We start from the raw sequence: 56,148 nt of genomic DNA on the forward strand, positions 1-56,148 counted from the left end.
GTTCTACCAGCGCGTTGCCTGCATCAATATCCACACCAGCGTCTGCATAGGTGATCGAGTTCTTGGAGTTGGTCATGACGCATCCCGCTGCCTGTTCCCTTTGCGAAAGTGGGTTATAGCAGGTTGCGCAGGCGTGCAATGCACCTAAGCCACATCTGCGCGTTTCTATCCCTTGACGCGCCGCGCCCGCCCGCTTACCAAACCGCGCAGGCGGGCCTGTAGCTCAATTGGTTAGAGCAGAGCGCTCATAACGCTTTGGTTGCGGGTTCAAGTCCTGCCGGGCCTACCAAACTTTCAGTATTCAAACTGAAACCGCCGCGTTCCATTTGAAAATACCAGGTTACTCCGGGGTTGCACGCTACGATCCGCGGGGCGATCGCGCTGTTTCGCGTGGCCTTAGGCGGCAGCGTTTACCTCGAGGCTTTGCGCGGCGCGGATGGGGAGTGTCAGGATAAAGCAGCTGCCCTGCCCGACGACGCTGGACACGCTAAGGCTGCCGCCCTGCATTTCTGCCAGACTGCGCGAAATCGCGAGCCCCATGCCCGTGCCGCCTGCCCGACGCGTGGCGGTGGAATCGACCTGATAGAAGACCTCGAAAATGCTTTGGAGTTCGGCTTCGGGGATGCCGGCACCGCTGTCATGCACTTCGAAGCTGACGACATCGCCCACGGGTTTCACCACCAGACGGACGAAACCGGTGTCGGTGAATTTGATCGCGTTGCCGATGAGGTTGAACAGGATCTGCCGCGCGCGCACCTTATCGGCAAAGACCATATCCGCCTCTTGCACCACATCAAAGGCCAGCCCCTTCTTGCTTGAAAGTGTGCGAAGCTGTTCGATCACCGGATCGACAATATCCTGCACCGCACAATGGCTGGGTTCGATCACCAGGCTGCCGGATTCGATCTTGGCCACGTCGAGGATCTCGTTGATGAGGTGCAACAGATGCTCGCCGGATTGCACCAACCGGTTCATCAGGCCGGACAGCTGGTCGTACATCTCATCCAGCAGACGTTTTGCCTCTTCGTGGCTGATCTCTCCGTCCTCATAGCCCTTGAGCAGCGCCTTGGACGACGACAGCATGCGCGCGTTGCGGGAAAGCTGCGCCACGCCCATGATCACCGTCAGCGGCGTGCGCAGCTCGTGGCTGAGGACGCCCATGAAATCCGTCTTGGCCTTGCTGGCAGCTTCGGCGGCATCCTTGGCGTGGCTCAGCTCGGTCACATCCACGCGCAGGCCGACATAGCTACCGTCTGCCAAAGGCCGGTCAGAGGCTTTGATCACGCGCCCGCCCGACAGATGTTGTTCTGTCTCGGAGGTTCTGTTTTCGCGGTGGATGGCCAAGCGACGCTCGATCCACTCTTCCTCGTTATAGCGCCCCATGGGAAACTGCTTGCTTTTGACACCGATACGCAGCAGCTCGGCAAAAGGTGTTCCGGGCTTGAGCACTTCAGAGGGAAGATCGTACATCTCTTTGTATTTCGAGTTGCTCAGAAGCAAACGATCCTGCGCGTCGAACATGACAAACCCGTCGTTCAGCGCCTCGATCCCGCTGCTTAGCAGGACTTCGGCACGTTTGCGCCGCTCTGACACCTGCAGCACATAAAGCAGCGTGCCCAAAAGCATCAGCCCGGCCGACGCGATGAGCGCGCGTTTTGACCATTGATCGGGCGCGTGTTTGGGCCATCCGCCCTTGGTGCGTGCTTCCAGCATCCATTCCTCGAAGGAGAAATCGAATTCCAACGTAACAGTATCCGCCTCCAGCAGGCCCCGATCGCCGTAGGTGAACATCTGCGGCCCTACCCCCACCTGCGGAGAGGCCGCATGAATGAGGATATCATAGCGTTCTTCGGCCTCACGTATGCCGGAATTGATCAGGAATTGATCATAGTCCAGCACGAGCGATACGATCCCCCACAGCTGGCGTTTGCTGCCGTCAACATCGCCTTCGGTGGCAAAGTCGGGATCGGGCCAATAGACCGGGGCACGCAGGATCAGCCCCTTGCCGCCTTGCACCAGATCGACGGGGCCGGTCATCAGCTCTTTGCCCAGGTTCAGCATCCGTTCAATGCCGGGAAACTGGTCTTCGTTTGTGCGGTAATCTAACCCAAGCGCGCCCATGTTCGGCGCGAGCGGGTGGATCAGGGTCACGACGAGGTCAGGCGCGGCAGCGATATTGATGACCGTGTCGTCGACTTCACGTATATTTTGAACCCGCTGGGTAAACTCTTCCTGTTTGGCAAAGGGGTTCTCGCCGATGAACGTCGCAAGTTCGCGCAGCGCGAGGGACCGTTCGTGAATGATTTCTTCAAACTGTTCGCGCACCTCAAGCAGGTCCAAGTATGTCTGGGCGCGGGCTTCGTATACGAAAGCTTCGGAGAGCAGACGGTCCAGACGGCCGGCGGCGTAGGTAATGATGACTGCCGCGACGAGGAATGCGACCAGTGACCATATACCGCCGATGTGGGTGCGCTTTGTTCTACTTAAGGGCAAGCACTGTTCCGCCTGAAGCGCAGCCTAGCTGCGGATTACCTGAAGCATCCAAGTCTAAGAGATCAATCTATGCGGCGGCAGGGCGAGAATTTGCCGACCAAATGTTACCCGTGAGCTGTGGCGCGCGCGCCGCATTCGTTAACTTTGCGTAAACCTTAACCTTCGTGCCCAAATAAGTTGCGCGCGCCGGACATATCTCCGACGCGCGCACCACGTTTACCGTTGCCTCGCAGGCTTAGGGCAGGAAAATCGCCTTGGCGTTGGCGAATTCCTTCATGCCGAATCCGCCATGCTCACGCCCATAGCCGGAATCTTTCACCCCGCCAAAGGGCATATTCGGATCGGCAGCCCCGAAGGAGTTGATGCGGATCATGCCTGTGTCGAAATGCTCTCTCGCGAGCTTCAAGGCGCGGTCCTCGTCCTTCGAGAATATCCCGCCGCCCAGACCGTAGCGGCTGTCATTCGCGAGACGCATCGCGTCTTCATCATCCTTTGCACGGATGATCGACGCAACGGGTCCGAAGATTTCATCGTCAAACGCCGGCATACCGGGTTTAAGGTCGGACAGAACGGTTGCGGGATAATAGGCCCCCGTACGGTCAGGCACCTCGCCACCGCACAGCACCTTGGCCCCTTTATCAACGCTTTCTTTCACCTGATCGCGCACGGTCTCGAACTGGTCTTGGCTGGACAATGGGCCCAGCTGAACGTTTTCGTCGGTCGGATCGCCCATATTGATCTTCTTCATCTCGGCGACGAAGGCATCAACAAAGGCGTCATGCACCTTATCGGCGACAATAAAGCGTTTCGCCGATACACAGGTTTCCCCGTTGTTATAGAGCCGACCCATAACCGAGAATTTGACCGCTGTTTCGATATCAGCATCCTCAAGCACCAGATAGGCGTCGTTGGACCCAAGCTCGAGCACGGTCTTTTTCAGCGACTTCGCGGCGACCGACCCGATGTGACGGCCCGCGCCATCGCTGCCCGTCATTGTCACGCCACGCACCTTGGGGTGTTCGATCAGCTTGTCGCTGGTGTCGTGGTCGATGAGGATCACTTGGAACAGGTCTTCGGGTAGCCCTGCCTCGATACAAAGTTCGCGCAGGCGCAGGCCCGATCCGGTGCAGATGCTCGCGTGTTTCAGAACACAACCGTTGCCCGTCATCAGGTTCGCCGCAAGCACACGGGTGGGCTGATACAGTGGGAAGTTCCACGGCTGGATCGAATAGATGACGCCGATAGGCTGATAGCTCACGACCCCACGCTTGCCGTCGGCACCGTGGGTGCGTTCTTCATCCGCGAGCACGTCGGGGCCGTTCTTGGCGGTATATTCAAAGATGGCCGCGCAAATCTCTACCTCGGTCTTGCCATCCTTCAGCAGCTTACCTGTCTCGCGCGTCATGAGGGCGGCTAATTCATCCGCGTTCTCGCGCAGCTTGGCGGCGATCTTGGTCAGATAGGGCGCGCGTTCCTTGTGCGACAGCTTGCGCCACTCAAGATGCGCGTCATGACAGGCTTCGATCCGCTGAATAGCCTCTGCCTCGCTCATCAGATCGTAGGACTGGATCTCTTCTTCGGTGGCGGGATTGATTGTCGTGATCTTGGACATGTCTGCTCCTTCTTCGCTTATTCGCGTCGAAGGGCAAACACATGGCCGTCGTATCAAGTTCCTGCGGTTGCGGCTGCTGCGGTCACGTCTGCGTGTGCGACGCCCGCACCCTTAGCCGCCGAAGCCCGTGCGCCCGCTACCCACCTTCCCGAAACCGCCGCGGGATTTTGCCGTCGCACGGGTCATCGGGGTTTTGCCCACGGTCGTCGCGGGGCGGGTGAATTGCGAGGTGCTGAGCTTGGCGGCCCCCTTGTTGCTGGAATAGGTGCTGGTGCGCGCCGCATTGGTGAACTTGCCATCCGCCGTCTTGTACATCGGCTGGCTTGCGGCCATCCCCGACCGCCCGCCCAGCATGTTCCCGATCAGATAACCCGCGAGCAACGGCATAAAGATACCGCCCGACCCGCCCTGTGTTTGCTGCGCCTCTGACCCGCAGGCCCCTTCGCCGTGTTGTTCTTCGCAGACATCCAGACTGTTGTAGCGCGGTGCGGATTCCACATGCAGTGTCTCTGCCTCGGCAAAAGCGGTTTCACAATCGGCGGCGGTGAATGTGCCCCCAAAAGACGCCTCGTTCTTGCAGCTTTGCACATCGGGAAAGGCAGCGGCATCAATCTTTTCGTCGCGGCAACCGGCCAGTGTAAAGGCGGTGGCCCCGATAATCGCGATGGCGACGCGTTTTGACCGTTTTGTCATGATGATCTGCTTTCTGCTGTGGTTCGGCGATTGGGCGACGATGCTAACCGGAATATGGCGCAATGTAATGGGGTTTGAAACGTGACAGGTCCTGCGTGATCCTTGACTGGTCCTCGCGCAGGCCGATGCCCGCACAGGTCTGCCCGATGATCCACGCGCCGACCACGGGGCGCATCCCGTCGAACTGCGGCAAGGGCGCATAGGCCTGAAGGATACGGGCGTGTTCGGCATACTCCGTGTTGCTGGCGCTTTCGATGATCTGGCCGGATTTGACGATCTCGACCGAGGCCCCTTCGCGCGACAGGATCGGTTTGCGCACATGGGCCCGTGCAAGCCATGCGCGCGCTCGGTCAAAGGCATCCGACGCACGCCCCGTGACAGAGCCGCGCCCCGCCATCGCCTCGCCCACATCCTGTTCAAAGAACGCAGGGAGAAGGTTCGGGTGATCCTCGAACATCTCCCACAGCACGGGCAGCAGGCCCTTGTTGGAAAGCAGCGCTTTCCATGCGGGTTCAAGGAACAGACAGCCAGAGCCTTCGATGTGGTCCGCGTAGTCGTCGCGCAGCAGGTCTTCCCACGGGTAGAGTTTGAACAAGACGGCGATGCGGCGGTCCTCATCATCCAGAAACTGCCCGTCATCGCTCAGCGCGATTTTATCAAGGTCGCAATAATGCGCCCCCAACCCCGCCTCGCGCGCGGCCCAACCCATAGCCTCTACCGTGCCGTAATCTTCCGGATTACCCGTCACGGCGGTGAAATGCAGATCGCTATCGGGTTCAAACACATCGGCGAAACGGGCGACAAGCGCCTCGTGGATGCCGTTGAACTGATCCGCCCCCTCGGGCAGATTGCCTGCCTCTAGCTGATCTTCCAACCACTGCCACTGGAAGGACGCCGATTCATAAAGCGAGGTCGGCGTATCTGCATTATACTCCAGCAGTTTGGCAGGCCCCTGCCCGTCATATGCCAGATCGAAGCGGCCATAGATCTCGGGGTCGCCTTGCTTCCAGCTGTTCGCAATGAGGTCACGGTGCGCTTCGGGAATGGCAAGCTTGTCCAACAGCTCTTCGCTGGCAAGGATGTGGTCCACCGCCTCGCGGCACATACCATGCAGCGCGGTCGCGGGGTCTTCGATGTCATTTTCGATCTGGTCAAGCGAGAACGCGTAGACAGAGGTTTCGTCCCAATAGGGTTCCCCGTGCATGTCCGCGAAGGAAAAACCGACCTCTTTGGCGTGGTCGCGCCAATGGGGCCGTTCGGCTAGTTCTACTCTTTGCATCCGGCCGGACCTTTCGCTCGAAAAACTACCGCGGGTTTAATCGCTTTGCCCCTGTGGTGCCAGAGCATATCCTCCATTGCCCCTTCCGCACCCGCATCATTCACAAAAACGTCAGACATATCGCGGAACAACGGGCGCGCCCATTCGTTGAACGGTCTACGCGGTCGTGATTGCGGCGTCCCCAATGACGCCCTGACCGGTATAAGAAATGAATTGAAAGGCCCAAAAACATGAAAATTCTCATGGTACTCACCTCCCACGACAAGCTGGGCGACACTGGTAACAAAACCGGTTTCTGGCTCGAAGAGTTCGCGGCCCCCTATTATGTGTTCAAGGACGCTGGTGCAGAGATCACTTTGGCATCGCCCAAAGGCGGACAGCCGCCGCTTGATCCGTCCAGCGATGCAGATGATGCGCAGACCGACGCGACCAAACGGTTCAAGGGCGATGACGCCGCACAGAAAGAACTGGCCAATACCGAGGTGCTGTCGAGCGTTTCGGCCGACGGTTTCGACGCGATCTTCTACCCCGGCGGCCACGGCCCGCTGTGGGATCTGGCTGAAGACAAGGCCAGCATCAACCTGATCGAAAGCTTTGCCGCCAGCGACCGCCCCGTCGGGGCAGTCTGCCACGCGCCAGCGGTGTTCAAGCACACCAAAGGCACCGACGACAAACCACTGGTATCGGGCAAAACCGTCACCGGTTTCACCAATACCGAGGAAGAGGCCGTGGGCCTGACCGATGTGGTCCCCTTTCTGGTCGAAGACATGCTCAAAACCAATGGTGGGACCTATAAGAAGGGTGACGACTGGGCATCCTTCGTGGTGACCGATGGCAAGCTTGTCACCGGCCAGAACCCCGCGTCTTCGGAAGAAGCCGCCCATAAGCTATTGTCGCTGCTGTAAAGTGCCGCCCGCTGCGCGAAGGCCGCGCGGCGGGCAGTTTTTCCGCGACACGTATAACAAGGATCGTAATCATGAATATTCTCGTCGCCGGCGCGACCGGCAAAACCGGTATCCGCGTCACTGAACAACTCCGCGAACAGGGTCACACGCCGATCGCCCTTGTCCGCGATTCCTCTGACACCAGTGCGCTTGCCTCTGACGTGGTGCTGCGCAAGGGGGACCTTACCAATCTGTCCGCTGACGCCTGCGAAGGCTGCGATGCGGTGATCTTTGCCGCGGGCTCCGGCGGGTCCACAGGGCCAGAGATGACCGACAAGGTCGACCGCGATGGTGCCAAAGATCTGGTTGATATCGCCGCCAAGGCCGGCATCTCGCGCTTTGTGATGCTCAGCAGTGTCGGCGCAGACAACCCCGACCCAGACAGCGAGCTTGCGCATTATCTGCAAGCCAAACACGACGCCGACGTGCATCTGCAAAACTCCGGCCTCGAATACGCCATCCTGCGCCCCGTCGCGCTGACGGATGATGCGGGCAATCGGAATATGATCTTTGGCGACAGCGTTGACGTCAAAGCCAAGGCCGCCCGTGGCGATGTTGCCGCCGCTTTGGTCGATGCTGTCACAGACCCCGAATGGAAGAACCAGGCTTTGCTGATGCAATCCGCCTGATCACGGGTTTGCGCCTGATCTGACTGCGCGCGGGCACCTCCCACCCGTTCGCGAGAGGAATGCGCCGTACCGCCAGACCCCACCGGTCTGGCGGTTTTTCTATGAGTGACGCTGCGAATGCGACATTTCGCGCCAAATCCGCCGCATTGGCCCCCTTGGCATCCCTGATCGTCTCGTCTATCAGGCGCCTTCCCGGTCGCAGCCTACCCGGGTATCAAAACAAGGGTTAAGAAATGAAAACGATTGTCATCTGCTCCGGCGGATTGGATTCTGTGTCGCTCGCTCATATGGTGGCGGCCAAGCGCAAGCTGACGGGGCTGGTGTCGTTCGACTACGGCCAGCGCCACCGCAAGGAACTGGACTATGCCGCACTCTGCGCCAAACGTCTGGATGTGCCCCATGACATCATCGATATGCGCGGGATCGGTGCGGCGCTGACCGGATCCGCGCTGACTGATGATGTGGATGTACCCGACGGGCATTATGCCGAAGAAACGATGCGGGTCACCGTTGTCCCCAACCGGAATGCGATCATGCTGACGGTCGCCTATGGCATTGCCGCCGCACGGGGGGATCAGGCCGTCGCGACCGCGGTGCATGGGGGCGATCACTTTATCTACCCCGACTGCCGCCCCGATTTCACCCAAGCGTTTGAGTTCATGCAATATATGGCGCTGGACGGCTATGCCGATGTATCGCTTTACACACCTTTCGTGCACCGCTCAAAAGCCGATATCGTGACCGAAGGCCAGCGCCATAACACCCCCTTCGCCGAAACGTGGTCTTGCTACAAAGGCGGCGTCCATCACTGCGGGCGCTGTGGCACCTGCGTGGAACGGCGCGAGGCTTTCGATCTGGCGGGGGTTGCCGACCCGACCCATTATGACGATCCCGATTTCTGGACCGAAGCGGTCAAGCGGAAGATCCTCACCTGATGTATACCATTACGAAAGAGTTCCATTTCTCCGCCTCGCATCAGCTGTCGCATCTGCCCGATGGCCACCAATGCGCCCGCCTGCACGGGCATAACTATGTCGTGGTGGTGGAGCTTCGGGCCAAAGAGCTGAACGCCGACGGTTTCGTTCGCGACTACGGAGAGCTGAAGCCGCTCAAGACCTATATAGACGAGACTTTCGATCATCGTCACCTCAACGACGTGCTGGATTTTGCCTCCACCGGCGAGAATATGGCGCGTCATCTCTATGAATGGTGCGCGCAGCACTGGCCCGAAACCACCGCTGTCAAAGTCAGCGAGACGCCCAAAACCTGGGCAGAGTACCGGCCATGAGCCAGCTGCGCATCGCCGAGGTATTCGGCCCCACGATACAGGGAGAAGGCGCGCTGATCGGTGAACCCACCGTCTTTGTGCGCACGGGCGGCTGTGACTATCGCTGCGCGTGGTGTGACAGCATGCACGCGGTTGACCCCGCATTCCGCCATGACTGGGCCAACATGTCGACCGACGCGGTCTGGCAAGAGGTGCAGCGCCTGTCAGACAACACGCCGCTGACCGTATCCCTGTCAGGCGGCAACCCCGCCATTCAGGACTTCGCGCCCTTGATCCAATTGGGTCATGCCGCCGGCTACCGTTTTGCCTGCGAGACGCAAGGCTCCATCGCGAAACCGTGGTTCGGGCAGCTGGATTGTCTTGTGCTTAGCCCGAAACCACCATCCAGCGGCGAGACAGTGGATTGGGCCGCTTTCGACGGTTGTGTTGCGGCTGGCGAAACGGCGGCCCAGACGGTGATGAAGATCGTGATATTTGACGACGCGGATTACAATTGGGCCCGCGACGCCGCCACCCGCTACCCCCAACTGCCGCTTTATCTGCAACCGGGCAACGACGAGGTCGACCCCAGCGTCGCTGTCGATCCGCAGGTGCTGGCGGATAAGCTATTGTGGCTGGTGGACAAAACCATGGCAGATCGCTGGTTCACGCCGCGCCTGCTTCCGCAACTTCACGTATTGCTATGGGGCAACAAACGCGGGGTCTGACCCGCCACCGGAGGATTTATGGAAACGATTTACAGCGATTTGCAGCAGCTTGGCGGCAAGACAGAGCTTCCCGCCTCGCCCGAAGAAGCGATGCTCGAGAAAGTCGCGAACCCTCAGGCCGATGTTGATTACTGCGTGCGCTTCACCGCGCCCGAGTTCACCTCGCTTTGCCCGATGACCGGCCAGCCCGACTTTGCGCATTTGGTGATTGACTATGTGCCAGATCAGTATCTGGTCGAGTCCAAATCGCTCAAGCTTTACCTGGGCGCATTTCGCAACCACGGCGCCTTTCACGAGGATTGCACCGTCTCGATCGGGCGCCGTCTGGTAGAGCTGTTGTCGCCCCGCTGGCTGCGCATAGGCGGCTATTGGTATCCGCGCGGGGGCATCCCCATCGACGTGTTCTGGCAAACGGGCGAGACCCCCAAAAACGTCTGGATTCCCGATCAAGGCGTGCCGCCCTATCGCGGGCGCGGGTGAAGCGAGAGAATCCCCAACACTACCCAAGGCAGATCACAGCCGCGCAACGAGTGCCTCGCTGCGCGGCTTTTTTGTGCTCGGATTTCTCGGCATATTCTTATGCCAAACCTGCCGATTACCTTTAGATATGAGCGCAAAGCCCGGCGATCAGTCAGCCCCGTCTCGCAGGACCAAGAACAACTAAAACGTGTTACCGCACGTAAGCTGTTAGCCTTAAAGGTTATTTATCGCTAGACATTGCACTTTTTAATTGCGTTAATATTTCGATAGCGAGTGATTTCAGTACGAGTATCGATTTTTACACTTCGCCAAGTTTTTTGGCAGACATTTCAGGTGACACATGTTTTCGAAGCTCGTCCGGGCGCTTTCGCGCGTGCCGTGCAAATTTGGTATTCATCGCTGGCGTGACAGTACAACCATGCCGCAAAAAGTCTGTACGAGGTGCCACTGTCGGCGACAGACCTACGTTTAAGGTCAATGTCTCCGCTTCATAATGCGCCCTTCTGAAGACCACATATAACGCTCCTGCCCCGCATATATTCTATACTGTGGGACAGAAGAAAGCTCAGTCACCGGGGCAGTAGCCTGCCCCGGTGAAGCATTCATCAGCCATTGATCAGCACTTCGCCGAAGCTTTCGCGCAGATCACGTTTCAACACCTTGCCGGTCGCGTTGCGCGGCAATGCGTCGGTAAAGACGACGCGATCAGGGATCTGCCATTTGGCAATCTTATCTTCGAAGATCGACAGAATCTCTGCCTCGCTCGGGTCCTGGCCTTCGGCTTTCACCGCAATCAGGATCGGACGTTCGTCCCATTTCTCGTGACGGGCACCGATGACGGCCGCATCCGCGATTTGCGGGTGACCGATCGCGATGTTTTCAAGCTCGACCGAGCTGATCCATTCGCCGCCCGACTTGATGATATCTTTTGACCGATCGCGGATCGTGACATAGCCGTCGGGGTCCATTGTCGCCACATCGCCCGTGTCGAACCAACCGTCCTTGTTCAGCGTCTCGCTGCGGGTCTTGCGGAAATAGCTGTCGAGAATCCAATAGCCCTTGGTGACCAGATCGCCCTGCGTCACGCCGTCATGCGCCACGGGATTACCGTCGTCATCAAGGATTTCAAGATCCACACCAAAGACGGGACGACCCTGATTTTCGCGCAGCTTGTTTTGCGCGTCGGCAGGAAGCTTGGTGTGTTTGGCCAGCAGTTGGTTGATGCTGCCAACGGGCGACATCTCGGTCATGCCCCAGGCGTGGATCGTCTCTACCCCGTATTTCTCGCGGAAGGCGGTCATCATCGATGGCGGGCAGGCAGAGCCGCCAACAACCGTACGCTGCAGACTTTCGAGCTTGCTGCCGATCTTATCCGCCTCGTTCAGCAGACCCAGCCAGATGGTTGGAACGCCAAGCGCCAGCGACACATGGTTGGTGTCGATCAGTTTCACCAGCGACGGGCCATCTAGACCGGGACCGGGCATTACCATCGCCGCGCCAACCATAGCGCAGGCATAGGGCGCGCCCCAGGCGTTGACGTGGAACATCGGCACGACGGGCAGCACCACATCCTTGGCCGTGATCGCAATGCTGTCGGCCAGGTTGATCCCAAAGCTGTGCAACACGGTCGAACGGTGCGAATAAAGAACGCCCTTGGGGTTACCCGTGGTGCCCGAGGTGTAGCACAGGCTGGAGGCGGTGTTCTCGTCCAGATCCGGCCAGATGAACTCGGGGTCGCCGCTGGCGATCAGGTCGTCATAGAACTTGATCCCGGGCAGTTGCGCGGCGGCTTCTTCATCGGTGCCTTCCATCAGAACGACATGCTCTAGATGTTCAAGCTTGTCCTGAATACCCGCAATCAGCGGCACAAACGTCTTGTCGATGAACAGCACCTTATCTTCGGCGTGGTTCAGGATATAGACAAGCTGTTCGGGGAAAAGACGCGGGTTGATGGTGTGGCAGACGAAGCCGCCGCCCGATGCACCAAAGTAGATTTCGAGGTGACGGCGGTTGTTCCAGGCGATGGTGCCGCAGCGCGCCTGCGGGTCCAGCCCCAGATTTGTCAGCGCAGAAGCCAGCGCACGGGCGTTGCGCGCGACTTGACCCCAAGAGGTCTGCTCCAACCCGCCGGTGCTCTTGACAGAGACAATCTCTGTCTCGCCGTGAAAGCGTTGTGCGTGTTCGATCAAGCTCGAAATCAGCAGCGGTTTATTCATCATTTGGCCAAGCATGGCGCATCCTCCCAATTAGTCGTTGGGTGCAAAATGGACAAATCACCCCAGTCTTGCAAGCGCCCTCATTGCTGCTTACGCAGGGTTCATGACAGTTATTTATCACACGCCCCTTTCCCCCGATCAGCAACGCGCCGCCGGTATGCCGACACCGCAACCGCTGGCCATGGCAGATCAGGTCCGCTTCTCTGATCTGGACACCAATAACCACGTCAATAACACCGTCTATTTTGAATGGTTCGAACGGCTGCGCATCCGCTATACGCAGTCATTGGTGGAAGGCGGGCTGATCGACAGCCCCGGCCCGCGCGTGGTGATCCGGTCAGGGTCGATCCGCTATCTGCAAGAGATGCTGGAGCGCGAGAATTACATCGTGACCTGCCGCTGCACCAGCTTTCGCAACACCTCTTACGCGTTGGCGCAAGAGGTTTGGGTAGGCCGCGAACTGCGGGCGACGTTCGAGTGTATTTTAGTACTTCTGGAACGGGACGGCTCCGGTCGGTATCCCCTGCCCGACCGCTTGAAACAATATTTTGAGCAGACTGAAAACGCCCGCCCCGAGGGGTAACCGCCGCGTGCGCATGCATCGAAAGGAACATAAGTTATGACAATCACCACCCGCCCGATGGACGCCGCGGATCGCAGCGATTGGGAAGCGCTTTTTGCCGGCTACGCCGCCTTCTACAAGGTCGATCAGACGCCGCAGATGCGTGAAACCGTCTTTGGCTGGCTGATGGACCCCGATCACGGCAGCAATTGCATCGTGGCACAGGATGCCAGCGGCGCGCTTGTCGGGTTCACCCATTACCGCCCCTTTGTCAGCCAGCTGCGCGCAGCGACGAACTGTTTTCTGGATGATCTGTTTGTCAGCCCGCAGGCCCGCGGGTCCGGGGCCGCACAGGTGCTGATCAAAGCGGTTGAGACGGTGGCGAAAAACAACGGCTGGGGCACGCTGCGCTGGATCACGGCAGAGGATAACTATCGCGGGCGTGGGGCCTACGACAAGCTGGCGACCCGCACAGGCTGGGTGACCTATGACATCGCGCTGAAGGGGTAGGCTGCAGCGTTGTGCGCGAGGTTGGGGATGAGGGGCGCTGCCCCTCACACTCCCCGGAGTTTATTTGGCAAAATGAAGCCGTGATCCTAATCGGCGTGTTTTGCAATAAAGGCGACAAGAGCGGCGGTCGAGCCGTCTTTATCGGTGGCAGGTGCCGCGCCCTCGACGATGGGCTGCAAAGAGGTGGCGAGCTCTTTGCCCAGTTCCACGCCCCATTGGTCGTAGGAATTGATGCCCAGAATGACGCCTTCCACAAAGACGCGATGTTCATACAGCGCGATGATCTGCCCCAGGGTGAACGGGTCGAGCAGAGGGTAGCTGAGCGTGGTCGACGGGCGGTTGCCGGGGAAGACGCGATGGCGCGCCTGACGGTCCAGCTCGGCACCGCTCAGACCTTTTGCCGCCATCATCTCTGACGCTTCTTGCAAGGATCGCCCGCGCATCAAAGCTTCGGATTGCGCAAGACAATTGGCGATCAGCAGCTTGTGGTGGTGCGTCAGGTCCGGCTCGTGCCCATTGGCCGCAATCAGGAATTCGCAAGGAATGACGCGGGTGCCTTGGTGGATCAACTGGTAGAACGCGTGCTGGCCATTAGTGCCCGCTGCGCCCCAGACGACGGGACCCGTGTGATAGGGCGCGGCAGTGCCATCCATCAGGGTCGACTTGCCGTTGGATTCCATTTCAAGCTGCTGGAGGTAATCAGGCAGTTGCCCCAACCGCTGGTCATAGGGCAGCACTGCGCGGGTGGCATAGCCGCAGATCTGATTGTGCCAGATGCCGACCAAGGCCAGCAGCATGGGCATGTTCTCGTGCGGGGCGGCAGCGCAGAAGTGACGGTCCATCGCCTGCCCCCCGCGCAAGAACGCATCAAAGGCGCGTGGGCCAATGGCGATCATCAGCGACAGGCCGATGGGCCCCCAGACGGAATAGCGCCCGCCGACCCAGTCTTCGAAGCCAAAGACCTGATCCGCATCGATACCGAAATCGCTGGTCTTGTCCTGCGCTGTGCTCAGGGCGGCAAACTGCTTTGCCGGATCGCCGCCATTCTCTGTCATCCACGCGCGCGCGGTTCGGGCGTTGGTCATCGTCTCGATCGTGGTGAAGGTTTTGGAAGCGACGATCACCAGTGTGGTTTTCGCATCAAGCCCGCGGAGCGTGTCCGAGATATGCGCCCCGTCGACATTCGACACGAAGTGGCAGCGCGGCCCGTCATGATAGGGCGAGAGCGCCTGCACCGCCATCGCGGGCCCAAGATCGGACCCGCCGATACCGATATTCACCACATCCGTAATGTCGCTGCTGCGGATCTGATCCGCGAAACCGCGCATCCTGTCGAGCGTATCATGAACGCCGGGCATCACATCCGCCCCATCCACCATCACCGCGCCCCCATCAAGATTGCGCAGCGCGGTGTGCAATACGGCGCGGTCTTCGGTCTCGTTAATCTTTTCGCCTGCGAACATCGCATCGCGGCGCGCAGGCACATCGGCGGCGTCTACCAGTGCCAGCAGCGCATCCATCGTATCGCGGTCAAGATTGGTTTTGGAGAAATCGAACAACATGTCGCCGGTCTGCGCGCTGAAGGTCCGGGCGCGATCGGCTGTGTCGAACAACGACAGGATAGAGCGGTCTTGAACCGCCGCCTGCATACGGATCAAATCATCGAAATGCGTCATGGTGCCCAATGTACTGTTGCCTCGTTCAATACTGCGCCGATGGGGGCCTGAAGGGCCGGCAGGCTTTGCGCCTGTTCCACCGCTGCACGTTTTTCATCGCCAAAGATCACAAGATGTTTTGACATTGCACCTTCCAGCACCCTGCGCGACAGGGTGATGCGCCCGATGTCCTGCCCGTCGACATCGATCGGACAGAGCGCCGGGGCGTCCGCGGCCATCGCCGCCTCCAGCCCGTTGGATCCCGGAAAGAGCGAGGCCGTGTGCATATCCGCGCCCATGCCCAGCAACAGCACCGACAGCGGCAATCGGGATTCGATCTGGGGGGACAGTGTTTCTGCGGCCTCGGCCGAGGTCAGCCCGTCGATGTAGAACGGGGTGAACGCTGCCTCGGCCGCGCGGCCCACCAGCAGGCGATTGCGCAAGAGCCGCGCGTTCGACATCTCGTGGTCGGGGGCGACCCAGCGTTCGTCACCCAGCATGACCTGCACCCGCGCCCAATCAAGATTGGCCGCGCTCAGGCTGTCAAAGATCGGCCCCGGGGTTGTTCCGCCCGGCACGGCAAAGCTGACCGTGTCATGGGACAGCAGGGCGTTCTTCAGCTCCCCCGCGATCAGATTGGCGAGGTCCATCGCAAGGACTTCGCGGTCGGCATATTCGATCAACCTCATGCAGAATACTCCCGCCATTGGCGCTGGTCACGGCGCATCAGTTCGTTGGCATCTGTCGGGCCGTCGGACCCGCTGTCGTAGGGTTTGGGCACGTCATTGCGCGCTTCCCAGCCCTGGATGATCGGGTCGGTCCAGGCCCAAGCGGCCTCTACCTCGTCGCCGCGCATGAACAGGGTCTGGTTGCCACGGATCACGTCCATGATCAGACGTTCATAGGCGTCTACCTGTTCAGCGCCTTCAGGCCCCAAAGCGTCGGCGAAGGTCATATCCAAGGGCACGTCCACCAAACGCATGCCGCCCGGGCCCGGTTCCTTGATGGTCACGCCAAGGGTGATGCCTTCGTTCGGCTGCAAACGGATCGACAGAACATTGCGGTGGCGGCCTGCGTCTTCGGCAAAAATCGAATGGGGTGTTTCCTTGAAGACGACCGTGATCTCGGAGGACCGCGCCGCCATACGTTTGCCGGTGCGTAGATAAAAAGGCGTACCAGCCCACCGCCAATTACTGATGTGGGTTTTCAGCGCGACGAAGCTTTCGGTGCGCGAGCGTGGATCCCCCACAGCGGTACGGTAACCGGGTTGTTCGGCCTCGTTGCACGGTTCCGCCTGATATTGACCGCGGGCGATGTGATGCGGCAGCACAGGGTCCAGCGCGCGGATCACCTTGAGCTTTTCATCGCGTACCGCGTCGGGGTCAAACCGCGCGGGCGGCTCCATCGCGATCAGGCACAAAAGCTGCATCAGGTGGTTTTGCACCATATCGCGCATGGCACCCGATTTGTCGTAATATTCGCCCCTGCCCCCAACGCCGACGGTTTCGGCCACGGTGATCTGGATGTGATCGACATATTGGCTGTTCCACAGCGGCTCGAACAGCATGTTGCCAAACCGCACAGCCATCAGGTTTTGCACTGTCTCTTTGCCTAAATAGTGGTCGATCCGGTAGATCTGGCTTTCGTCGAAATACTTGGCGAGCGTGGCGTTGAGCGCCTGCGCGGTTTTCAGGTCGCGGCCAAAGGGCTTTTCGACGACGATCCGGCTTTGCGCGTCCGCCATGCCCCATTGTTGCAGACGTTCCGCCAGAGCACCGAACAACGCGGGCGAGACAGAGAAATAATAGGCCTCTACCCGTTCGGTCCCGGCCATGAGCTTTTGCAGCTCGGCCCAGCCGTCTTCACCTTTGGCGTCAATCGCGACATATTCGAGCCGGTCGATGAACCCGTCCAGCTGCGCCTTCTCGTGCTCGAAGTCGCCGTTGAATTCGGCAATCGCCTCGCGGATCATCTGCTGGTAGCCCGCCCGGTCCATTTCTGTGCGCGCGGCACCAATGACACGGGCGTTCTCGGGCATCTGCCCTGCACAAAAGCGCCGGAACAAGCCCGGCAGGATCTTGCGGCGCGCCAGATCGCCTGTGCCGCCGAAAATCACCAGATCAAAAGGATCGACCGGAATGACGCGTGATACCATGTGGATGCTCCTTGTCGCGAGGCTACGACGTTTGGGTGCCGAGATGTGATGTTAGCGCAAACATACTGAGATTTCCGTTTTTCACAAGTCTGTGCACCAAATGACACGGGGTTTTATTGCGCATACCATTCGCATAGACAAAGAAAAGTAATTTATACAGGTGAGGCCCGGTTTCCTATGAAAGACGTTGTCGACGCAAATATCGGTAAATTTCAGGACCCTGTCCTGACGGCCAAGGGTGAACCCCGCGCGACTGTCAGCCTGACAAACCCGCAGACGCTGTGGTTCAACACCGGCACCTTATGCAACATTGAATGCGTGAACTGCTATATCGCGTCCAGTCCCACGAATGATGCGCTGGTCTATATCACCGCCGACGAGGTGCGCGATTATCTGGGGCAAATCACGCAGCGCAACTGGCCGGTGACAGAGATTGCCTTTACGGGCGGCGAGCCGTTCATGAACCCGCAAATGATCGAGATCACCGAAGCCTCGCTGGCCGCCGGATATGACGTGCTGATCTTGACCAACGCCATGCGCCCGATGATGCGTAAATCGGTGCAAGCGGGGCTAGTACGCCTGAACGAAGCCTATCCCGGCAAGCTGACATTGCGCATTTCCGTGGATCACTACCGCACCGATCTGCATGACGCAGAGCGCGGCGCGGGCGCGCTGGAAAAGACAGTGACCGGCATGAAATGGCTGCGCGACAATAACATCCGCATGGCCGTTGCAGGGCGGTCGGTCTTTGGCGCGACGGACGAAGACAGCCGCGCCGGATACGGAGCATTTTACGCGGAACATAACTTTGACATCGACCCGCAAGACCCTGGGATGACAGTGCTATTTCCTGAGATGGATGAAACCGTCGAAGTGCCCGAAATCACCACCGCCTGCTGGGGAATTCTGGATAAATCCCCCGACGCGGTGATGTGTTCAAGCTCGCGTATGGTGGTAAAGCGCAAAGGTGCGGCGACCCCTGCCGTGCTGGCCTGCACCCTGCTGCCCTACACCGAAGAGTTCGAGCTGGGCCATTCGCTGGAAGAAGCGGAGAAAGACGTTGCCCTGAACCACCCTCATTGCGCCAAATTCTGCGTCTTGGGCGGGGCAAGCTGTTCGGCCTGACCCCGCGCCCGCACAGCATTAGGGGCGGATGATCGCGCCGACCTTGGGGTCGGCCTCCCCCCGTGCGAGGGTGGCATAGACCTCTTCCGCATCGGCCACGCCGTCATGCACCTGCACCTCCATCCAATCGGATGCGCTGGCCGCGATGCGTTTCCACGCGGCGGTGATCTGCGCCTCGATCTTGCCGGGGCCCCATTCCTCGCGCCGCTTGGCGACCTGTGAGGGCGCAAAGAAGAATTGCGGTTTAGGACCATCCAACGGGGCTGTCGGGGTGAACTGATCCCAATGGCTCAGCCCGACAGCCGAGGAATGTTTCAGCTGATTTTTCAACGTGCTGTGCAGTTTGGCTTTGACCGTACTATTGCCGGACATATCGACATAGACGGATGGGACATGGGCCAGCGCGTCGATCTGGTCGTAGGTCAGCACCGTATCGCAATGCCCCAATCCTTCGACAAACGCGCGATTGCCAGAAGACGTGAGGCCCACGATCTTGTACCCGCGCGCCTCTGCCTCGGCAAGGTAGCCGCACAGACCCAATCCGGTTTTGGACGATGCGCTGCCCACAATAATCTGCTTGGCACCGAAGAATTCGTTATCCAGCAGCCAGTCGTAGATCAGATACGACGTCGCCAGCAGCGGTTGCAGCAAGGCGCGCAGGTGATCCTCTGATGCGGGGGCGGTTTTGACGGGCGTGTACTGATTATAGATCAAGGGCAGTTTCGCGCGATGTGCCGCCGCATCCACCAGACCGGCCGCGCCTTTTTCAGGCGTGATCACCAGCTCGGAGGCCATTGGATAAAATCCATACAACCGCGTGCCGACCTCAAGCACATCTGTGCGGCTTTCGACGACTTTTGCAGTCCCCCACACGGGCACGATGCCCCATCCGTTTTCGGACGTCGGGAAAAACTGCCAATAGCCGATATCGAAACCCGCCGCCGCATAGGTCACATTGTTCGATGTCACCGCGAAGCTTTCGATCGCAAGACGTGCCTGCCCCGGTGCCAGCGGCTCTCCCTCCGCCTCGAGCATGCGGGTTTCGGTGATTGCGTTTTGATTGACCAATATCTGTTGCACGTAGATGCCTCCCCCTCGTTTTGCTTTAGCCTACCCCAAACGCGCGGGCTTGAACCACCAATTGACATTGACGTTACGCCACAAAAATCACGCCGGATTTAGTATCATTACATTTCAACAACTTAGCCTGATGAGCAAGTGAATCCCCGCCTGCCAAGGCCGCAGGCATTGCACCCGATATGCCCCGTCTGCTATACAAAACCGCAAGATATAGAACCAGCAAGAGCTAGGCAGATTACGTGAACGACACGCCAGAAACCCCTGAAAACGATGACGAAATCCCGGCTACGCGCCCCGTGTATGATGGCCCGTCGGTCAATATCGAACACGAGATGCGGACATCCTATTTGGATTACGCCATGTCGGTCATCGTTTCGCGCGCCATTCCCGACCTGCGAGACGGGCTGAAACCGGTTCACCGCCGCATCATCTATTCGATGTATGAAAAAGGCATCACCCACGAAAAAGCCTACCGCAAGTCGGCGAAGTCCGTGGGCGACGTGATGGGTTCCTATCACCCGCATGGGGACAGCGCGATCTATGACGCTCTGGTCCGCATGGCGCAGGACTTCTCTATGTCGCTGCCGCTGATTGACGGGCAGGGTAACTTTGGATCGATGGACGGCGATAGCGCTGCGGCGATGCGTTATACGGAATCCCGCCTTGATAAGGTCGCGTCCTTCATGACCGGCGATCTGGACAAGGAAACCGTTGATTTCATCGACAACTACGATGGCAAAGAACGCGAACCTACTGTTTTGCCTGCACGTTTCCCGAACATGCTGGTCAATGGCGCGGGCGGTATCGCCGTTGGTATGGCGACGAACATCCCGCCGCATAACTTGGGTGAAGTGATCGACGCCTGTCAGGCCCTGATCGAGAACCCCGATCTGACCTCGGAAGAGCTGATCGAATATATCCCCGGCCCCGACTTCCCCACCGGCGGGATCATGCTGGGCCGATCGGGCGCGCGCAAAGCCTATCTTGAGGGGCGCGGCAGTGTGATCATGCGGGCCAAGACCCGTGTCGAAGAGATTCGTAAAGACCGTTTCGCCATCGTCATCGACGAGATTTGCTATCAGGTGAACAAATCCACCATGATCGAAAAGATTGCCGAGCAGGTGCGCGAGAAGAAGATCGACGGCATCGCCCATGTTCAGGATGAATCTGACCGCAACGGCGTGCGGGTTGTGATCGAGCTGAAGCGCGACGCGACGGCCGAAGTGGTGATGAACCAGCTTTACCGTTTCACCCCGATGCAGACCTATTTCGGCTGTAACATGCTGGCGCTCAACGGCGGCCGGCCCGAACAGCTGACGCTGCGCAAGTTCCTGACATCCTTCATCGATTTCCGCGAAGATGTCGTCGCCCGCCGCACCGCCTATCTGCTGCGCAAGGCGCGTGAACGCAGCCACATCCTGTGTGGTCTGGCCGTGGCTGTTACCAATATCGACGAGGTCGTCGCGACGATCCGGTCCTCCGCCGATGCCGCGGAAGCGCGTGAAAAGCTGATGACCCGCCGTTGGCCCGCGGAACAGATCCTGCAATATATCGCATTGATCGACGATCCGACACATACCGCCAATGACGACGGCACCTATAACCTGTCCGAAGCACAGGCCCGCGCCATTCTGGAACTGCGTTTGCAGCGTCTGACGCAGATCGGGGTGAAAGAGGTCACCGACGAGCTGGAAGAACTGGCCAAGAAGATCAAGGAATACCTTGAAATTCTGGGCAGCCGCGAACGGATCATGGGCATCATCTCGGACGAGCTGGCCGAAGTGAAAGACCAGTTTGCCGTGCCGCGCCGCACAGAGATTGTCGACTGGTCCGGCGACATGGACGACGAAGACCTGATCGCGCGCGAGGATATGGTCGTGACCGTAACCTCCGGTGGCTATATCAAACGCACCCCACTGGTCGATTTCCGCAGCCAACGCCGCGGCGGCAAAGGTGTTTCGGGCATGCAAACGAAGGAAGAGGATGTCGTCACCACCCTCTTCGTTGCCAATACCCACACGCAACTTCTGTTCTTTACGACCGATGGCATGGTCTACAAGCTCAAGACCTGGCGCTTGCCTCAAGGCGGGCGCACGTCAAAGGGCAAGGCAATCGTTAATATCCTGCCTATCCCGACCGGCGTTTCCATTGCGGCGATTATGCCCGTGGACCGTGACGAAAAAGAATGGGACGATCTGCAGGTGGTCTTTGCGACATCCGCCGGCACCGTGCGCCGGAACAAGCTGTCGGATTTCACAAACGTCATGCGCAACGGCAAGATCGCCATGAAGTTCGAGGACGACCACGCCGACACCACGCTGATCAACGCACGCATCGCGTCGAATGATGATGACGTCATGCTGGTGACCAATTCGGGCCGCGCGATCCGCTTCCCTGCGACGGATGTGCGCGTCTTCAACAGCCGCGCCTCTGTCGGGGTGCGTGGGATCAAGCTGAACGGCGATGACAAGGTCGTCTCCATGTCGATCATCCGTCACTTCGACGCCAGCTCGGAAGAGCGGACGGCCTACCTCAAGATGCGCCGCGCGATGGCCGGTCTGGCCGATGATGCGGAAGGCGACGAAGACGAAGCCCCCGCCGATCCGAATTTCTCGCAAGAGCGCTACGCCGAAATGTCCGCGGCCGAGAACCTGCTGCTGACAATCACCGAAAAAGGCGCGGGCAAACTGTCCTCCAGCCACGACTATCCCGTGCGCGGGCGTGGTGGCCTAGGCGTGACCGCGATGGACAAAGCGATGCGCGGTGGCGATATCGTCGCCTCCTTCCCTGTCGAGATGGATGATCAGATCATGCTCGCGACCTCTAAAGGGCAATCGATTCGCGTCCCGGTAGAGGGTATTTCCTTCCGGTCGCGCAGTGCCGGTGGCGTCAAAGTCTTTGACACCGGCCGCGGCGAAGTTGTGGTAAGCGTTGCCTGGATTGCAGACCAAGGTGATGAAACCGGCGACGACGAGATCGCAACGCCTGAAGCGTAAGTCGCCCACCAGAATGCTCAAAGCCGCCCCTCTTCCTGAGTGGGCGGCTTTTTTCCTTTGCGCGCTACGGATTGCAAACCCATAAAAAAACGCCCCCGAGGGGGCGTTTTCGAAACTCTCAGATCGTCAGATCTGTATTGCTTACGTACCGTTGGAACCGTTTGTGCCGTTTGCGTCGTCATCGTTGCTTGCGATAACTGCAACTGCAACGATAACCGCTGCGATACCACCGGCTGCGGCAGGGCTCAGGCCCTCAAAGCCAACGCCACCAGCGGCGCTTGGATCGATGCAACGACGTGCAATGATGCCATCGATTTCGGTAGGTGCTTGGCAAGCGTAGGTAACGCCGTTTTCGCCAACAACTGTGGTTGGGTAGCCGGCAACGCCGGAATCACCACCAACAGCGGCTTGGGTTGTAACTTGGGCGGAAGCTGCGCCGGCAGTCATCAAAAGCGCGGCGGCAAATGCTGTGAAGCGTGTCATATAATTTCTCCAGTTTGCGAAGGTCAAAAATCTTGATCCTCATATCGCATATTTCAGGCGCAATAGCAAACTTGATATTGACGCTAGGGTCATCAGATCAAGTAAATGCAATTCAATCGACCGTTTTCGGGCTCGGCCAGACTATAATGCATATAGAGTGCTGAATTTCTCCGTCAAATAGGAAAGCAAGGGGGCCTCGCTCGGCTGCTCCCCGGTGGCGCGCGTGATCAAATCCCGCGGGGCGTAAAGCCCGCCGTGGCGTTGGACATTCTCGCGCAGCCAGCCCGTCGCCTCAGAGGTATCGCCCTGCGCCAATTGCGCATCCAGTTCCGGTACATCGCGGCGCAGCGCCGTATTCAGGCACCCGGCATAGACATTGCCCAAGGAATATGTCGGGAAATAGCCGAACAACCCGACCGACCAATGTACATCTTGCAGCACGCCATTCGAGGGCCGGTCAACCGCATAGCCGAAATCGGCCTCGAACCTGTCGTTCCACGCGGCTTCCAGATCACCGACCTGCAGATCACCGGCCATCAGAGCGCGCTCCAGATCAAACCGCAGGAGCACGTGGAGATTGTATTGCAGCTCGTCGGCCTCGGTCCGGATATAGCCGTCAGAGACACGGTTCACGATGCGGTAGAAGGTTTCTTCATCCACCACGCCAAAATCACCGAAGGCATCGCGCATCTGACCATACAACCAGCCGGTAAAGGCACGGCTGCGCCCAAGCTGGTTTTCATAGATCCGGCTTTGACTTTCGTGGACCCCCATAGACACCCCCGCCCCAAGCGGCGTCAAAAGGTAGTCCTTGTCGATGCCCTGCTCGTAGCAGGCATGCCCGACCTCGTGGATGGTGGAATAGAAACAGTTGAACGGGTCCAGCTCGTTGGTGCGTGTGGTGATCCGCACATCAAGCCCGGACCCGCTTGAGAACGGATGCACGGCCTTGTCGACACGCCCCATGGACATATCATAGCCGAAGGTGGTGGCGAGCTGGCGTGTCAGCTTCATCTGGGTCTCCGCGTCAAAACGGCCCTCTAGCACCGGCGGTGCTTCGGCGGCGCGCACGGCTTCACGCAGGCGCGTCAGCTCGGGGCGCAATGCGCCGAACATCGCCTCCAGCTCGGCAGCACGCGCACCGGGTTCATAATCATCCAGCATCGCGTCATAGACATCGCCGCCAGCAGCCAGCGCCTGCCCTTCTTCGCGCTTCAACGCGATCACCTCGGCCAGGGTCGGGGCAAAGGCCGCGACATCATCGGCGGCGCGCGCCTCGGCCCAGATGCCCTGCGCCTCCGAGGTGACCCGAGCGATGCGCGCGGCAAGGGCGGCGGGCACTTTAGAGCTGCGCGCGTGACTGCGACGGATGTCACGCAGCTGCGCTTGTCCGACGGGGTTCAGCGCCGATTCGTCGATCCTGTCCAGCCATTCGGGAATGCGCGGATCAACACGGCGCGCATGAAGCACGCCTTCCATTGCCGCCATCTCCTCACCACGCTGCGGGGCGGCCCCGCGTGGCATGACGGTCTCCTGATCCCAACCCAACCGGCCTGCGACCTGTGCCAGCGCCTCGGTTTCGCGCTGGAACGCCATCAGCTCATCAAAAGCACTCATCAGGATTTACCTCGTACAGATGTCGGAATGGGATAAGCGCTCAGGAAGCGGGCGCGCAGGATCAGCACCCACAGCACCACGGCAAGCACCTGATGGAAGATCGCGATATGTACCGGTGCGGCGTTGATCACGGTCACAATGCCCAAGGCAATCTGCCCCAGCATCGCGATCATCATCAGGTTGAACGCTTTGCGCGTATTGGGATGCGCCGATTTACGGCCCCGCAGCCAGACCACGATAGCAAAGGCAAACAGCAGATAGCCCGCCATGCGGTGCATGAACTGCACCAGCCCGGGGTTTTCAAAGAAGTTGCGCCAGACCGGCGTGATGCTGAAGGCGTCAGGCGGAAAGAACTGCCCCTGCATCAGCGGCCAATCGACAAAGAACCGGCCCGCATCGATCCCCGCGACCAGCGCGCCCAACAGGATCTGCAGGAAGGCAAAGTGCAACAGGCCCGTGGACATGCCGAAAAGCTTCGCCTCCTTGGCGCGTCGCGCCTGCATCAGGTCACGCTCGCTCCGGCCCAAGAGCAACGCATACCAAGTGATGAACCCGAGGATGACGAAGGCAAGCCCCAGATGCGTGGCCAAACGGTAGCTGGCGACATCCAGAACCGCCTCTCCGGTGGTGACGCCCGACGACACCATCCACCAGCCGATCGCACCCTGCAGACCGCCAAGACCGCCCAACACAAGCAAACGCCCGGACCAACCAACGGGGATCTGGCGACGCAAGAGAAACCACAAGAACCCGACAGCCCAGACCAGGCCGATCACCCGGCCCAATTGCCGATGGCCCCATTCCCACCAGTAGATTGCTTTGAAATCAGACAGTTCCATCCAGGAGTTCTGGACCTGAAACTCGTCAATCTCTTGGTATTTGGCGAATTCCGATTGCCAGTCCGCCTCGTTCATCGGCGGCATGGCTCCGGTAAAGGGCTTCCATTCGGTGATGCTCAGGCCACTGTCGGTCAATCGGGTCAGACCGCCCACGGCGATCATCACAAAGACCAATGCAAATAGGATGAACAGCCAGATACGGATGCCACGGCGTGCCCCACCCCGCCCGCGGTCAATGCCGCCAGCCTGTGCCACGGGGTGCGTGGCCTGTGCCTCGCCTACGTCCTCGAACAGCTTTCGTTTTTCGGCCATGGTGCCTCTCGTCTGCTAGGGTTTGTGCAGAAGTAGGACACAAGCGCACAAAGGTCTAGCCGCGCTCTTTCCAACGTACCATCTGTCGCAGGGTGCCGTGCAAGGTCTGCACATCGGCACGGGTCAGCGGCAGGCGCGACCACATGTTGCGCAGGTTGATCTTCATGCTGGCGGCCTTGTGCTCGGGATAGAAAAAGCCGGCGGTGTCCAGACGGTCCTCGAAATGCCGTGCGAGATGTTCGATCTCGCTGTTGTCGGCCCAGTCGGTGCCCGCCATCTCGACTTGTTCGGCCACGACGTCGCCCTGCGCGCGCATCCACTCATAGCCCATCAGCAACACACATTGCGCAAGGTTAAGCGAGGCAAAGGCAGGGTTCACCGGGACCGAGACAATCGCATTCGCGCGGCTGATATCATCATTCTCAAGCCCTGCCCGTTCCGGCCCGAACAGCACCGAGACACGGCGGCCCTCGCGGATCATCTGCGCGGCTTTGGCCATAGCCGCTTCAGGACTATAAACTGGCTTGGTCAGATCACGATCGCGCGCCGTGGTGGCAAAAACAAAGGCAGCATCGCCCACAGCACCGGCCAGATCATCATAGATCACCGCCTCATCCAGCAACCGCCCCGCACCAGATGCCATGGCAACGGCCGACGGGTTCGGCCAGCCGTCACGCGGCGCGACAATGCGCATGCGATCAAGGCCAAAGTTCCACATGGCCCGAGCGGCGGCACCGATATTTTCGCCCATCTGCGGGCGCACAAGCACAAAGGCCGGGATCTGCGGGTGTTCTACTGTATCATTCATGGGCACCTCATACGCGCGCGGCGCGCACCTCGCAAGAACGACGGGGCGCTCCATCCGCCTTCCAAATGGGAAAAAATCCTCGCCGAAGGCATAAAAGTTTTTCTTTCCCCGCGTGATCCGCTAATTGACGCGCAATAACGCAAAGGACAGCAAGCCATGGATACGCCCGAACAGCCGCAGCTTTACCTGATTACCCCGCCCGAGCTTGAACTCTCCAGCTTTCCCGACCAGCTGGCGCGTGTGCTGGATGCGCATGATGTGGCCTGCGTGCGTCTGGCGCTTAGCACCCGTGACGAAGATCGCGTGATGCGCGCGGCGGATGCGCTGCGGGGCGTCACCGACGCGCGTGACATTGCGCTGGTGATTGCGGATCACACTTTGCTGGCGGAACGTTTGGGGCTTGATGGCGTGCATCTGTCGGATGCGGCACGCTCCGTGCGTCATGCGCGCAAGACCTTGGGCGATGACGCCATTGTCGGCAGCTTTTGCAACGGCTCGCGTCACGACGGCATGGCCGCAGGCGAAGCGGGTGCGGATTACATCAGCTTTGGTCCGGTGAACGCGTCCCTGCTGGACGATGGCACCCACGCCGAACAAGACCTGTTCCAGTGGTGGTCCGAAGTGATCGAAGTGCCGGTCGTCGCCGAAGGCGGGCTCAACACCGATCTGATCCGCGCGCTCACCCCCGTTACCGACTTTTTCGGCATCGGGGATGAAATCTGGACCAGCGAAACACCCCAGCAGGCGCTCGCTGATCTGATTGCCGCGATGAAGTAACCGCGCAGGGCGGGTGTTACAGGAACACCCGCTCTACGAACCAATAGGCCCCGATGACCGCAATCGCGACCGACGCCGGAATGGCGACAAAGCGACGGTAGGGTGCCGCGACCTGACGGAACTGCACCGACAGGAAACACCCGGTAAAGACCAGCGCCAGCGGGATCAGGAACACCGGCACCGGTGCCTCCAGCAGCGCGGCCACGGCGGGCATCGGCACGATGCACAGGGCCAGCGCAATCACCGTCAGCGCCACGTAAAGCCCCTTGGCCGCACGCGGGTCACCCTGCCCGCGCATCACCCGCAGCGCTTGCCAGACACAGAGGAACATGACGGCAATCACGGTGAGCTGCCCGATCTCTACCCCGATGTTGAACCCGATGAGCGCCGGGATGAACTGGTCTTGCGGCAAGCCGAATTCCCCCAGCACCGAGGCAAAACCAAGCCCGTGCAACAGACCAAAGCCAAAGATCACCAGCGGTCTCCACGGGCTGAGCCCTGCAAGAAAGATATTCTCGACCGCGACATAGACGATAGAGGCGGCGATCAACGGCTCGACAATGCTACCGGGGACAGACACCCAGCCAAGCGCGCCAAGCGCCAATGTCACCGTATGCGCTGCCGTAAACGCGGTAACCTGCCAGATCAGCGGGCGCAGATGTGTCGACAGGAAAAATAGGCCCAGCACGAACAGGATATGATCCAGCCCCTTGGGCAGGATGTGGTCAAACCCGACGGGAATATAGCTGGCAAACGCCTCCCACGCGGATTGCTGTCCGCCGCCCGCAAGCAAAATTTCGGGGCTTTCCGCGCCACCGTCCAGATAACCGGTATAGGGGTTTTCGACCCCTTGTTGGCGCAGGACCAGCGCGCCCGACCCATCGGGCCATGACACCACCAGCCCGCGCGTGTCTTGCGGCACCGTGCCTTGCAGCGACCATTCGGCGATGCGGGGCAGCTCTGGGTTCACATCTTCGGGAAGCGTCAGCGCCACTGCCTCCAGCGCCACGGGCTCCCCATCGGCGCGCAGCAGCGGTAGCGCGTTCCACTGGGCCAGCAATTCCGGCGCACGGGCCGCGACCTCATCGGCGGGCAAGGCACGCAAGCTGTCGTAATCGCTGGCATTTTCGGCATCATTCGTATCGGCCACCGCGTCCAGATCAATGCCGGACATCAGCGCCTCTAGGTTCACGCGCAGATCAAGCGTGACCTGACCGTCGCTGCTTTGCACGTCGGCGATGGTCGGCACGACTTCATGCGCCTGCGCGAGCCCTGCCATCCCACTTGACAAAACCAGCGCATAGGCCAGCTTGAGTATCAGTTTATAAAAGGTTGTTATCATGTTTCTGTCCCGTTTCGTACTCGTACTATCATTCTTATTACCAACTTCGGCTGTAACTGCGCATGAATTCTGGTTGGACGCGCCCGCGTATCAAGTACAGACCGGCACCGAAATAACAACCGACATCCGCAACGGTGAGTTGTTTGAAGGCACACGCCTCGCCTATTTCCCGAACAGCACCGAACGGTTTGACCTGACTTTTGACGGGGAAACCACACCGGTCTCAGCGCGCATGGGCGATATCCCGGCGCTGAAGATGACCGCGCCGGATCAGGAAGGGCTGGCAATCGTCGCGCATCAGTCCAAGGCGACAATGCTGACCTATAAAGACTGGCAAACATTCGTCGGATTTACCGTGCATAAGGATTTCATGCAGGCATTGGCCGAGCACCGCTCGAAGGGCTACCCCCAAGACAAGGTCCGCGAACGCTATAGCCGCTATTCCAAGGCGCTGATCGCGGTCGGCGACGGACAAGGTGAAGACAAGGCCTTGGGGCTTGAAACCGAACTTGTCGCGCTCACCAACCCCTACACGCTTGCGGCCGATCAGCAGATGGAGGTCGCGCTGACCTACCAGCAAGAGCCGCGCCGCGATGTGCAGGTTGAAGTCTATGAACGTGACGCTGACAAGAACGTCACCGTGACCAAATACCGGACGGATGACGCGGGGCACGTCCAATTTCCGGTTACCGCGGGGATGACCTATCTGGTGGATGCCGTGGTGCTGCGCCCTGCCCCGGACGTGGAAACCACCCCCACCAGCCCCCAATGGGAGAGCCTTTGGGCATCGCTGACATTTGCCGTGCCGGAATAGGCCTTTTCGCGCCGCCGCGCCTTGCGCCCGCCATATCGGTTGGGCCATACCGGCGGCATGACACATACACCTGACATTCTCTGCATCGGTTCCGTGCTTTGGGACATTATCGGCCGTGGCGATACGGTCATGCGGCAGGGCTCTGATATGCCCGGTCGCATCTCGCGTCTGCCCGGTGGCGTTGCGCTGAATATCGCGATGGCGCTGGCCCGCTTTGGGCTGTCCCCCGCCCTCATCAGCGCCGTCGGCCGCGACCCCGAAGGGGACGAGCTGATCGCCGCGTGCAAGCTGCGCGGGCTGCATACGGATCATGTGTACCGCTCGGATGATCTGCCCACGGACCGCTATATGGCGGTCGAGGGCACCAACGGCCTGATCGCCGCCATTGCCGATGCCCATTCGCTTGAGGCTGCGGGCGATAAAATCTTGCGCCCGTTCGAAGACGGATCGCTGCCCACTCCCTACCGCGGGGCCGTGGCGCTGGATGGCAATCTGACGCTGGACCTGCTGTCGCAAATGGCGCGTAGCCCGCTGCTTGAGCATGCCGATCTGCGCGTCGCCCCTGCGTCGCCGGGCAAGGCGCAACGGCTCACACCGTTTTTGCAGGCGGAACGCGGCACGCTTTACGTCAACCTCGAAGAAGCGGGTCTGCTGTGTCAGGCGACATTCGACAATTCGCGCGATGCGGCCACGGCGCTGCTGTCCCGCGGTGCCGTTCGCGCGGTGGTGACCGATGGCGGCAATCCCGCGACGGTGGGTGCGCCAAGTGGTCTGATCACCCAGAACCCGCCGCCCGTCTCTGTCACCCGCGTCACCGGTGCCGGTGACACGTTCATGGCTGCCCATATCGCGGCTGAAATCAAAGGGGCGGCACCAGACGCGGCCCTGACCCAAGCGCTTAGTGCCGCTGCCCAATATGTTTCTGGAGAGACCAAAATATGATTCCCCTGCACCGCTCTGCCGAAGTCGCCAAAGCCCATGCGAATGGCACCCCCGTTGTTGCGCTGGAAAGCACGATCATCACCCACGGGATGCCCTATCCGCAAAACCTAGAGGTCGCGCGTCAGGTCGAGGCGGATGTGCGTGAGGCCAGTGCGATCCCCGCCACCATCGCTGTGATCGACGGACGGTTGCACATCGGGCTGGAGGATGACGAGCTGACGGCACTGGCGCAGGCCAAGAATGTCGCGAAACTGTCGCGCGCCGATATGGCGGCCTGCATCGCCACGGGGGGCACCGGCGCCACAACGGTTGCCGCGACGATGATCGCCGCTCATCTGGCCGAGATCGCGGTTTTCGCCACCGGCGGTATCGGCGGCGTGCATAAGGGCGCAGAAGACAGCTTTGATATCTCTGCCGACCTGATGGAGCTTGCCCAAACGCCGGTGACCGTTGTCGCCGCAGGGGCCAAGGCCATTCTGGATGTGGCCAAAACGCTGGAGGTGCTGGAAACGCAAGGCGTGCCGGTGATCACCGTCGGTCAAGACAGCTTCCCCGCCTTCTGGAGCAGCACCTCCCCGCTGAAATCGCCCCTGCGCATGGATAACGCGACTGATATCGCCGCCGCCCATAAAATGCGCGGCCTCATGGGTCTGCCCGGGGGGCAGCTGGTCGCCAACCCGATCCCGAAAGAGGATGAAATCGCCGCCGCTGATCTGGCTCCCATCATCAAGGCCGCCCAAGCCGATGCCAATACCCATGGCATCAGCGGTAAGGCCGTGACCCCCTATCTGTTGCAGCGCATCTTCGAACTGACCGAAGGCCGGTCGCTGACCGCGAACATCGCATTGGTGCGCAACAACGCCCGTTTTGCGTCCAAAATTGCGGCTGCACTTATGTCAAAAGACGCATAAAGCTTAATTATTATGCGTCCTCCATTGTAGCAACGCGTGAAACGCCCTAGCTCTAACGCATTGCTGCAGTGGGATAACCTTCATTCATGAACACACCGTTTACGCCACCCCTTCCTCCCGCACCGCGCCGGACTTTGTTCGCGCGGATCAGGGCTTCGTTCCTGACGGGGCTGGTGGTGATTGCGCCGGTCGGCCTCACGATCTGGCTGATCTGGACCGTGATCGGCTGGATCGACGGGATCGTGCTGCCGATGGTGCCGCTGGCCTATCACCCCGACCGGCTGATCCAGACGTATTTCGGGTTGGACCCGTCTGCCCAGATCAACGTGCGCGGCATCGGTGTGATCATCTTCTTGCTGTTCACGGTCATCGTCGGTTGGCTGGCCAAGGGCATTATCGGCCGGTCGTTCATCCGTTTCGCCGAAAGTCTGGTAGAGCGTACACCTGTGGTGCGGACCATCTATTCCGGCATCAAGCAGATCTCGGAGACGATTTTCGCCCAGTCAGAGCGCAGCTTTGAAACCGCCTGCATGATAGAATACCCGCGTAAGGGTATGTGGGCGCTTGGTTTTATCTCTATCCCCGCAAAGGGAGAGGTCGCCGCCGCAGGGGGTGAAGGATCGAACCTTGTGGGGGTGTTTGTGCCGACCACGCCCAACCCCACCTCGGGCTTTTTGTTGTTCGTGCCGCAAAAGGATGTGACCGAGCTCGACATGTCGGTCGAGGACGCAGCCAAGCTGGTGATCTCTGCCGGTCTGGTCTATCCGCCAAAGAAACCGGTGCCTGTGGACCCATCCGCGACCCCGCGGCCCGACCGCATTTCCCCTAGCTGAACATCTTGCGCAGATCGACTGAACTGCGTTTGCCTATACTGTCGATATCCGTTTGCAGAAACCGCTCGGCCGAGGTGCGGCCAGCGGATTTAAGCGCGGTGATCACCGCCCCGTTCGGCACGCTTTTGGTAGCCGTAGACAGCTGCGACATCAGATCATCGTCAGCGATCATATGAATCCGCAACCGCTGCATCTGACCTTCCTCGACACGTCCCTGATCCAGCAGGTTCTGCACAAAGTGGATCGCACGAAGTTCGCGTAACAGGCTGGAATTAAAGCTTATTTCATTCACCCGGTTGTGGATCATCTGCGGCGTGGTGGGCAGTTCGTCCCGTTCAAGCGGGTTGATATTGATGATGACGATATCCCCCGGCAGGTCCGAGGAATATAGCGGGAAAAGCGCCGGATTGCCGGTATAGCCCCCGTCCCAGAACGCCTCGCGCCGGCCCGATTTCGGATCCTCCATCTCGATCGCCTGAAACAGCGTCGGCAGACAGGCAGAGGCGAGGATCGCGTCCGGCGTGATCTCTTCTTTCTCGAAGACGCGGATCTTGCCGTCGCGCACTTTGGTCGCGCCGACAAACAGCCGCGGTCCCGCCGCTTGGCAGATATGTTCGTAATCAAACGTCTCGACAATATCGCGCAGCGGGTTGCGATAGAGCGGGCCGTAGACATAGGGCGACACGATCTGCGTCATCGCCGTGCTGAGCATGACCGGCCAGCTATAGGCCATCGCCTGACTAAGCGCACCGACGCCAAAGGGGGCCATCCAGCCGTTCAGATGCAGATTCCCGACACCGGCGACCTTGTCCCACAGCCAATCCAGATTGTCGCGCGCGGCTTGATGCCCGCCCTTGATCAGCCCCGCCTTCAACGCAGCGCCGTTCAGCGCGCCAGCCGATGTGCCGGAAATACCGCTGATCTCAAGCTCTGGCTCTTCCAGCAGCCGGTCAAGCACGCCCCAGGTATAGGCCCCATGCGCGCCGCCGCCCTGTAGGGCAAGGTTGATCTGTTTTTTCTGCATCTAGACGCTCCGCCAGTCGCCGCGCGCGAGGTATCCCCGCGCGCGTGTTGTATTACAGGGCGGTCCAGCCACCATCGACGCTGATCGTTGTACCGGTGATCTGGTCCCCCGCCTCGGAACACAGGAAGGTCGCGGTGCCGCCCAATTGTTCGACCGTGGCGAATTCTTTCGACGGTTGGCGCTTGAGCATGACGTTCTTGATCACCTCTTCGCGCGACATGTCGTATTCTTTCATCGTGTCGGGGATCTGCTTTTCCACGATATCGGTCAGCACATAGCCCGGGCAGATGGCATTGCAGGTGATCGGGTCTTCGGCCGTTTCCAGGGCTGTGGTTTTGGACAGCCCTACGATCCCGTGCTTGGCCGCAATATAGGCGGATTTATAGGGCGAGGCCGTCAGCCCGTGCGCCGAAGCGACGTTGATCACGCGGCCCCAGCCCGCCTCGCGCATCATTGGCAGAGCCACCGCCGTGGTATGAAACGCAGAGCTGAGGTTGATGGCGATGATCGCGTCCCATTTCTCGGTCGGGAAGCTGGGGATCGGCGCGACATGCTGGATGCCCGCGTTGTTCACCAGAATATCGCAGCGCCCTGCATCGGTGATCAGCTGGCGGCATTCTTCGGCTTTCGACATATCCGCCTTGATATAGCGCGCGGTAACGCCGGTTTCGGCGGCGATGTCTTTCGCAATAGCGTGGTCTTCGTCGCTGTCGGTAAAGGAGTTCAGCACAACATCCGCCCCCGCCCGCGCCAATGCCCAAGCGATGCCAAGCCCGATACCGGAATTGGACCCCGTGATGACTGCTGTTTTTCCTGAAAGATCGATGCTGTAAGCCATGAAAATCTCCTAGCGTTTCTGCAGGTGCATCATGGCGGGCTGCGAAACGAATGGAAACGGCTAATTCCGCCCCCCGGCGGAATGCCCCTGCTGCCCGGACATATGCCAGATCACGGGCAAAAAAAAACGTCCGCACGAAGCGGACGTTAAGTTATTGAGGCAGGTTTCATACAGGCAAGAAACCTATCGAGCAGTGAGTTCGTTATACGCAATTCGCCGCCGTAATCCAAGCTTAAAGTTTGAACTGTAGCTGCCGCATCGCTAAGGAATACGCTAATAAAACAAGGGCAGAGCGGGATTGTTGCTAAAATGGCGTTTAAATTTTTCCAAAGCTGTCGGGCAGTTGCAGCTGTTTCTTCACTGATTCTTCTCAGTGGATTCGCCCGCGCCGAGCCCGCACATGGTATATCTATGTATGGGGACCCTGCTCTCCCACCTGATTTTGTGTCGCTGCCCTATGCCAACCCGGACGCACCCCAAGGCGGCGCGATCGTTCTGGGCAACACCGGCGGGTTTGACAGCCTCAATCCCTTCGTGCGCAAGGGCACCTCTCCGTGGCAGTTGCCGTTCTTTACCCATGAAAGCCTGATGGGCCGTTCGTGGGATGAACCTTTCGCGCTTTACGGGCTTTTGGCCGAATCGATTGAGGTCCCGGAGGACCGGTCCTGGGTCGAATTCACCCTGCGACCCGAGGCGCGCTTCTCTGATGGCAGTCCGGTCACCCCCGAAGATGTGATCTTTAGCTACGACATGCTCGGCACCGAGGGCCACCCGCGCTACCACGGGCTTTATGCCCAGATCGACAGCATCGCCCAGACCGGTCCGCGCAGCGTTAAGATGGAGTTCAACACCGATAACCGAGAGCTGGCCCTGCTGGCAGGGATGCGCCCGATCCTGAGCAAGGCGCAATGGGAGGGCCGCGATTTCGCCAACGCCCCGCTGGCGGAGATACCGCTCGGCTCCGGCCCCTATGTGGTCAGCGATTATAAGGCGGGCAAACAGGTCACCCTGACGCGCAACCCTAACTACTGGGGCAAGGATGTGCCGTTTCGCAAAGGCACCCATAACATCGACGAGATAAAGCTCGACTTTTATGGCGACGCGAATGTGTTGTTCGAGGCGTTCAAGGCCGGAGAGATTTCCGCCCTGCGCGAATTCAACGCCGAAAGCTGGGCGACGCAATATGACTTCCCCGCCGTGCAGCGCGGTGATGTGGTCAAATCCACCTTCGCCCATAGCAAACCCTCGGGCATGACCGGATTGGTCATGAACACCCGCCGCGCGCCCTTTGACGACATCCGTGTGCGCGAGGCGCTGATCGCGGCCTTTAACTTCGAGTATATCAACGAGACGCTGACCGGCGGGGCGCAACCGCGCATTACCTCTTATTTCTCGAACTCTCCGCTGGCGATGCAAGACGGCCCTGCCACCGGCCGCGTGGCCGAGTTGTTGACCCCCTTTGCTGATGACCTGCCCGCCGGCGCGCTTGACGGCTATGCGCTACCCGTGTCCGACGGATCCGCCCGCAACCGCGCGGGCATCCGCCGCGCCATGGGCGCGTTGGCCGATGCGGGATACAGCGCCGATGGCGGCACCATGCGGGGGCCTGACGGGCAACCCTTGTCGTTCAGCATCCTGCTGTCCAAAGGTAGTAGCGAGAATATCGCCATTGCCGAGCTTTATATCCAGGCGCTGGCCCGTCTGGGCATCACTGCCCGCGTGGACGCTGTGGATGACGCGCAATTCGTCGCGCGCAACGCGGCCTTCGACTTTGACATGGCCATCTTCCGCCGCGCCCTCTCGCTGAGCCCGGGCAACGAACAACGCTATTACTGGGGGTCGGAGGCAGCCGATCAGGAAGGCAGCCGCAACCTGATGGGGGTGAAATCCCCTGCCATCGACGCGATGATCGATACGATGGTCGGGGCCAGCAGCGCCGAGGATTTCACCGCCGCCACCCGCGCGCTGGATCGCGTGCTGACCGCCGGGCGCTATGTCATCCCGTTCTGGCAGTTCACCGAAGACCGCATCGCCCATGTCGCAGCGTTGAAATACCCCTCCCACGTGCCGCTGTATGGCGACGGTCCGAATTATATGCCCGAGGTCTGGTGGATTGAACCGGCCCAGTAAGCGACGCATATAGGTATCAGGCGGCGGTGCCTGTGGCTTAGCGGCCCTTCGGGGAGAGTTTATTTGGCAAAATGAAGCGCGGGCACGTCGGTCAGGTGAGCGATGTGACCCAAAGGATCGTGGCGTCCTCATCGCTGGTAGAGACGACGTTATGCCCCATCGTCGCATCATAATAGGCGCTGTCGCCGCGGCGCATTTCGACGGGTTCGTAGAATTCGGTGTATAGGGTGATGACGCCGGTCAGCACGTAAAGGAACTCTTCCCCGTCGTGGCGCACCCAGCCGTCGAATTCATCCATCCGGCGGGCACGGATCCGCGCGCGGTAGGGCAGCATCTGCTTTTTGCGCAGCGTATCGGCCAGCATTGTGTGCTCGTAGGTGGTCGTCGCCTTGGCCGCCCCCTCGCCCGATTTGGTGACCGCCATGCGCCCGTTGATCTGCCCCGCCGAGGGGGGCGTAAAGAGCTGTGGCACCGAGATTTCCAACCCCACGGCAAGCTTTTTCAGCGCCTCATAGGTGGGCGACATCTGGCCGTTCTCGATCTTGCTGAGCGTGGAACGGGCCAGTCCGGCCTGATTGGCGGCTTGCTCCAGCGTCCAGTTGCGCGCTTTGCGCAACTCGCGCACGCGCGCGCCCAGATCAACAGGCGGGGCGGTTTCCGTCTCGCCGCTTTCGCGGGCGATCTGGATAATGGATTTCGGGCCGTCTTGCGTCATGCGCTGGCTATAGCGCCGCGCCGGGGCGCTTGCAACGCTGCTGCGCGCGGGGTAGCGATTGGGCATGCTGTCCGTCTCTGCGTCCACCGGCTTTGCGCCTTGCCCCGCCCCGTTCAATCTTGCCGCCCATGTTTTGGGCCGCGCCGCCGATCTGGGCGACAAGACGGCGCTTGCCATTGTCGGGCCCGATCGCGTTGAGGCGTGGCGTTTCGACCAGCTTGAGGCCGCCGTGCGCGGCACCGCGACGGGGTTACTGGGCATGGGGCTGCGCCCGGGGGACATCGTGCTGATGCGTCTTGGCAATACTGTGGATTTCCCGCTGGCCTATCTGGGCGCGCTGGCCGCAGGCTTGGTGCCTGTCCCCACCGCCGCCGCACTGACAGAGCCGGAGGTTGCCGCGATCATCGCCACCCTCGCGCCCAAGGCGATCTTGCGTGATCCCGCCGTGCCCTGCCCGCCGAATGACACCACCGTCGATCTGGCCCAGCTCAGGTCCATGCGCGATTTGCCCGCGGCCCCCTGGCATATGGGAGACCCCGACCGGCTGGGCTATATCATCTATACCTCTGGCACGTCGGGCCGGCCGAGCGCGGTGATGCACGCACATCGCGCCATCTGGGCGCGGCAGATGATGGTGCGCGGCTGGTATGATCTGAAGCCCGAGGATCGGGTCATGCATGCAGGCGCGTTCAATTGGACCTATACGCTGGGGACCGGCCTGATGGACCCCTGGACCGCCGGTGCCACCGCCTTGATCCCGGTTGCGGGCGTGGCACCTGCGGATCTCCCTGCCTTGATGGCGCGGCATGAGGCGAGCCTTTTTGCTGCCGCACCGGGGGTGTACCGTCAGATCCTGAAACACCACGACCAGATCAACGTGCCAAGCCTGCGCCACGGGTTGAGCGCGGGGGAAAAGCTGCCCTCGGCCGTTGCCCGCGCGTGGCAGGCTGCCAGCGGCACGCCGATCTTCGAGGCCTACGGTATGTCGGAGTGTTCGACCTTTCTCTCCGCCTCTCCCGACCGTCCGGCGCGGGCCGGCACATTGGGCCAGCCTCAGGACGGGCGTCGCATCGCGTTGATCGGGACGGAAGGCCCGGTAGAGATCGGCCAAGAAGGCACCATCGCGATCCACAAGAGCGACCCGGGGCTGATGCTCGGCTATCTTGGCGCGCCGGATCAAACGGCCCAGAAATATCAGGGTGACTGGTTCCTGACCGGCGACCAAGGTGTCATGGGCACGGATGGGCAGATCACCTATCTGGGGCGCAATGACGATATGATGAACGCGGGCGGGTTCCGCGTCTCGCCGATCGAGGTGGAACAAACCCTCGCCAAATTCCCCGGCATCCATGCTGTCGGCGCGGCGGAGGTCGAGGTTAAACCCGACGTGACCGTGATCGCGGCCTTCTATACCGCCGATAGCCCGCTGGACGAGGCCGCGCTGGCACTTTATGCACAAGACAACATGGCGCGCTACAAGCAGCCGCGCCTTTTCATCCACCTGCCAGAGCTGCCGATGGGCGCGAATGGCAAACTGCTGCGCCGGTCCTTGCGTGCAGCCTATGAGGCACAACGATGACCCAGACGATCAAGCTTGATATCATGTCCGACCCGATTTGCCCTTGGTGCTATATCGGCAAGGCCCATCTGGACCGCGCACTGGAAAGCGAGCCGGACCACCCTTTCGCGATCGAATGGCACCCGTTCCAGCTTAACCCCGACATGCCTGCCGACGGGATGGACCGCCGTGCCTATCTGGAAGGCAAGTTCGGCGGCAAGGAAGGTGCGGTGCGGGCCTATGCCCCTGTGGTGGAACACGCCGAGAAAGCCGGTCTCAAGATTAACTTCGAGGCGATGCAGCGCACCCCCAACACGCTGAACGCCCATCGGTTGATCCACTGGGCCGGGATCGAAGGGCGCCAAACCGCTGCGGTATCGGCGTTGTTCAAAGCCTATTTTGTTGATGCGCGCGATATTGGCGATGCCGAGGTGCTCGCCGATATTGCCGACGGGATCGAGATGGATGCATCTGTTGTGACGCGTCTATTGGCGACGGATGAGGATATGGAAGACATCCGCAAACGCGACGCGCACAGCCGCGAGATGGGCATCAACTCCGTCCCGACCTTTATTGTGGGCGGGCGTCATGCGGTGCCGGGCGCGCAGCCGCCCGAGCTTTGGAAGAAAGTACTGGCCGAGCTGCGCAACGAAGGCTGAGGCCACGCGCCCGCACTGGCAATATGCGGCAGAAAGGCTTTGCCTTTGTGCTGAAACCCGCCTAGAATCAATCAGATAAAGGGGCAAAGACCCCTATCCAGATCGAGCGGGCAGCATGAAATACGATATACCCTTTCCCTTTATGGGACGCGGGCGGGCGACGGTGGTGACACCGGCGGCGCGCCCGTCCAGCTTCACACCCTCCACGCCAATGACGCGGACGATCCTGACCTATGGCGGGTTCGACGGATTCCACACCGGTCACGCCGACTGGCTACGGCAGTTGGCCCGGATGGGCAGCGATCTGGTCGTCGGCTGCCAGAGCGAACAGTTCTGTCAACGTGCGGGGCGTCCGGCGCATAGAGGCTTTGCCGCCCGCCGTGCGGTGCTGGAGCGGTGCCGCTATGTCTCGCGGGTCATTCCGCTTGAGACATGGGATCAGGTGCGCAGCGATATCGTGAATTACAACGTCTCGGTATTGGCCCTGCCCGCGCATCTTCCCCTGCCGATGTCGGGACTGGACGAGATCGTTCAAGTATTGCGTTTGCCGGTGACCACCCGCGAGACAGAGCCGCGCCAGCGCGCCCGAGCCAGCTGACAGCGCGACGCCGATTGCACTATCTGTAAGGCAGCCTTATGAACACCATAGGCTGCGCCCTGCGGCCCACCGTGACGATGGAGCCGATGGATGACCGACGACCGCCCCGACATCAACATGAGCCGCCCCGAGTTTGTGGCGCTGATTGCGATGATGTTTGCAATCATTGCTTTCTCGACCGATGCAATGCTGCCTGCCCTGCCCGAGATCGGCGCAGAGCTCTCGCCTTTGGATATGACCAAAGTCCCGCTGATTGTGACCGCCTTTATTCTGGGGATGGGGATGGGCACTTTTGTCACGGGGCCGCTGTCGGATGCTTTCGGGCGCAAGAATATCATCTACCTCGGGTCTGCGATCTATATCTCGGGGGCTGTGGTGGCGTGGCTGAGCCAATCGCTGGAGGTGATGCTGATCGCGCGGGTCGTGCAGGGTGTGGGGGCTGCGGGCCCTCGGGTTGTGGCGCTTGCGGTGATCCGCGATCTGTATTCCGGCCGGCAAATGGCCAAGATCATGTCTTTCGTGATGATGATCTTTGTCGTCGTGCCCGCCTTTGCCCCTGCAATGGGGGCTGTGATCATCGCCCTGTCCGATTGGCGTGGCGTATTCTTGTCGTTCATCGTTTTCTCGGCAACCTGTGTGGTCTGGGCCATGCTCCGCCTGCCCGAAACCCTGCCCAAGCCCAAGCGTCGACCTTTGCAGATCGGCCTGCTGTGGAACGCCGTGAAAGAGATTTTCAGCAACCCGATGGTGTGTCTGTCGATCACGGTGCAGACGCTGGTGATGGGGTTCTTGTTCTCGACGCTGATGCTGGTGCAACCCATTTACGACCAAGTCTATGACCGCGCCGAGAGCTTCCCCTTCTGGTTTGGCGTCGCGGCGCTGATCTCGGGGACGTCGAGCCTGCTGAACGCGCTGCTGGTCGTCCGGCTAGGGATGCAGCGGATCGTGATCCTTGCGCTTGGGCTGCAGATCGTATTGTCGGGCCTGATGCTGGGTCTTGGTCTGGGCGATCTGCCAGAGCCCTATGGCTTTGTCTTTTTCCTGATGTGGCAGGCGTCGCTGTTCTTTCAGGTGGGGCTGGTGATGGGCAACCTCAACGCGCTGGCGATGGAGCCTTTGGGCCACATCGCTGGCATGGCGGCGTCGGTCATCGGGGCCGTGTCGACGGTGATGGCGGCCATGCTCGCCTCGCCCATCGGGTTGATGTTCAACGGCACGATCACGCCGCTGATCGGCGCGGTACTGACGCTGGCGACACTCGCCTTTGCGCTGATGCTGCTTCTGGCGCGGGTCAACCGGCAGGCGGCAGCAGACCCCGCGGAATAGGGCTGAGCGACCACGTGGTGGCGGACGGTGCAGGTTTCGCCCTTCGGGCGAGGATTTAGAGCCATTTGGAAGCGCGGACCATGGCGCTTTAGAGAGAGGTGACAAAAAGGGGCACCGCTAATGGCGGTGCCCCTTTTGATTGTGCGTTGATACCTGCGCGCTTATGCGGCGCGCTGCCCGGCTGGCTTGCGACGACGCCGCGCGGCACCGGCGGGTTTACCCGCACCGCCGCCATTGCCACCGCCCCCGTTGCCGCCACCGCCACCGGGGCGACCACCGCGACCACGACCGCGTCCGCCGCGACCCTTTGGCTTGGCGGGTTCGTCAATCGCTTCCCACGGACGGCCGGAGGCCACGGGGATCGAGATTTTCATTGTCTTCTGGATATCTTTCAGCTCGCCCATTTCATCCGGTGCGCAGAAAGCGATCGCCGCCCCGTCTTTGCCCGCGCGCGCGGTCCGGCCGATACGGTGGACATAATTGTCGGGCACATTGGGCAGCTCGTAGTTGTAGACGTGCTTCACGTCGGGAATATCCAGACCGCGGGCGGCGACATCCGTTGCTACAAGCACGGTGACCTCGCCTTTCTTGAAGGATTCGATGGCGCGGTCTCGCTGACCCTGGCTTTTGTTGCCGTGGATCGAGGCGGCTTTGAAACCGGCCTTGACCAGATCTTTCATCAGCTTTTCACAGCCGTGTTTGGTCCGCCCGAACACCAGGGCGCGTTCCTCGGTGTGTTTGCCAAGCAGTTCGATCAGCAGGGATTTCTTTTCCGCCTTGGCGATGAAATGCACCTCTTGGGTGATCTTGTCCGCCGCCTTGCCCGGAGGCGAGACTTCGATGCGGATCGGGCTGTTGAGGTAGCTGTTGGCGATCTCGTTCATCAGTTTCGGCATGGTTGCCGAAAAGAGCATGGTCTGACGCTCTTTCGGCAGCACCGCCGCGATCTTGCGCAGATCGTGGATGAAGCCCATGTCGAGCATCTGGTCTGCTTCATCCAGCACAAGGAAAGTGGTCTTGTGCAGCAGCACCGCGCGGCGGTCCATCAGGTCCAGCAAGCGCCCGGGTGTGGCCACCAGCAGGTCGACGCCGCGCTCCATCCGTTTGATCTGCGGGTTGATCGACTGGCCGCCGACAATCATCATGGTTTTCAGCTGGGTGCCTTCGCAGAACCCTTTGAGGTTCTCCATGATCTGGTTGGCCAGCTCGCGGGTCGGGGCCAGCACCAGCCCGCGCACGGTGCGCGGCTCAGGGCGGGCTTCGCGTTCCAGCATCTGGGCCACCAGCGGGATACCGAAGGCAGCGGTCTTGCCGGTGCCGGTCTGTGCCAGCCCCATCACGTCGCGGCCATTCATCCCGTGGGGGATCGCCTGTTTCTGGATCGGGGTCGGATCGGTCATGCCCATGTTGGTCAAGGCTTTGACCAGACGGCGCGGCAGGCCCATCATTTCAAAATCGCTCATCGTTTTGTCGTCTTTCCGCGGGATGCGGGGCAAAGCCCCTTCCCGCCATAGCAATCACGCGGGCCCTGTCGATGCAGGGAAACCGCGAGGGACGCAAAGCAGATCGCAGGGGGCAGCCTAGTGCCAACACCCTGTCTGTTGCGCTTGGCCCCACGCGTGATTTTGGGAACATCGGCGGCCTTTTGTTCAGCTGTCATAAGACGCGACGATTTTAGGTCGACAGGTCAAGGGCTGGTCTGCTCACGCGGCAGAAGGCATCGCTTGCGCCCCAGATGGGCTGTTTGGGCGGCAAAGTCAACGGTGCTGTGAAAGATAGCCTAGCGCGGGGTGCTGCGCGCCAGCATCAGCGGCAGCACAGCGCTGAGGATGAACAGGCGCATCATGTGGCAAGCGGCGACGAAACCCGGGCTGATCCCCAGCACGCTGCCCATGGCGATCATGGTCTCGAACCCACCGGGCGCAAAGGCCACGAGGATATGCGCCAGCGGCATGCCAAGCGCCATAGCGACCGGGATCGCCCCCAGCAGGGCCAACCCCACGGCAAGGCAGGTCACAGCCAGCCCTGCGGCAAGCCCCTTGGTCAGATCGTCAAGCCGCACGCCGGAGAACCGCGTGCCGATCAAGGCGCCGAGCACCACATAGGCGGGCATCACCAGCCACAGGGGCAGCACACCGGGGGCGAGCCCTGTCACATGCGCAAGCGATGACACCAGCATCGGCCCGATCAACATCGGCGCGGGCACCCGGATGCGCCCCAGCAGCACCCCTGCCCCGACGGATAGCACCGCCATCACCAGCAATGTCACCCCGCCCATAACGGGGCCGTCGGGCACGATGGACCCGCCCAGATCAACCCCCATCGCCAGTGCGACAAAGGGCACCACCAGCGTGAGCGACAACAGCCGCACCGACTGCGTGGTCGAGATACGCACCGCATTATCCCCGCCATCGGCCGCCATCGCCAGCACAAAGCTGAGGTGTCCGGGGGCCGAAGCCAGCAGTGCTGCACGACGGTCAAAGCCAAAGAACCGCGCCAGCAGCCACCGGCTGAGCACCAGCATCGCCCAGACCAGCACGGCCATCCCTACAAAAGCCAGCGGCCAGCGCAGCATGGCATCGACCGCATTCTGGTCAAACCCTGCCCCCACCGACAGGCCAATGACGACAAAGCAGATGTTGCGCAGCGGCAGCGACACCCCCATGCGCCCGCCCGCCAGACCGGCCAGCGACACCAGCACCGCAGGCCCCAGCAGCATGTAGATCGGCGCGTTCAGCAGCCAGCCGATACCGGCCCCCACCGCGCCGATACAGACGGTGAAAACGGTCGTAAGCGTATCAGACGGGGGGCGCGGCCATTTCATACGCTTGTGCTAGCAGTTGGTCCCTTCCGCCACCAGCCCCGTCACGGGATGCGCCGCGAGGCTTGCACATCCCCCGACAAAGGGACATGCATCCACTGACGGAATTTTAGAACGATTGTATGAAGGAATAGGATATGGACAATCTGCGCGGCGCTTTGATCATGGTGCTGTCGATGTTGGGCTTTGCCATTGAGGACATGTTCATCAAGCTGATCGGGACGGATATCCCGATCGGGCAGATTATCTTTATGCTCGGGACCGGTGGCGCGCTTTGCTATGGTGCGATGGTGGTGATGAAGGGCGAACCCTTGATGGATCGCGCGATGCTGACCCGCCCGATCCTGCTGCGCGCCTTGGGCGAGATCGTCGGCACCTTGGGGTTTGTATCGGCCATTGTGCTGACGCCGATTTCTTCTGCCTCGGCCATCTTGCAGGCGACACCGCTGGTGGTGACCCTAGGCGCGGCGCTGTTTCTGGGCGATCCCGTCGGCTGGCGCCGGTGGAGCGCTATTCTGGTTGGTATGCTGGGCGTCTTGCTGGTGATCCGCCCCGGGATGGACAGCTTTCAGGCGCTGTCCCTGCTGGCGGTGCTTGGGGTGCTGGGGCTGTCCTTGCGTGATCTGGCGACGCGGCGGGTGCCGAAATCGACCTCTACGTTCCAGCTGTCGTTCCTTGCGTTTCTGGCGTTGGTCCCTGCAAGCCTGCTTTTCATGCTGGGCACGGGCACGGATTTTGCGCCGATGTCGGGGGTGCAATGGTTGTTCATGGGGGCGGCGCTGACGACCGGCATGGTCGCCTATTACGGCATCGTCGCGGCCATGCGTATCGGCGAAATCAGCTTTGTCACACCGTTCCGCTATGCGCGCCTGCTGTTCGCGATGGTTGTGGGCATCACGATCTTTGGCGAACGCCCCGATCTGCTGACCTATGTTGGCGCAACCATCATTGTTGCCTCGGGCATCTATACGGTATGGCGTGAGCGAAAGGTCAAAGAACAGGCCTGAACACTTTCCATCCTCCCCCCGGCGCGCTAAACCGCTGCGCAATTGTCATCTGCAAAAGGATAGCCCCTTATGAGCACGATCATCGACATCCACGCCCGCGAAATCATTGACAGCCGGGGCAACCCCACGGTCGAAGTCGATGTGACGCTTGAAGACGGCACCATGGGCCGTGCGGCCGTTCCCTCTGGCGCATCCACCGGTGCCTATGAGGCGGTAGAGCGTCGCGATGGCGACCAAAAGCGCTATATGGGCAAGGGCGTTCTGGAAGCCTGCGCCTCGGTCAATGGCGAGATCGCGGATGCGCTGGTCGGCATCGACGCGACAGAGCAGGTCGAGATTGACGGCACGATGATCGAGCTGGACGGCACCGACAACAAGTCGCGTCTGGGGGCCAACGCCATTCTGGGCGTCTCCCTCGCGACGGCGAAGGCCGCGGCTGATTATTGCTCGCAGCCGCTCTACCGCTATGTGGGCGGCACCTCTGCGCGCATGCTACCCGTGCCGATGATGAACATCATCAACGGGGGCGAGCACGCGGATAACCCGATCGACATTCAGGAATTCATGATCATGCCCGTCGCGGCAGAGAATATCCGCGACGCGGTGCGCATGGGCTCCGAGGTGTTCCACACGCTGAAGAAAGAGCTTTCGGCCGCAGGTCTGTCCACCGGTATCGGCGACGAAGGCGGCTTCGCACCCAACATCAGCTCCACCCGCGATGCACTTGATTTCATTCTGAAATCCATCGAGAAAGCAGGCTACAAACCGGGCGAGGAAATCTACCTCGCGCTGGATTGCGCGGCAACGGAATACTTCAAGGACGGCAGCTATGTCCTTTCTGGAGAAGGGAAAACCCTGACCAGCGCCGAGAATGTGGATTATCTGGCGGCCCTCTGCGCCGACTACCCCATCATCTCTATCGAGGACGGCATGTCCGAAGACGACTGGGATGGCTGGAAACTGCTAACCGACCGTCTGGGCGACAAGATCCAGCTGGTGGGCGACGATCTATTCGTGACCAACCCCGAACGTCTGGCCGAAGGCATCAAACGGGGGTCTGCCAACTCCATGCTGGTGAAGGTCAACCAGATCGGCACCCTGTCCGAGACGCTGCAAGCGGTCGACATGGCGCATCGTGCGGGCTTTACCAACGTGATGTCCCACCGCTCGGGCGAGACCGAGGACGCGACGATTGCGGATCTTGCTGTTGCGACGAACTGCGGTCAGATCAAGACGGGCTCGCTCGCGCGGTCCGACCGGTTGGCGAAATACAACCAGCTGATCCGCATCGAGGAATCGCTTGGCGTGACAGCGGAATACGCCGGTCGTTCGATCCTGAAAGGTTGATCGCGGGGGGGGCAGTTCGCCCCGCCCGAAGATACGAAAGCGCGCCCGATCAAGGCGCGCTTTTTTTGTGCTTGCGGTGTCGCGCCCGGTGTCAGCTTTGGATCTGACGCAACAGGCCCGACTTGGTAAAGCCCACACGGATCATATCTGTGTCACTTTTCAACATCGGCATCTTGATCTGGATCGTCCGCGGCTGCGCGCCAAAGGCGACGTTCATCCGGATGGTGGCCACGAATTTGCCTTGCGTCGACGGGCGCACGTCTTCGATCATACCGACGACTTCGCGGTCGGTGGTCATGACCGTAGCGCCCAATGCCGCCGTGATCGGGACAGAGGCCGCGGCGCGGGACACATCGCCGCTGACACTGCGCGATACCGCGGCAGTCGCGCTGCCGGTCGTCCCGCTGTCGTCGGTCGTCGTGCCGCCGCCGCTGTTGGACCCGCCGGTGCTGCCGACACCCACGCCAACGCCCGCGACGGAACCCCCGCCAACCGAGGCCCCGACACCAGCGCCCACGCCGCCGACAGAGGCACCCGCCCCCGCGCCGACGCTGCCTGCGCCCACACCAACACCGACATCCGCGGCGGACCCGTGGCCGACGCTGGCCCCTACGCCCGCGCCAATACCGCCCACGCTGGCACCGACGCCGACATCCAGCGCAAAGGCCGACGTGGCGATGAATACCGTTGCAACCGAAGTTGCGGCGTTTTTAAGAAACATACTCGTCATGGTCATTCTCCTTTTGAAAAGGAACGGCGCAAGCAAAGCCCCCACTTTCTGCGCCACCGTTCTGAGGTAGTACAATTCAAGGTAGAACCACCCAGATTCCAAGCAAGGAAACAGACTGTTTACGGAACGCCGCTATGCAAGCGGGCAACAGCCCCTTGCCACGTCGGAGACCCGCGCCGCATAGCTAACTTATTCGGGAAAAACGAAGAATACCCACGACCATAGCGCGAAATGCTAACAGGCGACTCACGCCGCAACACGTCCTGTCCAGAGAAAAGCGCAGGTCACAGGGGTGACGATACGCTGGCGCGAAACCCATCAAAGGGCCTTATTCTAAACGCTGATCGCCTCCGTCGGCATGCTCACGGTGCCGCCCCCGACCGCAGCCCGCACCCCCGTGGTGCCGGGGCAAGAGGTCGGCAGCCCGCGCGCCACCCGCACGGCAAGATATCCGAAGGCCTGCGCCTCCAGCATATCACCGTCCAGCCCGATCTCTTCTATCGGCATGACCGGACAATCCAGACTGACGCTGAGCATCTTCATCAACACAGGGTTGTGCCGCCCGCCCCCTGTGACCAACACACGATCGGGCAGACGCGGACAATGCTGCATTGCTTCGGCCACGCCAGCGGCACACATCGCCGTCAGCGTCGCGGCGGCATCTGCGTCCGACAGTTCGGTCACCAGCGCGACCATCTCGTCAAAATCGTTCCGGTCCAGCGACTTGGGGGGCATCCGTGCGAAATAGGGCTCGGCCAGAAACAGCTCAAGCGCGCCGGTCTCGACCTGCCCGCGCGACGCGGTCTTGCCGCCCTCGTCAAAGGGCAACCCCAGACGCGCCTGCATCAGATCGTTGATGGGTGCATTGGCAGGCCCCGTGTCGAAAGCCAGCAGCGCGCCCTCCGCCTCGGGCAAGGGGATCGCCGGATCCACCCAGGTCAGGTTGCCCACCCCGCCAAGGTTCAAAAAGGCCACCGGCCCCGTCAGCCCCGCATAGCGGGCGCAGGCGTGGTGAAAGAACGGCGCGAGCGGTGCGCCCTCTCCGCCCAGATGCACATCGGCGCTGCGGAAATCCCACACGACGGGCAGCCCCAGATGATCCGCCAGCGCGGCACCGTCGCCCACCTGCAACGTCCCCTGTATGCGCGGCGCATGGGCCAGCGTCTGTCCGTGAAAGCCGATCAGATCGACATCGGTATACCCGCCAAGGGCATCGATATGCGCCGCCTCGACCACCTGCGTCGCCGCCGCCACCTCTGGCCCTGACCATTTGCCGAAACCGGCCGCGATGGTGCGGCGTTCCTCGGCTGAATAGCTGCGGTAGCTCGACGTGCCGAAGCCCATGATATCGCGGCCGTCTGTCTCAATCACCGCAACGTCCACCCCGTCGAGCGAGGTGCCGCTCATCGCGCCTGCGGCCCGCAGCGGGCCTGTTTTCGCGATCCGTGTCGGGGTTCTTGCCCCTTGGGCCTTATTCATGGCCTTTTCCTTTGTCTGCTCAGCACCTATAGAGTGCACCACCACCCAAGCTGAGGGCAAGCACCATGACATACCACCCCAAATCCGATTTCATCCGCATCATGATGGAGCGCGGCTTTCTCGCCGATTGTACGGACTATCAGGGCCTTGATGACGCTCTGATCAACGGGGCTGTGCCTGCCTATATCGGCTATGACGCGACAGCGAAATCCCTTCATGTGGGGCATCTGATGAATATCATGGTGCTGCGCTGGTTGCAGAAATGCGGCGGCAAACCGATCACCCTAATGGGCGGCGGCACCACCAAAGTGGGCGACCCGTCGTTCCGGTCGGATGAACGCCCCCTGCTCGACAACGCCGCCATCGACGCCAATATCGCCGGCATGCAGCAGGTGTTCGAGAAATACCTGTCCTACGGTGACGGCGACAGCGACGCGATCATGCTGAACAACGCCGAATGGCTGGACAATCTGAACTACCTCGAATTCCTGCGCGACATCGGGCGGCATTTCAGCGTGAACCGGATGCTGTCGTTCGAAAGCGTCAAATCCCGTCTTGATCGGGAACAGTCGCTGTCCTTCCTCGAATTCAACTACATGATCTTGCAGGCCTATGACTTCCTTGAACTCAACCGCCGCTATGGCTGCCTGCTGCAGATGGGCGGCTCGGATCAATGGGGGAATATCGTCAACGGGATCGACCTGACCCGCCGCGTGCTGGATCAAGAGATTTTCGGGCTCACCACGCCTTTGCTGACCACCAGCGACGGCCGCAAAATGGGCAAATCCCAAGGCGGCGCGATCTGGCTGAACGGGGACATGCTGTCGCCTTACGAGTTCTGGCAGTTCTGGCGCAACACCACCGATGCGGATACGGGCAAGTTTCTCAAGATCTTCACCGAACTACCGGTCGAGGAATGCGACCGTCTGGGCGCGCTGGAAGGCTCCGACATCAACGCGGCCAAGATCATTCTGGCGAACGAGGTCACGACCCTGCTGCACGGTGCCGAAGCCGCAAAGAATGCCGAAGCCACGGCACGCGAAGTGTTCGAAAAAGGCGGCGTCGGCGATGACCTACCCACCCTGACGCTCAGCGCGGCGGATATCGGCGACGGCATCTCTATCGTACAGTTGATCGTGAAATCCGGTCTGGCCGGCTCGGGCAAAGAGGCAAAGCGTCTGATCACCGAAAACGGTGCCCGCTATAATGACGAACCGCTGACAGACGCAGGCCTGATGGTCGATGCCGCCACGCTGGCCACACCGATCAAGCTTAGCGCGGGCAAGAAACGCCACGCGCTGGTACAACTGGGCTAAGCCCCCCACAGTATGCGAGGGGGGCGGGTCGCCCTGCCCCCTTTAGCTTTCGGCTTTTTCTTCCAGCATCAGCCACTCGGCCTCTGCGTCCTGCAGCTTTTCATTCCGCTCGACCAAGGCATCGGTCGCTTTCTGGAATTTCACCGGATTGTCGGAATAGAGCGTCGGATCGCTCATCAACTCTTCCAGTTTCGCGATTTCGGCTTCCAGTCGCGCAATCTCGGCGGGCAGCGCCTCTAGCCGGTGCCTTTCGGTAAAGCTCAGGCCAGATTGCTGCGCCGCTTTGGGCTTTTCGGATTTCGCGCCGGGCTTTGATTTGGCAACAACGCTTTGGTCAAAATCATCCTGCTGGCGCTGCGCCAGATAATCCGTCCAACCGCCCGCATAGACAGTCGCCTTGCCGTCACCCTCCATCGCGATGGTGGTCGCGGCAACACGGTCAAGGAAGTCACGGTCGTGGCTGACCAGCAGCACGGTGCCATCATAGGTCGATAGCAGCTCCTGCATCAGATCAAGGGTTTCGACATCCAGATCGTTGGTCGGTTCGTCAAGCACCAAGAGGTTGCTGGAGCGCGCCATGATCTTGGCCAGCAGCAACCGCGCCTTTTCGCCCCCCGACAAGGACCGCACGGGCGCACGGGCCTGCCCCTCGTCGAACAGGAATTCTTTCAGGTGCCCAACCACGTGTTTCGGCTGCCCGCGCACCAGAATCTGGTCCGCCTTGCCCGATACACGCATTTCCGGATCGCCGGTCAGACTGTCCCACAGCGACATATCGCCATCAAGCTGCGCGCGCGCTTGGTCGAACAGCGCGATCTCAAGGTTGGTACCCTGTTTGATCTCGCCCCCGTCGGGCTGTTCTTTCCCGATCAGCATATTCAGCAACGTCGTCTTGCCCACACCATTCGGCCCGACCAAGGCGATCCGATCCCCCCGCTGGATGGTGATGTCAAAGGGGCGCAGAATCGTCTTGTCGCCAAAGGCCTTGGTGATGCCCATAGCCTCGACCACCTTGCGGCCCGACTTCGGACCCGCTTCCAGCGCCATGGCGGCGGTGCCCTGACGTTTGATCTGGCTGGCGCGTTCGGCTCGCAGGTCTTGCAGGGCGCGCACACGGCCCTGGTTGCGCTTGCGCCGCGCCGAAATGCCTTCGACAGCCCACCGTGCTTCCGCCTTGATTTTGCGGTTCAGCTTGTGGCGCTGCATATCCTCTTCTTCCCACATCTGGTCGCGCCAGGCTTCAAACCCGCCAAAGCCGATGTCCTGCCGGCGCACAACACCGCGGTCGACCCAGAGCGTCGCACGGGTCAACTCACGCAGAAACGCCCTATCGTGAGAGATAATCACAAAAGCGGCCCGCGTCGCTTTCAGCTCGTCTTCAAGCCAGCGGATCGCTTCGATATCCAGGTGGTTCGTCGGCTCGTCCAGCAGCATCAGCTCGGGCTCGGAGGCCATCAGACGCGCCAATGCCGCGCGGCGACGTTCCCCGCCGGATGCGGTGCTGACAGGGCGCGCGGGGTCAAATTTCAACCCTTCTCCGGCGCGTTCGACCTTGTACATCTCGGACGGGTCCAAGCCATGGGCCGCGAAGTCGCCCAAAGTCTCGAATCCGGTCAGATCCGGGTCTTGCTCCATATAGCCTACCGAAACGCCGGGCCCGACGATCACGTCGCCGCTGTCGGCTTCGACCAATCCGGCCATGACCTTCATCAAAGTGGATTTACCTGACCCGTTCCGGCCCACCAGCGCCAGTCGGTCGCCGGATTGAACCACAAGGGACATGTCTTCGAATACGGGATCTCCGCCGAATGTCAGCGAGATCTCGTTAACTTGTAATAGGGGTGCGCGTGCCATGACAGCCAGCTAGCGCCGCGCCGCGTCAGCGTCAATGACCCCTCTTCCAAATGGGCTAAAATCCTCGCCGAAGGCATGAAACTCTTAGGCGGCACCGCGCAGCAGGCGCTTACGCCCCTCGGGGATCGCCGCGATTTCGAGGCCGGTAAACACATGCAGCGTGTTCATCTGGTGGTCGATCACCGCATGATCGCTCACCCAGCCCCCCATCATCAGATAGCTCCGCAGCAGCGGCGGCAGCATTTGTAGCGCGGCTTTCTCGGCCGGTTTGTCCAACCTCCGTTCCACAAAGCCCACCGTATCGGGGGCCTTGACCTGCGGCTGCCAGTGCAGGGGCGCAAGGTGGCGGCTGTGCAAAAGCGCCATGACATCGCTATAGGGTGCCGGATTTGTGCCCTTGAAGGAGGTACACCCAAAGAGCAACGCGACCGTATGGGCGTCCACAAACTGCGCCAGCGCGGCCCAGGCCATGCGCACGACATCCGGGTCTGTGACTCCCGGGGCCAGACAGAACCGCCCCAGCTCCATCATCGCGCCGGGGAAATATGTAAGCTTGGTCAGATCGTAGAATTGCGCGGCATAGCTTTGATCCAGCGACGCGCCCCCCATCAGCCCGATCCGGTAGCAGCACAGCAGGTCACCGCTGCCTTGATGCCGTACGAGGATATGATGCTTTTGCGCATCAAACCCGTCGATATCGCGCGGCTGGACCAGCCCAAAGGCCCGCGCGCGCAAGGCTTGCGCGGCCTCGATATCCTCGGCTGTGGTGGCACAATAGGCGCGGTACGGACCGCGTAAAAGCGGCTTGATCACAGCACCCTCCGGCACCGTCACGGGCCTGCCCTAGCCAGCCAGCGCCGCAGGGTTCAAGCGGCCAATGTTGCCCAGAAGCTGGCGGATAAAGGATTTATCCGAGATCGGCGAGCTGGTGACGCGGCGGTCAAGGGTGACGACATTGCCACGCTCCAGCCCGAAACGTTCGACGTTCTGCACCACCCCGTTGCTGTCAAAGCTGACAGCGACAACTTCGCGCTCTGTCTCGCGCGGGGCCATGAACCACATCGCCTGACGGCGCGACCGGACATAGTAATACCCCGAATTGGTCAGCAACCCTGCCGACGCAGGCACGCCCACGGTTTCGGCCACGGTGTCGCGTGTGTCCTGGCCCACGGTGATCTTCTCAAGATCCTCTTGCGGCGGGATATAGCCGTGGTTGGAGTATTGCGGGGAGCAGGCCCCAAGCGTCAGACCAGCAGCGAGAACTGTGGCGGTCAGCAGTGTCTTTTTGACATGGCGGTCGATACGCATTCTTGGTGCCCTCTTGCCCTTGGGGATCATGGCTTTTATCTCGCATACACTAAGCACGCCCCATGGTTCAAGAAACGAAAGTACCCCTAACATGTCTCGCACGCCCCCAAGCCCCACAGCATTGCGCGTCGCAGAGCTGTCGCAGAATGCGCAAACCCCTTTCTCCCTGCGTCCCGACGCCGACAGCTTGCGGATGATCGCAGAAGAACTTGATCTTTCAGCCTTACGTAAACTTTCATTCGAGGGGCGTCTCAAGGCGCTTGGTCGCAGCGATTGGGAACTCAAGGCGCGTCTGGGGGCCACTGTGGTGCAGCCCTGCGTGGTGACGCTGGAGCCAGTACAGACGCGGATCGACGTCGATGTCACACGGCTTTTCGTGCAGGATTACGAAGAACCCGAGGAAGCCGAGGTCGAGATGCCCGAGGATGATCGCACCGAACCGCTTGGCGCGTGGATTGATCCCGCGGCCATCATGATCGAAGCGCTGGCGCTTGAGATTCCCGAATATCCCCGCGCCGACGGGGCCGAACTGGGGCAAGCGGTCTATACCAAACCCGGCGACACCCCGATGACCGACGAAGACGCCCGCCCCTTTGCGGGGCTGGCCGGCCTCAAGAACCAGCTTAAGGACGATACCACCGAATAACCCTGCTGGTTTGGGTGAAAAAAGGGTTGCTTCGGCGGGTTTTCGCAGTATTTTGCGCCCTTCACCCCAATTAAGGTTGGACATCGGATAGGCTTCGGCCTAAACGCACGTCACGCCCAAACCGGGAGTTGATCTGAAACACGGTCGTCTTTGGCAGGAAGCCGATGAACGACCCCGAAGGCAAAGGCACCAGACATGGCTGTCCAACAGAATAAAGTTTCCAAATCGCGTCGCAACAACCGCCGCGCACACGATTCGCTGACTGCAGCGAACCCGAACGAATGCTCCAACTGTGGTGAGCTGAAGCGCCCGCACCACGTTTGCGCAGCATGCGGTCACTATGACGACAACGAAGTTGTTTCTCTGAACGAAGAGATCGACCTCGACGAAGACGCGGCGTAAGCTCGTCACGTCAACCGCAGTTCATAAGAGGCATCGCACCAGATGACGGCCACGTCCGATCAGCCTAGCGCGAGAACTCAGCGCACCCTTATCTCAGTTGATGCGATGGGGGGCGATCAGGGCCCGGCAATCGTTGTTGCCGGGTGCTCTGCGTCCGCGCTAAAGAATCCCGATATCAGCTTTATCCTGCACGGCCCTGCCGAAACGCTGGAACCGCTGGTGGCAAAGCGGCCCGAACTGAAAGGGCGCTGCACCATTCGGGATGCCCAAGGGGTTGTCACAATGGATGACAAGCCCAGTAATGTCGTGCGCAATGGCAAGGGCACATCGATGTGGTCCGCCATCGAATCCGTGCGCGATAACGAAGCCTCGGTCGCGGTCAGCTGCGGGAACACCGGCGCGCTGATGGCGCTGTCGATGATCCGCCTGAAAAAGCTGCCGGGTGTGAACCGCCCTGCCATCGCCGTGCTCTATCCCTCCACCAACCCTCAGGGCTTCAACGTTCTGCTGGATGTGGGTGCGGATGTGCGTGCGGATGCCGATGACCTGTTGCGCTATGCGCTGATGGGCAAATCCTACGCCCGCAACGGTATGGACATCGAACGCCCGCGCATCGGGTTGCTGAATGTCGGTACCGAAGAACACAAAGGCCGGACCGAACTGAAAGAAGCCCACGAGTTGATTCGCGACGCCGCGGATGACGCGGGCTTTGAATTTGTCGGTTTCGTTGAAGGCGGCGATATCTCGGGTGATGTCGCAGATGTGATCGTCACCGATGGATTTACAGGTAATATTGCGATCAAGACCGGTGAAGGCACCGCGACGCTGATCGGCAATGGCCTGCGCCAAGCGTTCAAGAATTCGATCTGGTCCCGCGCGGCATCGCTGCTGGCCTATACCTCGCTGCGCCGCGTCAGCAAACGGTTTGACCCGCGCCGTGTGAACGGCGGTGTGTTTTTGGGGTTGAACGGCACGGTCGTTAAATCACACGGTGCCGCTGACGCGACGGGGGTTTCCTCGGCGATCAAACTGGCCGCGCGATTAGCGGAAAGTGAATTTACAAATCGGTTGGCTGCGCGTGTTGCTGCAGCAAAGCCGACGAAAGAGACCGAAGAATGACAAAAAGAGCCGTCGTAATTGGTGCCGGACACTACCTTCCGGAACGCATTGTCGAAAACGCAGAGTTTGAAGGCAAGATCGACACCAGTGACGAATGGATCCGGTCACGCTCCGGCATTGAACGGCGTCACTTTGTCGGCGAAGGCGAAACCACGTCGACCATGGCCACCGCTGCCGCCAAGGCCGCATTGGCCAACGCGGGCAAGACAGCCGCCGATGTGGATGCGGTGATTGTCGCCACCTCTACCCCCGATCTGACTTTCCCCTCTGCCGCAACGATGGTGCAGGCGCAGCTTGAGATGGAGCGCGGCTTTGCCTTTGATGTACAGGCTGTGTGCGCGGGCTTTGTCTATGCGCTGGCCAATGCCAACGCGCTGATCGTCTCGGGCCAGGCTGACCGCGTGCTGGTTATCGGCTCCGAGACTTTCTCGAAAATCATGGACTGGACCGACCGCAGCACCAGCGTGTTGTTCGGTGACGGTGCGGGCGCGATCCTGCTTGAAGCGCAAGACGGCGACGGCACGGCAGCCGACCGCGGTATCCTCTCCACCGATCTGAATTCGGACGGGCGCTACAAAGACTTGCTGTATGTCGACGGTGGCATCAGCACGGGCACGACCGGCTATCTGCGCATGCAGGGGAATCAGGTCTTCCGCCACGCGGTTGAAAAGCTCGCCGCGTCGGCAAACACCGCGATGGACCGTGCCGGCGTCAGCGCCGAGGACGTCGACTGGATCGTCCCGCATCAGGCGAATATCCGTATTATTCAAGGCACTGCCAAAAAGCTGAACCTGTCGATGGATAACGTCGTCGTGACGGTTCAAGACCACGGCAACACCTCTGCCGCGTCGATTCCGCTGGCACTTTCCGTCGGGAAAGAGCGCGGGCAGATCAAGAAAGGCGACCTGCTGGTCACCGAGGCGATCGGCGGCGGGCTGGCATGGGGCGCGATCGTTCTGCGCTGGTAAGCGGCTTTTCTTCGCGCGAACAGCACGTTACGCCCCATAGTTGTTGACTTGCGGAAAAATCACAGCCTATGCTGCTTAAAACACATGGGGGGAAGATATGGCCGACAAAACGTTGACCCGGATGGATTTGAGCGAAGCAGTCTTTCGTGAAGTAGGTCTTTCCCGCAATGAAAGCGCACAGCTGGTCGAAGCGGTGCTTGA

Annotated in this window: 53 protein-coding genes and 1 tRNA gene (2 of these 54 only partly in view); 29 read left to right on the top strand and 25 right to left on the bottom strand. The window is 60.6% G+C overall.

Going from position 1 to position 56,148, the window contains the following annotated elements:
- Positions 1-76 carry the 5' portion of a phosphoribosylformylglycinamidine cyclo-ligase gene (gene purM / locus ACTRWK_RS14135; RefSeq protein WP_037944351.1) on the bottom strand. 971 nt of this gene lie to the left of the window's left edge, so only the first 76 of its 1,047 coding nucleotides appear in the window; its start codon is at positions 74-76; its stop codon lies beyond the left edge, outside the window.
- A gap of 136 nt (positions 77-212) precedes the next feature.
- On the opposite strand from purM, the gene ACTRWK_RS14140 reads away from it, so the two are divergent.
- Positions 213-289 (top strand) — tRNA-Ile (locus tag ACTRWK_RS14140).
- A gap of 107 nt (positions 290-396) precedes the next feature.
- Here ACTRWK_RS14140 and ACTRWK_RS14145 read toward each other — a convergent pair.
- The 4 genes from ACTRWK_RS14145 to ACTRWK_RS14160 form a co-directional block, all read right to left on the bottom strand.
- Complete coding sequence (locus ACTRWK_RS14145; protein ID WP_289081067.1) at positions 397-2,493, bottom strand: sensor histidine kinase; 2,097 nt, start codon at positions 2,491-2,493, stop codon at positions 397-399.
- A 235-nt stretch (positions 2,494-2,728) separates the two neighbouring features.
- Positions 2,729-4,105, bottom strand: a complete 1,377-nt coding sequence (locus ACTRWK_RS14150) for an NAD-dependent succinate-semialdehyde dehydrogenase (RefSeq protein ID WP_289081066.1) — start codon at positions 4,103-4,105, stop codon at positions 2,729-2,731.
- 111 nt (positions 4,106-4,216) lie between these two features.
- A complete protein-coding gene (locus ACTRWK_RS14155; protein ID WP_005853722.1) occupies positions 4,217-4,798 on the bottom strand; it encodes a DUF1190 domain-containing protein in 582 nt (193 codons plus the stop codon).
- 43 nt (positions 4,799-4,841) lie between these two features.
- Positions 4,842-6,077: a glutathionylspermidine synthase family protein gene (locus ACTRWK_RS14160; protein WP_289081065.1), complete on the bottom strand. Its 1,236-nt coding sequence runs from the start codon at positions 6,075-6,077 to the stop codon at positions 4,842-4,844.
- 230 nt (positions 6,078-6,307) lie between these two features.
- On the opposite strand from ACTRWK_RS14160, the gene ACTRWK_RS14165 reads away from it, so the two are divergent.
- The 6 genes from ACTRWK_RS14165 (at position 6,308) to queF (ending at position 10,125) form a co-directional block, all read left to right on the top strand.
- A complete protein-coding gene (locus ACTRWK_RS14165; protein ID WP_037944355.1) occupies positions 6,308-6,982 on the top strand; it encodes a type 1 glutamine amidotransferase domain-containing protein in 675 nt (224 codons plus the stop codon).
- A 71-nt stretch (positions 6,983-7,053) separates the two neighbouring features.
- On the top strand, positions 7,054-7,650 hold the full coding sequence (locus ACTRWK_RS14170; protein WP_064216456.1) for an SDR family oxidoreductase: 597 nt from the start codon (positions 7,054-7,056) through the stop codon (positions 7,648-7,650).
- 233 nt (positions 7,651-7,883) lie between these two features.
- Entirely contained in the window at positions 7,884-8,585 is a 702-nt protein-coding gene (queC, locus tag ACTRWK_RS14175; protein ID WP_289081064.1) for a 7-cyano-7-deazaguanine synthase QueC, read from the top strand.
- A complete protein-coding gene (gene queD / locus ACTRWK_RS14180; protein WP_037944358.1) occupies positions 8,585-8,938 on the top strand; it encodes a 6-carboxytetrahydropterin synthase QueD in 354 nt (117 codons plus the stop codon). The genes queC and queD overlap by 1 nt, the downstream gene beginning before the upstream one ends.
- The gene (gene queE, locus ACTRWK_RS14185; protein ID WP_278374697.1) at positions 8,935-9,645 is read left to right on the top strand and encodes a 7-carboxy-7-deazaguanine synthase QueE; all 711 of its coding nucleotides are present in this window, start codon (positions 8,935-8,937) and stop codon (positions 9,643-9,645) included. Before queD ends, queE begins: the two co-directional genes overlap by 4 nt.
- Before the next feature lie 18 nt (positions 9,646-9,663).
- Entirely contained in the window at positions 9,664-10,125 is a 462-nt protein-coding gene (gene queF, locus ACTRWK_RS14190) for a preQ(1) synthase (protein ID WP_289081063.1), read from the top strand.
- A gap of 605 nt (positions 10,126-10,730) precedes the next feature.
- On the opposite strand, the gene ACTRWK_RS14195 is transcribed toward queF, so the two are convergent.
- Positions 10,731-12,356, bottom strand: a complete 1,626-nt coding sequence (locus tag ACTRWK_RS14195) for a long-chain fatty acid--CoA ligase (RefSeq protein ID WP_289081062.1) — start codon at positions 12,354-12,356, stop codon at positions 10,731-10,733.
- An 88-nt stretch (positions 12,357-12,444) separates the two neighbouring features.
- Between ACTRWK_RS14195 and ACTRWK_RS14200 the strand changes: the two genes are divergently transcribed.
- Both ACTRWK_RS14200 and ACTRWK_RS14205 read left to right on the top strand, forming a co-directional pair.
- Entirely contained in the window at positions 12,445-12,924 is a 480-nt protein-coding gene (locus ACTRWK_RS14200) for an acyl-CoA thioesterase (RefSeq protein WP_289081061.1), read from the top strand.
- Positions 12,925-12,960: 36 nt separating this feature from the next.
- Complete coding sequence (locus ACTRWK_RS14205) at positions 12,961-13,413, top strand: GNAT family N-acetyltransferase (protein ID WP_260002711.1); 453 nt, start codon at positions 12,961-12,963, stop codon at positions 13,411-13,413.
- A gap of 86 nt (positions 13,414-13,499) precedes the next feature.
- Here the strand turns inward: ACTRWK_RS14205 and pgi are convergent, their stop codons facing one another.
- The 3 genes from pgi to zwf are packed head-to-tail and all read right to left on the bottom strand — an operon-like array spanning position 13,500 to position 17,223.
- Complete coding sequence (gene pgi / locus ACTRWK_RS14210) at positions 13,500-15,089, bottom strand: glucose-6-phosphate isomerase (RefSeq protein ID WP_462843963.1); 1,590 nt, start codon at positions 15,087-15,089, stop codon at positions 13,500-13,502.
- The gene (pgl, locus tag ACTRWK_RS14215) at positions 15,086-15,757 is read right to left on the bottom strand and encodes a 6-phosphogluconolactonase (protein ID WP_168592017.1); all 672 of its coding nucleotides are present in this window, start codon (positions 15,755-15,757) and stop codon (positions 15,086-15,088) included. The genes pgi and pgl overlap by 4 nt, the downstream gene beginning before the upstream one ends.
- Entirely contained in the window at positions 15,754-17,223 is a 1,470-nt protein-coding gene (gene zwf, locus ACTRWK_RS14220) for a glucose-6-phosphate dehydrogenase (RefSeq protein WP_462843964.1), read from the bottom strand. The genes pgl and zwf overlap by 4 nt, the downstream gene beginning before the upstream one ends.
- A gap of 177 nt (positions 17,224-17,400) precedes the next feature.
- Here zwf and ACTRWK_RS14225 point away from each other — a divergent pair, with 177 nt between their 5' ends.
- A complete protein-coding gene (locus ACTRWK_RS14225) occupies positions 17,401-18,348 on the top strand; it encodes a radical SAM protein (protein ID WP_462843965.1) in 948 nt (315 codons plus the stop codon).
- An 18-nt stretch (positions 18,349-18,366) separates the two neighbouring features.
- Here the strand turns inward: ACTRWK_RS14225 and ACTRWK_RS14230 are convergent, their stop codons facing one another.
- Complete coding sequence (locus tag ACTRWK_RS14230) at positions 18,367-19,428, bottom strand: DUF2855 family protein (protein WP_289081059.1); 1,062 nt, start codon at positions 19,426-19,428, stop codon at positions 18,367-18,369.
- A 239-nt stretch (positions 19,429-19,667) separates the two neighbouring features.
- Here ACTRWK_RS14230 and gyrA point away from each other — a divergent pair, with 239 nt between their 5' ends.
- Complete coding sequence (gyrA, locus tag ACTRWK_RS14235) at positions 19,668-22,424, top strand: DNA gyrase subunit A (RefSeq protein WP_037944370.1); 2,757 nt, start codon at positions 19,668-19,670, stop codon at positions 22,422-22,424.
- A gap of 141 nt (positions 22,425-22,565) precedes the next feature.
- Here gyrA and ACTRWK_RS14240 read toward each other — a convergent pair whose 3' ends face one another.
- The 4 genes from ACTRWK_RS14240 to ACTRWK_RS14255 form a co-directional block, all read right to left on the bottom strand.
- Positions 22,566-22,907, bottom strand: a complete 342-nt coding sequence (locus ACTRWK_RS14240) for a hypothetical protein (protein ID WP_037944371.1) — start codon at positions 22,905-22,907, stop codon at positions 22,566-22,568.
- 141 nt (positions 22,908-23,048) lie between these two features.
- Positions 23,049-24,524 (bottom strand): carboxypeptidase M32, encoded by a 1,476-nt coding sequence (locus ACTRWK_RS14245; protein WP_289081058.1) that lies wholly within the window; start codon positions 24,522-24,524, stop codon positions 23,049-23,051.
- Complete coding sequence (gene ctaA, locus ACTRWK_RS14250; RefSeq protein ID WP_289081057.1) at positions 24,524-25,675, bottom strand: heme A synthase; 1,152 nt, start codon at positions 25,673-25,675, stop codon at positions 24,524-24,526. Before ctaA ends, ACTRWK_RS14245 begins: the two co-directional genes overlap by 1 nt.
- A 55-nt stretch (positions 25,676-25,730) precedes the next feature.
- Positions 25,731-26,483, bottom strand: coding sequence for an RNA methyltransferase (locus ACTRWK_RS14255; RefSeq protein WP_005853757.1), 753 nt, complete (start codon positions 26,481-26,483; stop codon positions 25,731-25,733).
- A gap of 156 nt (positions 26,484-26,639) precedes the next feature.
- On the opposite strand from ACTRWK_RS14255, the gene ACTRWK_RS14260 reads away from it, so the two are divergent.
- Positions 26,640-27,260, top strand: coding sequence for a thiamine phosphate synthase (locus tag ACTRWK_RS14260; protein WP_009824730.1), 621 nt, complete (start codon positions 26,640-26,642; stop codon positions 27,258-27,260).
- A 16-nt stretch (positions 27,261-27,276) separates the two neighbouring features.
- Here the strand turns inward: ACTRWK_RS14260 and ACTRWK_RS14265 are convergent, their stop codons facing one another.
- Positions 27,277-28,602 carry a HupE/UreJ family protein gene (locus ACTRWK_RS14265; RefSeq protein WP_289081056.1) on the bottom strand — a complete coding sequence of 442 codons (1,326 nt, stop codon included), beginning with the start codon at positions 28,600-28,602 and terminating at the stop codon, positions 27,277-27,279.
- On the opposite strand from ACTRWK_RS14265, the gene ACTRWK_RS14270 reads away from it, so the two are divergent.
- The 4 genes from ACTRWK_RS14270 to ACTRWK_RS14285 all read left to right on the top strand — a co-directional run bounded on the left by ACTRWK_RS14270 (position 28,601) and on the right by ACTRWK_RS14285 (position 32,102).
- A complete protein-coding gene (locus ACTRWK_RS14270; RefSeq protein WP_289081055.1) occupies positions 28,601-29,416 on the top strand; it encodes a DUF4198 domain-containing protein in 816 nt (271 codons plus the stop codon). The genes ACTRWK_RS14265 and ACTRWK_RS14270 overlap by 2 nt on opposite strands.
- Positions 29,417-29,473: 57 nt before the next feature.
- Entirely contained in the window at positions 29,474-30,358 is an 885-nt protein-coding gene (locus ACTRWK_RS14275) for a PfkB family carbohydrate kinase (RefSeq protein WP_037944378.1), read from the top strand.
- A complete protein-coding gene (locus ACTRWK_RS14280; protein ID WP_289081054.1) occupies positions 30,355-31,269 on the top strand; it encodes a pseudouridine-5'-phosphate glycosidase in 915 nt (304 codons plus the stop codon). The genes ACTRWK_RS14275 and ACTRWK_RS14280 overlap by 4 nt, the downstream gene beginning before the upstream one ends.
- A gap of 86 nt (positions 31,270-31,355) precedes the next feature.
- Complete coding sequence (locus ACTRWK_RS14285) at positions 31,356-32,102, top strand: DUF502 domain-containing protein (protein ID WP_051577588.1); 747 nt, start codon at positions 31,356-31,358, stop codon at positions 32,100-32,102.
- Here the strand turns inward: ACTRWK_RS14285 and ACTRWK_RS14290 are convergent.
- Positions 32,095-33,126 (bottom strand): patatin-like phospholipase family protein, encoded by a 1,032-nt coding sequence (locus ACTRWK_RS14290; protein WP_184581963.1) that lies wholly within the window; start codon positions 33,124-33,126, stop codon positions 32,095-32,097. The two genes, ACTRWK_RS14285 and ACTRWK_RS14290, sit on opposite strands and share 8 nt — an antisense overlap.
- A 52-nt stretch (positions 33,127-33,178) precedes the next feature.
- Positions 33,179-33,964, bottom strand: coding sequence for a 3-hydroxybutyrate dehydrogenase (locus tag ACTRWK_RS14295; RefSeq protein ID WP_289081053.1), 786 nt, complete (start codon positions 33,962-33,964; stop codon positions 33,179-33,181).
- Between the two features lie 411 nt (positions 33,965-34,375).
- Between ACTRWK_RS14295 and ACTRWK_RS14300 the strand changes: the two genes are divergently transcribed.
- Positions 34,376-36,094, top strand: coding sequence for an extracellular solute-binding protein (locus tag ACTRWK_RS14300; protein ID WP_353935645.1), 1,719 nt, complete (start codon positions 34,376-34,378; stop codon positions 36,092-36,094).
- 91 nt (positions 36,095-36,185) lie between these two features.
- Here ACTRWK_RS14300 and ACTRWK_RS14305 read toward each other — a convergent pair whose 3' ends face one another.
- Positions 36,186-36,809 (bottom strand): helix-turn-helix domain-containing protein, encoded by a 624-nt coding sequence (locus ACTRWK_RS14305; RefSeq protein WP_289081165.1) that lies wholly within the window; start codon positions 36,807-36,809, stop codon positions 36,186-36,188.
- A gap of 64 nt (positions 36,810-36,873) precedes the next feature.
- Between ACTRWK_RS14305 and ACTRWK_RS14310 the strand changes: the two genes are divergently transcribed.
- The 4 genes from ACTRWK_RS14310 (at position 36,874) to ACTRWK_RS14325 (ending at position 40,950) form a co-directional block, all read left to right on the top strand.
- Entirely contained in the window at positions 36,874-38,388 is a 1,515-nt protein-coding gene (locus ACTRWK_RS14310) for a class I adenylate-forming enzyme family protein (RefSeq protein WP_289081051.1), read from the top strand.
- Entirely contained in the window at positions 38,385-39,026 is a 642-nt protein-coding gene (locus ACTRWK_RS14315; RefSeq protein ID WP_037964336.1) for a DsbA family oxidoreductase, read from the top strand. Before ACTRWK_RS14310 ends, ACTRWK_RS14315 begins: the two co-directional genes overlap by 4 nt.
- 115 nt (positions 39,027-39,141) lie before the next feature.
- A complete protein-coding gene (locus tag ACTRWK_RS14320; protein ID WP_289081050.1) occupies positions 39,142-39,624 on the top strand; it encodes an adenylyltransferase/cytidyltransferase family protein in 483 nt (160 codons plus the stop codon).
- 90 nt (positions 39,625-39,714) lie between these two features.
- Positions 39,715-40,950 (top strand): multidrug effflux MFS transporter, encoded by a 1,236-nt coding sequence (locus tag ACTRWK_RS14325; RefSeq protein WP_005853775.1) that lies wholly within the window; start codon positions 39,715-39,717, stop codon positions 40,948-40,950.
- Positions 40,951-41,111: 161 nt separating this feature from the next.
- Here ACTRWK_RS14325 and ACTRWK_RS14330 read toward each other — a convergent pair whose 3' ends face one another.
- Both ACTRWK_RS14330 and ACTRWK_RS14335 read right to left on the bottom strand, forming a co-directional pair.
- Positions 41,112-42,413 (bottom strand): DEAD/DEAH box helicase, encoded by a 1,302-nt coding sequence (locus ACTRWK_RS14330; protein ID WP_005853776.1) that lies wholly within the window; start codon positions 42,411-42,413, stop codon positions 41,112-41,114.
- A gap of 317 nt (positions 42,414-42,730) precedes the next feature.
- Entirely contained in the window at positions 42,731-43,774 is a 1,044-nt protein-coding gene (locus ACTRWK_RS14335; RefSeq protein ID WP_289081049.1) for an AbrB family transcriptional regulator, read from the bottom strand.
- 134 nt (positions 43,775-43,908) lie between these two features.
- Between ACTRWK_RS14335 and ACTRWK_RS14340 the strand changes: the two genes are divergently transcribed.
- A complete protein-coding gene (locus ACTRWK_RS14340) occupies positions 43,909-44,778 on the top strand; it encodes a DMT family transporter (protein WP_289081048.1) in 870 nt (289 codons plus the stop codon).
- A gap of 69 nt (positions 44,779-44,847) precedes the next feature.
- Positions 44,848-46,125, top strand: coding sequence for a phosphopyruvate hydratase (gene eno / locus ACTRWK_RS14345; protein ID WP_009824746.1), 1,278 nt, complete (start codon positions 44,848-44,850; stop codon positions 46,123-46,125).
- A 91-nt stretch (positions 46,126-46,216) separates the two neighbouring features.
- Here eno and ACTRWK_RS14350 read toward each other — a convergent pair whose 3' ends face one another.
- Positions 46,217-46,855 carry a hypothetical protein gene (locus ACTRWK_RS14350; RefSeq protein WP_289081047.1) on the bottom strand — a complete coding sequence of 213 codons (639 nt, stop codon included), beginning with the start codon at positions 46,853-46,855 and terminating at the stop codon, positions 46,217-46,219.
- Between the two features lie 333 nt (positions 46,856-47,188).
- The gene (locus tag ACTRWK_RS14355; RefSeq protein WP_462843966.1) at positions 47,189-48,334 is read right to left on the bottom strand and encodes an anhydro-N-acetylmuramic acid kinase; all 1,146 of its coding nucleotides are present in this window, start codon (positions 48,332-48,334) and stop codon (positions 47,189-47,191) included.
- Positions 48,335-48,399: 65 nt separating this feature from the next.
- On the opposite strand from ACTRWK_RS14355, the gene tyrS reads away from it, so the two are divergent.
- A complete protein-coding gene (gene tyrS / locus ACTRWK_RS14360; RefSeq protein WP_074634826.1) occupies positions 48,400-49,650 on the top strand; it encodes a tyrosine--tRNA ligase in 1,251 nt (416 codons plus the stop codon).
- 42 nt (positions 49,651-49,692) lie between these two features.
- Here the strand turns inward: tyrS and ACTRWK_RS14365 are convergent, their stop codons facing one another.
- From ACTRWK_RS14365 to ACTRWK_RS14375, 3 genes are all read right to left on the bottom strand, one after another.
- Positions 49,693-51,504 (bottom strand): ABC-F family ATP-binding cassette domain-containing protein, encoded by a 1,812-nt coding sequence (locus tag ACTRWK_RS14365; RefSeq protein ID WP_462843967.1) that lies wholly within the window; start codon positions 51,502-51,504, stop codon positions 49,693-49,695.
- 84 nt (positions 51,505-51,588) lie between these two features.
- The gene (locus ACTRWK_RS14370; protein WP_462843968.1) at positions 51,589-52,338 is read right to left on the bottom strand and encodes a GNAT family N-acetyltransferase; all 750 of its coding nucleotides are present in this window, start codon (positions 52,336-52,338) and stop codon (positions 51,589-51,591) included.
- 9 nt (positions 52,339-52,347) lie between these two features.
- Entirely contained in the window at positions 52,348-52,812 is a 465-nt protein-coding gene (locus ACTRWK_RS14375) for an outer membrane protein assembly factor BamE (RefSeq protein WP_037944392.1), read from the bottom strand.
- A 91-nt stretch (positions 52,813-52,903) separates the two neighbouring features.
- Between ACTRWK_RS14375 and ACTRWK_RS14380 the strand changes: the two genes are divergently transcribed.
- The 5 genes from ACTRWK_RS14380 to ihfA all read left to right on the top strand — a co-directional run.
- Positions 52,904-53,458: a YceD family protein gene (locus ACTRWK_RS14380; protein WP_074634824.1), complete on the top strand. Its 555-nt coding sequence runs from the start codon at positions 52,904-52,906 to the stop codon at positions 53,456-53,458.
- Positions 53,459-53,653: 195 nt separating this feature from the next.
- Positions 53,654-53,860 (top strand): 50S ribosomal protein L32, encoded by a 207-nt coding sequence (gene rpmF / locus ACTRWK_RS14385; RefSeq protein ID WP_005853791.1) that lies wholly within the window; start codon positions 53,654-53,656, stop codon positions 53,858-53,860.
- A gap of 42 nt (positions 53,861-53,902) precedes the next feature.
- Positions 53,903-54,979 (top strand): phosphate acyltransferase PlsX, encoded by a 1,077-nt coding sequence (gene plsX, locus ACTRWK_RS14390; protein WP_037953718.1) that lies wholly within the window; start codon positions 53,903-53,905, stop codon positions 54,977-54,979.
- Positions 54,976-55,947 carry a beta-ketoacyl-ACP synthase III gene (locus ACTRWK_RS14395; RefSeq protein ID WP_289081044.1) on the top strand — a complete coding sequence of 324 codons (972 nt, stop codon included), beginning with the start codon at positions 54,976-54,978 and terminating at the stop codon, positions 55,945-55,947. The genes plsX and ACTRWK_RS14395 overlap by 4 nt, the downstream gene beginning before the upstream one ends.
- Before the next feature lie 97 nt (positions 55,948-56,044).
- Positions 56,045-56,148 carry the beginning of an integration host factor subunit alpha gene (gene ihfA, locus ACTRWK_RS14400; RefSeq protein ID WP_005853794.1) on the top strand. It continues 199 nt past the right edge of the window, so 104 of the gene's 303 nt are visible here — the first part of the coding sequence; the start codon lies at positions 56,045-56,047; its stop codon lies off the right edge, out of view.

It is taken from the genome of Sulfitobacter sp. G5_S2_6_S6, assembly GCF_054968505.1.

What these genes read in the sequence shown, in the direction of transcription:
- ACTRWK_RS14150 (WP_289081066.1), bottom strand. Translation starts at nt 4,105, where the DNA reads ATGTCCAAGATCACGACAATCAATCCCGCCACCGAAGAAGAGATCCAG.
- ACTRWK_RS14155 (WP_005853722.1), bottom strand. Translation starts at nt 4,798, where the DNA reads ATGACAAAACGGTCAAAACGCGTCGCCATCGCGATTATCGGGGCCACC.
- ACTRWK_RS14160 (WP_289081065.1), bottom strand. Translation starts at nt 6,077, where the DNA reads ATGCAAAGAGTAGAACTAGCCGAACGGCCCCATTGGCGCGACCACGCC.
- ACTRWK_RS14165 (WP_037944355.1), top strand. Translation starts at nt 6,308, where the DNA reads ATGAAAATTCTCATGGTACTCACCTCCCACGACAAGCTGGGCGACACT.
- ACTRWK_RS14170 (WP_064216456.1), top strand. Translation starts at nt 7,054, where the DNA reads ATGAATATTCTCGTCGCCGGCGCGACCGGCAAAACCGGTATCCGCGTC.
- queC (WP_289081064.1), top strand. Translation starts at nt 7,884, where the DNA reads ATGAAAACGATTGTCATCTGCTCCGGCGGATTGGATTCTGTGTCGCTC.
- queD (WP_037944358.1), top strand. Translation starts at nt 8,585, where the DNA reads ATGTATACCATTACGAAAGAGTTCCATTTCTCCGCCTCGCATCAGCTG.
- queE (WP_278374697.1), top strand. Translation starts at nt 8,935, where the DNA reads ATGAGCCAGCTGCGCATCGCCGAGGTATTCGGCCCCACGATACAGGGA.
- queF (WP_289081063.1), top strand. Translation starts at nt 9,664, where the DNA reads ATGGAAACGATTTACAGCGATTTGCAGCAGCTTGGCGGCAAGACAGAG.
- ACTRWK_RS14195 (WP_289081062.1), bottom strand. Translation starts at nt 12,356, where the DNA reads ATGCTTGGCCAAATGATGAATAAACCGCTGCTGATTTCGAGCTTGATC.
- ACTRWK_RS14200 (WP_289081061.1), top strand. Translation starts at nt 12,445, where the DNA reads ATGACAGTTATTTATCACACGCCCCTTTCCCCCGATCAGCAACGCGCC.
- ACTRWK_RS14205 (WP_260002711.1), top strand. Translation starts at nt 12,961, where the DNA reads ATGACAATCACCACCCGCCCGATGGACGCCGCGGATCGCAGCGATTGG.
- pgi (WP_462843963.1), bottom strand. Translation starts at nt 15,089, where the DNA reads ATGACGCATTTCGATGATTTGATCCGTATGCAGGCGGCGGTTCAAGAC.
- pgl (WP_168592017.1), bottom strand. Translation starts at nt 15,757, where the DNA reads ATGAGGTTGATCGAATATGCCGACCGCGAAGTCCTTGCGATGGACCTC.
- zwf (WP_462843964.1), bottom strand. Translation starts at nt 17,223, where the DNA reads ATGGTATCACGCGTCATTCCGGTCGATCCTTTTGATCTGGTGATTTTC.
- ACTRWK_RS14225 (WP_462843965.1), top strand. Translation starts at nt 17,401, where the DNA reads ATGAAAGACGTTGTCGACGCAAATATCGGTAAATTTCAGGACCCTGTC.
- ACTRWK_RS14240 (WP_037944371.1), bottom strand. Translation starts at nt 22,907, where the DNA reads ATGACACGCTTCACAGCATTTGCCGCCGCGCTTTTGATGACTGCCGGC.
- ACTRWK_RS14245 (WP_289081058.1), bottom strand. Translation starts at nt 24,524, where the DNA reads ATGAGTGCTTTTGATGAGCTGATGGCGTTCCAGCGCGAAACCGAGGCG.
- ctaA (WP_289081057.1), bottom strand. Translation starts at nt 25,675, where the DNA reads ATGGCCGAAAAACGAAAGCTGTTCGAGGACGTAGGCGAGGCACAGGCC.
- ACTRWK_RS14255 (WP_005853757.1), bottom strand. Translation starts at nt 26,483, where the DNA reads ATGAATGATACAGTAGAACACCCGCAGATCCCGGCCTTTGTGCTTGTG.
- ACTRWK_RS14260 (WP_009824730.1), top strand. Translation starts at nt 26,640, where the DNA reads ATGGATACGCCCGAACAGCCGCAGCTTTACCTGATTACCCCGCCCGAG.
- ACTRWK_RS14270 (WP_289081055.1), top strand. Translation starts at nt 28,601, where the DNA reads ATGTTTCTGTCCCGTTTCGTACTCGTACTATCATTCTTATTACCAACT.
- ACTRWK_RS14265 (WP_289081056.1), bottom strand. Translation starts at nt 28,602, where the DNA reads ATGATAACAACCTTTTATAAACTGATACTCAAGCTGGCCTATGCGCTG.
- ACTRWK_RS14275 (WP_037944378.1), top strand. Translation starts at nt 29,474, where the DNA reads ATGACACATACACCTGACATTCTCTGCATCGGTTCCGTGCTTTGGGAC.
- ACTRWK_RS14280 (WP_289081054.1), top strand. Translation starts at nt 30,355, where the DNA reads ATGATTCCCCTGCACCGCTCTGCCGAAGTCGCCAAAGCCCATGCGAAT.
- ACTRWK_RS14285 (WP_051577588.1), top strand. Translation starts at nt 31,356, where the DNA reads ATGAACACACCGTTTACGCCACCCCTTCCTCCCGCACCGCGCCGGACT.
- ACTRWK_RS14290 (WP_184581963.1), bottom strand. Translation starts at nt 33,126, where the DNA reads ATGCAGAAAAAACAGATCAACCTTGCCCTACAGGGCGGCGGCGCGCAT.
- ACTRWK_RS14295 (WP_289081053.1), bottom strand. Translation starts at nt 33,964, where the DNA reads ATGGCTTACAGCATCGATCTTTCAGGAAAAACAGCAGTCATCACGGGG.
- ACTRWK_RS14300 (WP_353935645.1), top strand. Translation starts at nt 34,376, where the DNA reads ATGTATGGGGACCCTGCTCTCCCACCTGATTTTGTGTCGCTGCCCTAT.
- ACTRWK_RS14305 (WP_289081165.1), bottom strand. Translation starts at nt 36,809, where the DNA reads ATGACGCAAGACGGCCCGAAATCCATTATCCAGATCGCCCGCGAAAGC.
- ACTRWK_RS14310 (WP_289081051.1), top strand. Translation starts at nt 36,874, where the DNA reads ATGCTGTCCGTCTCTGCGTCCACCGGCTTTGCGCCTTGCCCCGCCCCG.
- ACTRWK_RS14315 (WP_037964336.1), top strand. Translation starts at nt 38,385, where the DNA reads ATGACCCAGACGATCAAGCTTGATATCATGTCCGACCCGATTTGCCCT.
- ACTRWK_RS14320 (WP_289081050.1), top strand. Translation starts at nt 39,142, where the DNA reads ATGAAATACGATATACCCTTTCCCTTTATGGGACGCGGGCGGGCGACG.
- ACTRWK_RS14325 (WP_005853775.1), top strand. Translation starts at nt 39,715, where the DNA reads ATGACCGACGACCGCCCCGACATCAACATGAGCCGCCCCGAGTTTGTG.
- ACTRWK_RS14330 (WP_005853776.1), bottom strand. Translation starts at nt 42,413, where the DNA reads ATGAGCGATTTTGAAATGATGGGCCTGCCGCGCCGTCTGGTCAAAGCC.
- ACTRWK_RS14335 (WP_289081049.1), bottom strand. Translation starts at nt 43,774, where the DNA reads ATGAAATGGCCGCGCCCCCCGTCTGATACGCTTACGACCGTTTTCACC.
- ACTRWK_RS14340 (WP_289081048.1), top strand. Translation starts at nt 43,909, where the DNA reads ATGGACAATCTGCGCGGCGCTTTGATCATGGTGCTGTCGATGTTGGGC.
- eno (WP_009824746.1), top strand. Translation starts at nt 44,848, where the DNA reads ATGAGCACGATCATCGACATCCACGCCCGCGAAATCATTGACAGCCGG.
- ACTRWK_RS14350 (WP_289081047.1), bottom strand. Translation starts at nt 46,855, where the DNA reads ATGACGAGTATGTTTCTTAAAAACGCCGCAACTTCGGTTGCAACGGTA.
- ACTRWK_RS14355 (WP_462843966.1), bottom strand. Translation starts at nt 48,334, where the DNA reads ATGAATAAGGCCCAAGGGGCAAGAACCCCGACACGGATCGCGAAAACA.
- tyrS (WP_074634826.1), top strand. Translation starts at nt 48,400, where the DNA reads ATGACATACCACCCCAAATCCGATTTCATCCGCATCATGATGGAGCGC.
- ACTRWK_RS14365 (WP_462843967.1), bottom strand. Translation starts at nt 51,504, where the DNA reads ATGGCACGCGCACCCCTATTACAAGTTAACGAGATCTCGCTGACATTC.
- ACTRWK_RS14375 (WP_037944392.1), bottom strand. Translation starts at nt 52,812, where the DNA reads ATGCGTATCGACCGCCATGTCAAAAAGACACTGCTGACCGCCACAGTT.
- ACTRWK_RS14380 (WP_074634824.1), top strand. Translation starts at nt 52,904, where the DNA reads ATGTCTCGCACGCCCCCAAGCCCCACAGCATTGCGCGTCGCAGAGCTG.
- rpmF (WP_005853791.1), top strand. Translation starts at nt 53,654, where the DNA reads ATGGCTGTCCAACAGAATAAAGTTTCCAAATCGCGTCGCAACAACCGC.
- plsX (WP_037953718.1), top strand. Translation starts at nt 53,903, where the DNA reads ATGACGGCCACGTCCGATCAGCCTAGCGCGAGAACTCAGCGCACCCTT.
- ACTRWK_RS14395 (WP_289081044.1), top strand. Translation starts at nt 54,976, where the DNA reads ATGACAAAAAGAGCCGTCGTAATTGGTGCCGGACACTACCTTCCGGAA.